At 66.1% G+C, this 55,590-nt stretch carries 50 protein-coding genes; 29 read left to right on the top strand and 21 right to left on the bottom strand.

Annotated features, from left to right (window positions below; translation table 11 throughout):
• The first annotated feature begins 153 nt into the window (after window positions 1–153).
• From hpnA to C5689_RS14420, 16 genes are all read left to right on the top strand, one after another.
• Window positions 154–1,269 (top strand): hopanoid-associated sugar epimerase, encoded by a 1,116-nt coding sequence (hpnA, locus tag C5689_RS14495; RefSeq protein ID WP_342210428.1) that lies wholly within the window; start codon window positions 154–156, stop codon window positions 1,267–1,269.
• A 123-nt stretch (window positions 1,270–1,392) separates the two neighbouring features.
• A complete protein-coding gene (locus C5689_RS14490; RefSeq protein ID WP_244594716.1) occupies window positions 1,393–1,683 on the top strand; it encodes a hypothetical protein in 291 nt (96 codons plus the stop codon).
• On the top strand, window positions 1,680–2,960 hold the full coding sequence (locus C5689_RS14485; RefSeq protein WP_108917982.1) for a glycosyltransferase: 1,281 nt from the start codon (window positions 1,680–1,682) through the stop codon (window positions 2,958–2,960). The genes C5689_RS14490 and C5689_RS14485 overlap by 4 nt, the downstream gene beginning before the upstream one ends.
• 93 nt (window positions 2,961–3,053) lie before the next feature.
• Window positions 3,054–3,782 carry a UMP kinase gene (pyrH, locus tag C5689_RS14480; RefSeq protein WP_108917977.1) on the top strand — a complete coding sequence of 243 codons (729 nt, stop codon included), beginning with the start codon at window positions 3,054–3,056 and terminating at the stop codon, window positions 3,780–3,782.
• A 134-nt stretch (window positions 3,783–3,916) separates the two neighbouring features.
• Entirely contained in the window at window positions 3,917–4,477 is a 561-nt protein-coding gene (gene frr / locus C5689_RS14475; protein WP_108917976.1) for a ribosome recycling factor, read from the top strand.
• Window positions 4,478–4,542: 65 nt separating this feature from the next.
• Window positions 4,543–5,322 carry an isoprenyl transferase gene (locus C5689_RS14470; protein ID WP_108917975.1) on the top strand — a complete coding sequence of 260 codons (780 nt, stop codon included), beginning with the start codon at window positions 4,543–4,545 and terminating at the stop codon, window positions 5,320–5,322.
• A complete protein-coding gene (locus C5689_RS14465; protein WP_108917974.1) occupies window positions 5,319–6,185 on the top strand; it encodes a phosphatidate cytidylyltransferase in 867 nt (288 codons plus the stop codon). Before C5689_RS14470 ends, C5689_RS14465 begins: the two co-directional genes overlap by 4 nt.
• A 6-nt stretch (window positions 6,186–6,191) precedes the next feature.
• Window positions 6,192–7,433: a 1-deoxy-D-xylulose-5-phosphate reductoisomerase gene (gene dxr, locus C5689_RS14460; RefSeq protein WP_108917973.1), complete on the top strand. Its 1,242-nt coding sequence runs from the start codon at window positions 6,192–6,194 to the stop codon at window positions 7,431–7,433.
• 76 nt (window positions 7,434–7,509) lie between these two features.
• Entirely contained in the window at window positions 7,510–8,652 is a 1,143-nt protein-coding gene (rseP, locus tag C5689_RS14455; protein WP_174800263.1) for an RIP metalloprotease RseP, read from the top strand.
• Window positions 8,653–9,004: 352 nt separating this feature from the next.
• Complete coding sequence (bamA, locus tag C5689_RS14450) at window positions 9,005–11,494, top strand: outer membrane protein assembly factor BamA (RefSeq protein ID WP_108917971.1); 2,490 nt, start codon at window positions 9,005–9,007, stop codon at window positions 11,492–11,494.
• A gap of 177 nt (window positions 11,495–11,671) precedes the next feature.
• Entirely contained in the window at window positions 11,672–12,715 is a 1,044-nt protein-coding gene (gene lpxD / locus C5689_RS14445; protein WP_108917970.1) for a UDP-3-O-(3-hydroxymyristoyl)glucosamine N-acyltransferase, read from the top strand.
• A gap of 75 nt (window positions 12,716–12,790) precedes the next feature.
• Window positions 12,791–13,252 (top strand): 3-hydroxyacyl-ACP dehydratase FabZ, encoded by a 462-nt coding sequence (fabZ, locus tag C5689_RS14440; protein ID WP_108917969.1) that lies wholly within the window; start codon window positions 12,791–12,793, stop codon window positions 13,250–13,252.
• A gap of 16 nt (window positions 13,253–13,268) precedes the next feature.
• Window positions 13,269–14,084, top strand: coding sequence for an acyl-ACP--UDP-N-acetylglucosamine O-acyltransferase (gene lpxA, locus C5689_RS14435; protein WP_108917968.1), 816 nt, complete (start codon window positions 13,269–13,271; stop codon window positions 14,082–14,084).
• A gap of 73 nt (window positions 14,085–14,157) precedes the next feature.
• Complete coding sequence (lpxB, locus tag C5689_RS14430; protein WP_244594718.1) at window positions 14,158–15,240, top strand: lipid-A-disaccharide synthase; 1,083 nt, start codon at window positions 14,158–14,160, stop codon at window positions 15,238–15,240.
• Window positions 15,241–15,366: 126 nt separating this feature from the next.
• Window positions 15,367–16,074 (top strand): hypothetical protein, encoded by a 708-nt coding sequence (locus C5689_RS14425; protein ID WP_108917967.1) that lies wholly within the window; start codon window positions 15,367–15,369, stop codon window positions 16,072–16,074.
• Window positions 16,067–16,723: an iron-containing redox enzyme family protein gene (locus C5689_RS14420; RefSeq protein ID WP_108917966.1), complete on the top strand. Its 657-nt coding sequence runs from the start codon at window positions 16,067–16,069 to the stop codon at window positions 16,721–16,723. The genes C5689_RS14425 and C5689_RS14420 overlap by 8 nt, the downstream gene beginning before the upstream one ends.
• A gap of 203 nt (window positions 16,724–16,926) precedes the next feature.
• Here C5689_RS14420 and C5689_RS18975 read toward each other — a convergent pair whose 3' ends face one another.
• The 4 genes from C5689_RS18975 to gltX form a co-directional block, all read right to left on the bottom strand.
• A complete protein-coding gene (locus C5689_RS18975; protein ID WP_108917965.1) occupies window positions 16,927–18,336 on the bottom strand; it encodes a PAN domain-containing protein in 1,410 nt (469 codons plus the stop codon).
• Window positions 18,337–18,773: 437 nt separating this feature from the next.
• Window positions 18,774–19,421 (bottom strand): hypothetical protein, encoded by a 648-nt coding sequence (locus C5689_RS14405; RefSeq protein WP_108917963.1) that lies wholly within the window; start codon window positions 19,419–19,421, stop codon window positions 18,774–18,776.
• Window positions 19,422–19,565: 144 nt separating this feature from the next.
• Entirely contained in the window at window positions 19,566–20,852 is a 1,287-nt protein-coding gene (gltA, locus tag C5689_RS14400) for a citrate synthase (protein ID WP_108917962.1), read from the bottom strand.
• 341 nt (window positions 20,853–21,193) lie between these two features.
• Complete coding sequence (gene gltX, locus C5689_RS14395; RefSeq protein ID WP_108917961.1) at window positions 21,194–22,621, bottom strand: glutamate--tRNA ligase; 1,428 nt, start codon at window positions 22,619–22,621, stop codon at window positions 21,194–21,196.
• Window positions 22,622–22,841: 220 nt separating this feature from the next.
• Between gltX and C5689_RS14390 the strand changes: the two genes are divergently transcribed.
• On the top strand, window positions 22,842–25,094 hold the full coding sequence (locus C5689_RS14390) for a ComEC/Rec2 family competence protein (protein WP_108917960.1): 2,253 nt from the start codon (window positions 22,842–22,844) through the stop codon (window positions 25,092–25,094).
• Window positions 25,095–25,354: 260 nt separating this feature from the next.
• On the opposite strand, the gene C5689_RS14380 is transcribed toward C5689_RS14390, so the two are convergent.
• The 6 genes from C5689_RS14380 to C5689_RS14355 form a co-directional block, all read right to left on the bottom strand.
• Window positions 25,355–26,197 (bottom strand): DUF2865 domain-containing protein, encoded by an 843-nt coding sequence (locus C5689_RS14380; protein ID WP_158271813.1) that lies wholly within the window; start codon window positions 26,195–26,197, stop codon window positions 25,355–25,357.
• Window positions 26,198–26,350: 153 nt separating this feature from the next.
• Window positions 26,351–26,743: a response regulator gene (locus tag C5689_RS14375; RefSeq protein WP_108917957.1), complete on the bottom strand. Its 393-nt coding sequence runs from the start codon at window positions 26,741–26,743 to the stop codon at window positions 26,351–26,353.
• 108 nt (window positions 26,744–26,851) lie between these two features.
• Window positions 26,852–27,226, bottom strand: coding sequence for a DUF423 domain-containing protein (locus C5689_RS14370; protein WP_108917956.1), 375 nt, complete (start codon window positions 27,224–27,226; stop codon window positions 26,852–26,854).
• Window positions 27,227–27,333: 107 nt separating this feature from the next.
• Window positions 27,334–28,851, bottom strand: coding sequence for an undecaprenyl-phosphate glucose phosphotransferase (locus C5689_RS14365; RefSeq protein WP_108917955.1), 1,518 nt, complete (start codon window positions 28,849–28,851; stop codon window positions 27,334–27,336).
• Window positions 28,852–28,867: 16 nt separating this feature from the next.
• Window positions 28,868–30,097 carry a glycosyltransferase family 4 protein gene (locus tag C5689_RS14360; RefSeq protein ID WP_108917954.1) on the bottom strand — a complete coding sequence of 410 codons (1,230 nt, stop codon included), beginning with the start codon at window positions 30,095–30,097 and terminating at the stop codon, window positions 28,868–28,870.
• Window positions 30,098–30,106: 9 nt separating this feature from the next.
• On the bottom strand, window positions 30,107–30,673 hold the full coding sequence (locus tag C5689_RS14355) for a polysaccharide biosynthesis/export family protein (RefSeq protein WP_108917953.1): 567 nt from the start codon (window positions 30,671–30,673) through the stop codon (window positions 30,107–30,109).
• Between the two features lie 192 nt (window positions 30,674–30,865).
• Here C5689_RS14355 and C5689_RS14350 point away from each other — a divergent pair, with 192 nt between their 5' ends.
• Window positions 30,866–33,043: a GumC family protein gene (locus C5689_RS14350; RefSeq protein WP_108917952.1), complete on the top strand. Its 2,178-nt coding sequence runs from the start codon at window positions 30,866–30,868 to the stop codon at window positions 33,041–33,043.
• Window positions 33,044–33,046: 3 nt separating this feature from the next.
• Here the strand turns inward: C5689_RS14350 and C5689_RS14345 are convergent, their stop codons facing one another.
• Window positions 33,047–34,171: a GNAT family N-acetyltransferase gene (locus C5689_RS14345; RefSeq protein WP_108917951.1), complete on the bottom strand. Its 1,125-nt coding sequence runs from the start codon at window positions 34,169–34,171 to the stop codon at window positions 33,047–33,049.
• Between the two features lie 136 nt (window positions 34,172–34,307).
• Between C5689_RS14345 and C5689_RS14340 the strand changes: the two genes are divergently transcribed.
• Window positions 34,308–35,363, top strand: coding sequence for a polysaccharide deacetylase family protein (locus C5689_RS14340; protein ID WP_108917980.1), 1,056 nt, complete (start codon window positions 34,308–34,310; stop codon window positions 35,361–35,363).
• 21 nt (window positions 35,364–35,384) lie between these two features.
• On the opposite strand, the gene C5689_RS14335 is transcribed toward C5689_RS14340, so the two are convergent.
• Window positions 35,385–35,846 (bottom strand): hypothetical protein, encoded by a 462-nt coding sequence (locus tag C5689_RS14335; protein WP_244594715.1) that lies wholly within the window; start codon window positions 35,844–35,846, stop codon window positions 35,385–35,387.
• A gap of 218 nt (window positions 35,847–36,064) precedes the next feature.
• Between C5689_RS14335 and C5689_RS14330 the strand changes: the two genes are divergently transcribed.
• Window positions 36,065–36,763: a hypothetical protein gene (locus C5689_RS14330; protein ID WP_108917949.1), complete on the top strand. Its 699-nt coding sequence runs from the start codon at window positions 36,065–36,067 to the stop codon at window positions 36,761–36,763.
• A gap of 154 nt (window positions 36,764–36,917) precedes the next feature.
• Here the strand turns inward: C5689_RS14330 and C5689_RS14325 are convergent, their stop codons facing one another.
• Complete coding sequence (locus C5689_RS14325) at window positions 36,918–37,205, bottom strand: hypothetical protein (RefSeq protein WP_146188392.1); 288 nt, start codon at window positions 37,203–37,205, stop codon at window positions 36,918–36,920.
• 80 nt (window positions 37,206–37,285) lie between these two features.
• On the bottom strand, window positions 37,286–37,783 hold the full coding sequence (locus C5689_RS14320; protein ID WP_244594714.1) for a MarR family winged helix-turn-helix transcriptional regulator: 498 nt from the start codon (window positions 37,781–37,783) through the stop codon (window positions 37,286–37,288).
• 230 nt (window positions 37,784–38,013) lie between these two features.
• Between C5689_RS14320 and C5689_RS14315 the strand changes: the two genes are divergently transcribed.
• The 3 genes from C5689_RS14315 to C5689_RS14305 all read left to right on the top strand — a co-directional run bounded on the left by C5689_RS14315 (window position 38,014) and on the right by C5689_RS14305 (window position 41,060).
• Window positions 38,014–38,583: a hypothetical protein gene (locus tag C5689_RS14315; RefSeq protein ID WP_108917947.1), complete on the top strand. Its 570-nt coding sequence runs from the start codon at window positions 38,014–38,016 to the stop codon at window positions 38,581–38,583.
• 68 nt (window positions 38,584–38,651) lie between these two features.
• Complete coding sequence (locus C5689_RS14310; protein WP_108917979.1) at window positions 38,652–39,254, top strand: copper chaperone PCu(A)C; 603 nt, start codon at window positions 38,652–38,654, stop codon at window positions 39,252–39,254.
• A gap of 429 nt (window positions 39,255–39,683) precedes the next feature.
• A complete protein-coding gene (locus tag C5689_RS14305) occupies window positions 39,684–41,060 on the top strand; it encodes a glycosyltransferase family 4 protein (RefSeq protein WP_108917946.1) in 1,377 nt (458 codons plus the stop codon).
• A gap of 17 nt (window positions 41,061–41,077) precedes the next feature.
• Here C5689_RS14305 and C5689_RS14300 read toward each other — a convergent pair whose 3' ends face one another.
• Together C5689_RS14300 and C5689_RS14295 are read right to left on the bottom strand one after the other, a co-directional pair.
• Window positions 41,078–42,658: an OpgD/OpgG family glucan biosynthesis protein gene (locus tag C5689_RS14300; RefSeq protein WP_108917945.1), complete on the bottom strand. Its 1,581-nt coding sequence runs from the start codon at window positions 42,656–42,658 to the stop codon at window positions 41,078–41,080.
• A 58-nt stretch (window positions 42,659–42,716) separates the two neighbouring features.
• The gene (locus C5689_RS14295; RefSeq protein WP_108917944.1) at window positions 42,717–42,947 is read right to left on the bottom strand and encodes a hypothetical protein; all 231 of its coding nucleotides are present in this window, start codon (window positions 42,945–42,947) and stop codon (window positions 42,717–42,719) included.
• A gap of 204 nt (window positions 42,948–43,151) precedes the next feature.
• Between C5689_RS14295 and C5689_RS14290 the strand changes: the two genes are divergently transcribed.
• From C5689_RS14290 to C5689_RS14280, 3 genes are read left to right on the top strand one after another with little or no spacing between them, the layout of a single operon-like run.
• The gene (locus tag C5689_RS14290) at window positions 43,152–44,972 is read left to right on the top strand and encodes a trypsin-like peptidase domain-containing protein (protein ID WP_108917943.1); all 1,821 of its coding nucleotides are present in this window, start codon (window positions 43,152–43,154) and stop codon (window positions 44,970–44,972) included.
• A gap of 15 nt (window positions 44,973–44,987) precedes the next feature.
• Window positions 44,988–45,857 (top strand): PP2C family protein-serine/threonine phosphatase, encoded by an 870-nt coding sequence (locus C5689_RS14285; protein ID WP_108917942.1) that lies wholly within the window; start codon window positions 44,988–44,990, stop codon window positions 45,855–45,857.
• A gap of 12 nt (window positions 45,858–45,869) precedes the next feature.
• Window positions 45,870–47,699: a serine/threonine-protein kinase gene (locus tag C5689_RS14280; RefSeq protein ID WP_108917941.1), complete on the top strand. Its 1,830-nt coding sequence runs from the start codon at window positions 45,870–45,872 to the stop codon at window positions 47,697–47,699.
• A gap of 18 nt (window positions 47,700–47,717) precedes the next feature.
• Here the strand turns inward: C5689_RS14280 and C5689_RS14275 are convergent, their stop codons facing one another.
• On the bottom strand, window positions 47,718–48,086 hold the full coding sequence (locus tag C5689_RS14275) for a hypothetical protein (RefSeq protein ID WP_108917940.1): 369 nt from the start codon (window positions 48,084–48,086) through the stop codon (window positions 47,718–47,720).
• A gap of 141 nt (window positions 48,087–48,227) precedes the next feature.
• A complete protein-coding gene (locus tag C5689_RS18685) occupies window positions 48,228–48,587 on the bottom strand; it encodes a hypothetical protein (RefSeq protein ID WP_174800261.1) in 360 nt (119 codons plus the stop codon).
• Between the two features lie 246 nt (window positions 48,588–48,833).
• Here C5689_RS18685 and C5689_RS18475 point away from each other — a divergent pair, with 246 nt between their 5' ends.
• Window positions 48,834–48,977: a hypothetical protein gene (locus C5689_RS18475; protein WP_166145371.1), complete on the top strand. Its 144-nt coding sequence runs from the start codon at window positions 48,834–48,836 to the stop codon at window positions 48,975–48,977.
• Window positions 48,978–49,123: 146 nt separating this feature from the next.
• Here C5689_RS18475 and C5689_RS14260 read toward each other — a convergent pair whose 3' ends face one another.
• The gene (locus C5689_RS14260; RefSeq protein ID WP_244594713.1) at window positions 49,124–49,807 is read right to left on the bottom strand and encodes an outer membrane protein; all 684 of its coding nucleotides are present in this window, start codon (window positions 49,805–49,807) and stop codon (window positions 49,124–49,126) included.
• A 388-nt stretch (window positions 49,808–50,195) separates the two neighbouring features.
• Here C5689_RS14260 and C5689_RS14255 point away from each other — a divergent pair, with 388 nt between their 5' ends.
• Both C5689_RS14255 and recG read left to right on the top strand, forming a co-directional pair.
• Window positions 50,196–50,969 (top strand): SDR family oxidoreductase, encoded by a 774-nt coding sequence (locus C5689_RS14255; RefSeq protein ID WP_108917937.1) that lies wholly within the window; start codon window positions 50,196–50,198, stop codon window positions 50,967–50,969.
• Between the two features lie 42 nt (window positions 50,970–51,011).
• Window positions 51,012–53,114 (top strand): ATP-dependent DNA helicase RecG, encoded by a 2,103-nt coding sequence (gene recG / locus C5689_RS14250; RefSeq protein WP_108917936.1) that lies wholly within the window; start codon window positions 51,012–51,014, stop codon window positions 53,112–53,114.
• Between the two features lie 133 nt (window positions 53,115–53,247).
• On the opposite strand, the gene tolB is transcribed toward recG, so the two are convergent.
• Both tolB and C5689_RS18970 read right to left on the bottom strand, forming a co-directional pair.
• A complete protein-coding gene (tolB, locus tag C5689_RS14245) occupies window positions 53,248–54,561 on the bottom strand; it encodes a Tol-Pal system beta propeller repeat protein TolB (RefSeq protein WP_108917935.1) in 1,314 nt (437 codons plus the stop codon).
• Window positions 54,562–54,626: 65 nt separating this feature from the next.
• On the bottom strand, window positions 54,627–55,590 hold a 964-nt coding region (locus tag C5689_RS18970; RefSeq protein ID WP_108917934.1), incomplete at its 5' end, for a cell envelope biogenesis protein TolA.

The following is a 55,590-nucleotide window of genomic DNA, read 5'->3' as shown; positions in this document are numbered from 1 at the left end:
GCCGAGCCGGCTCCGGCCGAGCCCGCCGAGCCGCTCGAAAACGAGCTCCCCAGCGCCTCCGCCGGCTGACGGCGCGCGCATGTCGGCGGGCTCGGTTTTGGCGGCTCACGACCTTGGAGCTGCGGCGCTTGCTTTTGGAGGAGCGCGTCCCAGATGCTGCGGAGTGAGAACGGCGCTTCGGGCGCCGGCGCAGCGGAGTCGATCGACGCTTTGGCCATGACGAGCGACATGCGGGACATCGCCCTCGTCACAGGCGCGAGCGGTTTCATCGGAGGGGCGGTCGCCGCCCTGCTGCACGAAGAGGGGTTTCGCGTGCGCGCCTTCGTGCGGCCGACGAGCCCGCGCGCCAATCTCCGCCCCCAATACGAAGTTTTCGAAGGCGACGTGACCGATCGCGATAGTCTGCGCGCTGCGCTTCGCGGCGTTCGCTATCTCTTCCATGTCGCCGCCGACTACCGGCTGTGGGCGCCCGATCCGACTATCGTCATGCGCACCAATCTCGAGGGCACGCGCATCGTCATGGAGGAGGCGCTGCGCGCCGGCGTCGAGCGCATCGTCCATACGAGTAGCGTCGCGACGCTCGCGCCCGACGCTTCCGGCCTCTGCGACGAGACGCGGCGGCTCGCGGTCTGCGATCGGCTCGGCGCCTATAAGCGCAGCAAGCTCCTGTCCGAACGTCTGGTCGAGGAAATGGTCGAGCGCGACGCTCTGCCGGCCGTCATCGTCAATCCCTCCGCGCCGCTCGGGCCCGGCGACGTGCGCCCCACGCCGACCGGACGCATCGTGCTCGAGGCGATGCGCGGCAATATGCCGGCCTATGTCGACACCGGCCTCGCCGTCGTTCATGTCGCCGATGTCGCCGCCGGCCATCTCGCCGCGCTGCGCCTGGGGCGCATCGGCGAACGCTACATCCTCGGCGGCGAGAATGTCGAGCTCTCCGAGCTGCTCGCGGAGGTCGCGAAATTCAGCGGCGGCCGCCCGCCGCTGATGCGGCTGCCGCGCTGGCCGCTGCTGCCGGTCGCCCACGCCAATGAGGCGCTGGCGCGCCTCACCGGCCGCGAGCCTTTCCTCAATGTCGAGAGCCTGCGCCTCTCGGCGGTGACGATGTTCTTCGACGATTCCAAGGCGCGGCGCGAGCTCGGCTATCGTTCCCGACCCTACCGCCATGCGCTCGCCGATGCGGTCGAATGGTTCGGCGCACGCGACCGCGCCAAGCGCGGGCCGCCGCAGGCCGCGCGCCGGGCCCCCGGCGGCGCGCTCGGCGAATAGGCGCCTGCGCCCTTGCGCGCAGCCCCGCGACGGGGCAATTCTTCGCCCCGTGTCACTTTTCATCAAGAGCGTCGGATGATCATCGATCGGCGACCGTCCGCGCGCGGAGCGGGGCGGCGCTTCTTGTCTTTCTCGCGCCTCGCCTTGTCGGCGGCGGCGCTTTTTCTTCCTGCGCCGGCGTTTCCGCAGGCCTCTCCCGGCTTCAATCTCTGCGTGCCGCCGGGATCGCCGCCCTGCGTCTTCATGCCTGGCCGGCCCGCCGACGCCTGTGGGCGCGAGGTGGAGGCCTATATCGCCTCTGTGTTCCATTATCGCGAATGTCTCACCAAGGAGAGTGAGCGCGTGATCCGCGAGTCGAACGATGTGATCGACCATTGGCGATGCCGCGAGCGGGGCGAGCGATGCCGCAAATGACGCGGCCTGTCGTCTATGACGTCACGCGTCTCGTGACGCGCGCGCTCAATCCGACGCCCAATGGCATCGATCGGGTCGATTTTATTCTGGCGCGGCATTTTCTCTCGGGCGCAGGCGGCGTCGCGCTCGCCGCCGCGGCGCTCGGGCCGCGCCTCGCCGCCGCCGAGGCCGGGCTGCGCTCGCTCACCGACATAGAGACCTATTGGAACGAGTTCATCGATTTCGGCGAGGACAAAATATACGAGCGCCTCGTCGCCGCGCTCGGCGCGGCGCCCGCGGGACGGACGGCTCCGCGGATCGCGAGACGCGATTGGGGCGTCGTTCCCGAGAATTGGCGCGCCATGCGCCGCTGGGCGCTGCGCCTCGGACGGCCGCCCTCGGAGGCGCCGCCAGGCGCCGTCTTTTTCAATGCGAGCCAGTTTCCCATGCATAAGGAGTGGCATTTGCGCTGGCTGGAGTCGCGGCCGGACGTGAGGCCCGTCTTCTTCGTCGCCGATCTGCTGCCGCTGGACGCGCCCGAATTCTTCCGCCCGGCCGAGCGCGACAAGCATCGCCTCGTCATGGGCAATATCGTGCGGCGGGCGGCCGGGGTCGTCGTCGCCTCCGCCTCCGTCGCGCGTCGGGTCAGGGAATATGCGGAAGAGCAGGGCAGGAAAGATCTCTCCGTCTGCGTCGCCGGACTTCCGGTCGCTCCCGCCTTCGAGCGAAAGGCGCTCGCCGATCCGCGCCTCGCCGACACGCCTTATTTCGTCCTCTGCAGCACGATCGAGCCGCGCAAGAACCATATGATGCTGCTCAATGTCTGGCGCGAGCTCGTCGAGCGCGAGGGCGCGCGCACGCCCAAGCTGGTCCTCGTCGGCAAGCGCGGCTGGCACAATCAGAACGTGCTCGCCATGCTGGAGCGCTGCGCGGCGTTGCGCCCCCATGTGGTGGAAGCCTCGGGCCTGTCGACGCCGGCCATGCGGCGGCTGCTCGCCGGCGCCCGCGCCGCGCTCGCGCCCTCCTTCGCGGAAGGGTTCGGCCTTCCCATCGCCGAGGCCGCGACCAGCGGCGCGCCGATCATCGCCTCCGACATAGAGACATTTCGCGAGATCGCCGCCAATTCGCTCGATTATGTCGATCCGCTCGACGGTCCCGGCTGGCGCGACGCTATCCTCGCCTATTGCGACGCCGATTCGCCGCGCCGCATCGCGGCCTTGCGTCGGCTCGAGGGTTTCCCGCGCCGCGACGCGGCCTCCTTTTTCAGAATCATCGACGAATTCCTCGGCGCTTTGTGAGGGCGGCTCCCTGCGTGGCGACGCGCCTTGCCGGGGCGGCGGCGGTTTCCTATTAAGGTCGGAGCAAGGCCGGCCAGCGAAAGAGAGGCGCAGATGACGGAGCCGTCGAACCCGCCGAAATGGAAGAGGGTCGTCGTCAAGCTCTCGGGCGAGGCGCTGATGGGCGACGCGCCGCATGGTCTTCATGCGCCGACATTGGAGCGCATCGCCGCCGATCTCGCCTCCGCCGCCGAATTCGGCGCGCAAATCGCCGTCGTCGTCGGCGGCGGCAATTTCTTTCGCGGCATTCAAGGCGCCGACAAAGGCATAGAGCGGGCGCGCGCCGATTCGATCGGAATGCTGGCGACGGTGATGAACGGGCTCGCGCTCGAGCAGGCGATCGAGGCGCAGGGGCGCCAGGCGCGAGCGCTCTCGGCCGTGCCCATGCCCTCGCTGTGCGAATCCTATTCGCGGCGAGCGGCGCTGCACCATCTCGCCAAAGGCCGCATCGTCATCGCCGCCGGCGGCACCGGCCTGCCTTTTTTCACCACCGACACGCCCGCCGTGGTGCGCGCCGCCGAGCTCTCAGCCGACGCCGTGCTGAAGGCGACTCAGGTCGATGGCGTCTATACCGCCGACCCCAAGCGCGATCCTTCCGCCCGGCGCTATGAGCGGCTCACCCATGACGAGGCCATCGCCAAGAGCCTCGCCGTGATGGATACGGCCGCCTTCGCTCTTGCTCGCGAGAACAAGATTCCCATAATCGTCTTCTCCATCGCGGAAGAGGGGGCGATCCGCGCCGTGCTGGAAGGACGAGGGCGGGCCACTCACGTCGTTCCCTGACGGGACGACCCCCTCGGATGCGGCCGGCGATTTCCGCCTCGGCGGATTCTGTTCTAAGAGAATGCTCCGACCTCGGAGCCGGCGCGGGCCCGCTCGTTCGAACCGACAGACTTCACGAATAGGCAAAGTTTCCTATGGCTCAGACTTTCGATCTGCCCGAACTGAAACGCCGTATGCAGGGCGCGCTGGCGACCCTCAAGCACGAGCTCGGCGGGCTTCGCACCGGACGCGCCTCGGCGAGCCTCTTGGAGCCGATCCATGTCGAGGCGTATGGCCAGGCCACGCCGCTCAACCAAGTGGCGACGATCAGCGTGCCGGAGTCGCGCATGTTGGCCGTGCAAGTGTGGGACAAGGCGCTCGTCGGCGCGGTCGACAAGGCGATACGCGATTCCAATCTCGGGCTTTCGCCGACGGTGGAGGGGCAGGTGCTGCGCATTCGCACGCCCGAACTCAACGAGCAGCGCCGCAAGGAGCTGGTCAAGGTCGCGCATAAATATGCCGAGGACGCGCGCGTTTCCGTGCGTCATGTGCGGCGCGACGGCATCGACATATTGAAAAAGCTGCTGAAGGATCACGCCCTGCCCGAGGATGACTCCAAGCGTCACGAGGCCGAGGTGCAGAAGGCGACCGACGAATCGGTGCGCGAGATCGATGCGATGCTCGCGCAAAAAGAAAAAGAGATCATGCAGGTTTGATTTGTCTTTTCATTGTCGCGACGAGCCGTTTTTGCGGCTTGAGCTTTGAGGGTGGCGCGGAAGAAATGGGAGACGGTGGCATATTGGAGTTGGGGGCGCCGGTTCTGGCGCCGAGAGCGGCGCCGCGTCATGTCGCCCTGATCATGGACGGCAATGGCCGCTGGGCGGCGGCGCGCGGCCTGCCGCGATTCGAGGGCCATCGGCGCGGAGTCGACGCTCTGCGCAAGACGGTGCGGGCAGCGATCGAATTCGGGGTCGATTATCTGACCGTCTATTCCTTTTCTGTGGAGAACTGGTCGCGGCCGCCCGAGGAGGTGCAGAGCCTGCTCGCGCTGCTGCATCGCTTCATCCGCAATGACCTCGCCGAGCTGCAGGCCAACAACGTCCGCGTGCGGGTCATCGGCTCGCGCGAGGATCTCGCCGCCGAAATCGCCGGTCTTCTGCTCGAGGCCGAGCAGTCGACCGCCGCCAACACCGGCCTCACTCTGGTCGTCGCCTTCAATTACGGCGCGCGGCAGGAGATAGCGGCCGCGGCGCGCGCGCTCGCCGAGGAGGCCGTCGCCGGCCGCCTGCGCCCGCAGGACATAGACGCCGAGGCCATCGCCCGGCGCCTCGATACGGCCGACATGCCCGATCCCGACCTCATCATCCGCACCAGCGGCGAGCAGCGCCTGTCCAATTTCATGCTGTGGCAGGCCGCCTATGCGGAATTGCTGTTCGTGCCGGTGCATTGGCCGGACTTCAGCCGGGCCGATTTCGAGGCGGCGATCGACGAATATGCGCAGCGCGATCGACGCTTCGGCGGATTGGCGACCGCCGATCGCAGAGCGAAGACCGCTTCATGAGAGAGCCGTCGAGGTCGCCCCGCGCCGGAGCCGGCGACAGGGGCGCGCGTTTCGCCGATCTCGGGCCGCGCATCGGCTCGGCGGCGGCGCTCATCGCGACCGCGCTGGTCGCGCTCTATGTCGGCGGCGACGCCTTCGCATTATTCTGGCTGCTCGCCGGCTTCGCCGTCTCCTGGGAATGGCAGAGCATCGTCGGCGGCGAAATGGCGCTCGCGCGATTTGCTCTCGGCGGCGCTTCGCTCGCGGCTGCGACGGCTTTCGCCGCCCATGGCGGCGGTCCGGCGGCTTTGGCCTCTCTCGCGGCCTTCTCGGCCATTCTCGCGATTCTGGCGGGGCCGGGACGCCGGCTCTGGGCCCCGGCCGGCCTGCTCTACGCCGGCTCGCTGATCGTCTCCACCAATGTGCTGCGCCATTCGCCCGACTATGGCGCGATCTCCATCGCCTGGCTGTTCGCCGTCGTTTGGGGAACCGATGTGATGGCCTATTTCGGCGGAAGGCTGATCGGCGGGCCGAAGCTGTGGCCGCGCGTCTCGCCCGGCAAGACCTGGTCTGGAACATTGGTCGGCGTCGCCAGCGGCGCGCTTCTCGGCCTTTGCGTCGTCTATCTCAGCCGCTGGAGCGCGGCGGCGACCTTGCCGCTGTTTTTCGTCGGCCTCGTCGCGGCGGCGCTGGCGCAGGCCGGCGATCTCTTCGAATCCTGGATCAAGCGCCGTTTCGGCGTCAAGGATTCGAGCCGGCTCATCCCCGGTCACGGCGGCGTGATGGATCGCGTCGACGGCTTCATCTTTGCCAGCGCCTTCGCGGCCATGCTCGGCGGATTGCGCGGCCAGGAGTCCCTGGCCGCCGGAATTTTCATCTGGTAGGCGACTATGACGACTGGGGCGGGATCGGAACAATTCACTCGGCCGCGCGGCCGCGCGCCCAAGCGCGTCGTGCTGCTCGGCGCGACCGGTTCGATCGGGCGCTCGACGGTCGATCTGCTTATGCGCGATCCGGAGAGCTATTCCGTCGCGGCGATCGCCGGCGGGCGCGACCATGCGGCGCTCGCTCGCACAGCGCTGGCGGTGAAGGCCGAATTCGTCGCCATCCGCGACGAGGACGGTTATGCGGCGCTGAAGGAGGCGCTGTCCGGGACCAATATCCAGGTCGCGGCCGGGCGCGAGGCCGTGATCGAGGCGGCGACGCGCGAGGCCGATCTCGTTGTCTCGGCCATTGTCGGCGCCGCCGGCGTCGAGCCGACCCACGCCGCTCTCTCGCTCGGACGCGCGGTCGCCCTCGCCAATAAGGAATGCCTCGTCTGCGCCGGCGCGCCCTTCATGCGCATGGCGCATGACAAAAACGCGCGCCTGCTGCCGATCGACAGCGAGCATAACGCCATTTTCCAGGCGCTCGGCGGCGAGGATGTCTCGCGAATCGAGAAAATGACCATCACCGCTTCGGGCGGCCCGTTCCGCAGCTGGAGCAAGGAGGCGATCGCCGCCGCCACTGTGGAGCAGGCGCTCAACCATCCCAATTGGGCGATGGGGCCGAAGAACACGATCGATTCGGCCACTTTGATGAACAAAGGCCTCGAGCTAATCGAGGCGCATCATATTTTCGGCGTGCCGGCGGAAAAGCTCGACGTGATCGTGCATCCGCAATCCATCGTGCATGGCCTCGTGAGCTTCGCCGACGGCTCGGTGACGGCCGGGCTCGCCCGTCCCGACATGCGCGTGCCGATCGCCCATTGCCTCGCCTATCCGGAGCGAATCGAGACGCCGGCGCCGCGGCTCGATCTCGTCGCCCTAGGCGCGCTGACTTTCGAGAAGCCCGACCTCGAGCGGTTTCCGGCGCTCGGCCTCGCGCTCGATGCGATGCGGGCGGGTGGCGGCCTCCCCACAGTGCTCAATGCGGCCAATGAGATAGCGGTGGAGGCCTTCCTTTCCGGCCGCATCGGCTTTTCCGGAATCGCCGCTCATGTCGCCGATGCGCTGGAGGCCGCGCTCCTGGACGGCACGGCGCGTGAGCCGGCGACTGTTGAGGACGCCCTCGCCATTGACCATATTGTGAGAGAAAGATCGCGCGGCGCCTTGGCGATGAACCAGGCTTCGGGCATGTTAACGCTTCAGTAACCAAGAGGGCGCCGCCAGAAAGGCGGACTCTCGGGTCGTAGCGTTCGCCGGGAGTATCGCTTTGCTGGACTTGCTCATGACGATCCTCATCTATGTCGTCCCCTTCGTCTTCGTGCTGACGATGGTGGTCTTCTTCCACGAGCTCGGCCATTTTCTCGTCGGCCGCTGGTGCGGGGTCAAGATCGACGCTTTCTCGATCGGCTTCGGGCCGGAGCTCTGGGCCTTTCATGACCGATACGGCACGCGCTGGCGCGTGGCGGCGATCCCGCTCGGCGGCTATGTGAAATTCCACGGCGACGCCAATGGCGCCAGCGTGCCCGATCCCGAGCGCATCGAAGCCATGTCGGAGGAGGAGCGCAAGGTCACTTTCTTCGGCCAGACGGTGTGGAAGCGCGCAGCGATCGTGGTGGCGGGGCCGCTCGCCAATTTCGTGCTGGCGATCGTCATTTTCACCGTTCTCTACGCTTCTCTCGGCCGCAATGTGCTGCTGCCCAAAGTGGCCGCCGTGCAGGCCGGCGGCGCGGCCGAGCAGGCCGGCTTTCAGAAGGGCGATCTGGTCCTCACCATAGACGGCGAGCCGATCGACAGCTTCGGCAAGATGCAGGAGATTGTCTCCTCCGCCACCGGCAAGCCGCTGAGCATCGTCGTTCGCCGCGCCGAGCAGAATGTGACGCTGCAGGCGACCCCGCAATTGCGGGAGATCGAGACCGCGCTCGGCAAGACCAAGATCGGCATGATCGGCCTGCAGGCCAGCAATGATCCGGCCGATCAGCGCGAGGAGCGCTACGGCCTCGGCCAATCCTTCGTTCTCGCCGTCACAGAGACCTGGACGATCATCGAGCGGACCGGCTCCTATCTCGGCGGCCTCGTCGTCGGCCGCGAGGCGACCGACCAATTGTCCGGCCCTATCGGCATCGCGCAGGTCTCGGGCCAAATGGCCAAGGCGATCGACAAAGTGGGCGTCGGCCCGCTCTTCAATCTCATCGCTATTCTGTCGATCTCGATCGGCCTGCTCAATCTCGCGCCGGTGCCGCTGCTCGACGGCGGACATCTCTTGTTCTACGCGATCGAGGCAGTGCGCGGCCGCGCGCTGGCGGAACGTACGCAAGAATACGCGTTCCGAGTCGGGCTCGCCATGGTGTGCACGCTGATGGTGTTCTCCACCTACAACGACATCGCCAGGTTGCTGCGTCGCGTCACCGGAGCGGGAATCGATTGAGCGTTTCCACGTCTCGTTTGTTTCTGCCCACGGAAATCGCGGGCGAATTCGACGATACGAGCGATTATGACCGCTTTTCGCCATCATTCTGGGCAGGATCGCCTCATGGGACTCGCGGTCTGCGCCGCGGGTTCCCGACGTTAACGCGACGCTGACCATAAAAAGTGGCTTCGCGGCAACGGGCCCGGCAAAACGGGGAAACTCGCGGCGTTCGGCATTTGCAGTAAACGGTAAACCTTGTAGAAGGTGAACATCGGATCGGACGGCGTGCGGTAGGGTGCGTGCGTTGTCCCAGTTCGTGAGCCGCGCCGCTTTCGGCGGGCGACGGCGCGACGAGGACTTAGGATTGACAATGCGGTCCATCGAGGCTTTTCGGAATCGTTCCTATCTCTTGGCGGCCGTGGTATCGGCGGTCCTCGGCTTCTCTCTTCCTTCGTTTGCTCAGGATATCGTCGTCGTCGGCAACGCCCGCGGCGATTCCGACGTGATCCGCTCCTATTTCTCCGGCACGAGCCCGGATGAGATCGAAAAGGGGCTGGAGGCGCTGCGCAACAGCGGCCGCTTCTCCAATGTGAGCGCCACCCATGAGAAGGGACGCGTGGTCATCCACGTCGCGGAGACCAATCTCATCAATCGCGTCGTCTTCGAAGGCAACAGCAAGGTCAAGACGGAGACGCTGACCTCGGAAGTGCGCACGCGCGCGCATGGCTCCTTCAATCAGACGGTCGTGCAGCAGGACATCGCCCGCCTGCTCGAAATCTATAAGCGCTCCGGCCGCGCCGGCGCCAAGATCAATTATCGCACGGTGCAACTGCCCAATGGGCGCATCGATGTCGTCTTCACCGTGGAGGAGGGCGACAAGACCGGCGTCAAGGAGATCAAATTCGTCGGCAACACGGTCTTCTCGACCGGCCGTCTCGTCGATCTGATGGAAACGACGGAGATGAACTTCCTGTCGTTCATCAAGACGAGCGACGTCTATGATCCCGACCGCATCGCCTCCGATCTCGAATTGGTGCGGCGCTTCTATCTGAAGAACGGCTACGCCGACTTCCATGTCGTCAGCTCCGACGCCGTGTTCGATCCGGCCCAGGGCGGCTATGTCATCACGGTCGTGGTGGAGGAGGGGCCGCAATATCGCGTCTCCAATGTCGATGTCGAATCGCATCTACCCGATATCGATCCGGCCTCTCTGCAACCCTATCTGCGTCTTTCGCCCGGCGACGTCTATAATGGCGACGCTGTGGAGAAGACGGTCGAATCGCTGACCCGCGAGATCGCCAAGAAGGGCTACGCCTTCTCGCAGGCGCGCCCGCGCGGCGAGCGCAATCCAGCCGCTCAGACGGTGGCGATCCGCTTCGTGGTCGACGAGGGTCCGCGCGTCTATATCGAGCGCATCAATATTCGCGGCAACACGCGCACGCGCGATTACGTCATTCGTCGCGAGTTCGAGATCGGCGAGGGCGACGCCTATAATCGCGTGCTGATCGATCGCGCCGAACGCCGCCTCAACGGCCTCGGCTTCTTCAAGAAGGTCCGCGTCACCAACGAGCCGGGCTCGGCGGCCGATCGCGTCGTCGTCAATGTGGACGTCGAGGATCAGGCGACCGGCAATTTCGGCGTGTCGGGCGGCTATTCGACGACGGAAGGCTTCATCGGCGAAGTCTCCGTGTCGGAGAGCAACTTCCTCGGCCGCGGCCAGGCGACGCGCCTCTCGGTGCAGGCCGGCCAGCGCGCCCGCGGCGTGTCTTTCAGCTTCACCGAGCCCTACTTCCTCGATCAGCGCTTCTCGGCGGGCTTCGATCTCTTCGCGAAGAAGTCGGACGCTTATAACTACTCCTACTATTCGACTACCTCGATCGGCGGCACGCTGCGCTTCGGCATTCCGATCACCGAGGAGATCAGCCTCGCGCCGCGCTACTCGCTCTACACCACGACGATCTCCATCCCCAACGACAGCAACCGGCCCTACAACGACTGTCAGTCGCCGCTGCCGGGATATACGCCGGGATATGGTTATATCTACGCGCCGACGCAGGCCGATCTCAACGTTCTCTACAATTGCCAATCCAATGGCGAGGCCTCGCTTGCCATCAAGGAATCGGTGGGAACGCGTCTGACCTCGCTCGTCGGCTATACCGTGTCGTACAACTCGCTCGACAATTTCCGCAATCCGAAGAACGGCATTCATGCGCAGGCGTCGCAGGACATCGCCGGCCTCGGCGGGGACAGCCGCTACGTGCGCACGACAGGGGACTTGCGCTATTTCCACGAAATTCCTTTCGTGGACGATGTGGTCGGCATCGCGCGCGTGCAGGGCGGCAATATGTTCGCGCTCGGCGACTATAAGATGCGAGTGATGGACAATTTCAACCTCGGCCCGACTCTGGTGCGCGGCTTCGCGCCGGGCGGCCTTGGCCCGCGCGATATTTCCAACTGGACCAGCTCGCGCGGCAACTCGCTCGGCGGCAGCAATTATATCGGCGGCTCGCTCGAGGTGCAGTTCCCGATCTGGGGCCTGCCCAAGGACATCGGCCTGCGCGGCGCGCTGTTCGCCGACGCCGGCACGCTGTGGGGCTACAAAGGCCAGACCAACTTCAGCGATTCATTGTATGGCGTCGCCAACCTGCCCTGCGTCTATCCCTATACGGCTCCCACCTATGGCCAGGGCACTTGCATCGTCGTCTCGGGTGACAAGGCGCAGATCCGCTCCTCCGTCGGCGCCTCGGCGCTGTGGCAATCGCCGCTCGGGCCGATCCGCTTCGACTATGCGGTGGTGCTGTCCAAGGCCTATGGCGACGTGACGCAGCGCTTCCGCTTCTCCGGCGGCACCAATTTCTAAAGGCTTCGCGCTGGCGCGCCTTCGACACAGCGACTAGAATTTGCGATCCCCGAGCGGCGAGACCCGCCGCTCGGGGATCGTTTTCTTGAGAGAGCGCCGAGCCGCCTCCGGGCCGGCCGGCGTTCTCTTCGGTTTTCGTCCCGGCTGCGAGCCGGGCGCGATGGGGAGGAGCGCGGCATGGGCGCCGCTGGGTTTTTCCGCCTCGACCGGCCGCTGACGCCGGCCGAGGTCGCCGAGATCGCCGGCGCTCGCATCGACGAGAGCCGAGCCGGCGCGGCCGAGATCATCATCGGCGTCGCGCCGCTCGATCTGGCGCGGCCGGGCGAGCTCGCCTTCTACGACCGCAGACGCTATGCGGCGGCGCTGCGTCTGTGCCGAGCGACGGCCTGCCTGCTGCGCGCGCGCGATCTCGACTCGCTGCCGAGCGGGGTCATCCCGCTGGTGACGACGGAGCCGCACAAGGCCATGGCCCGCGTCATGGCGCGGCTCTATCCCGATTCGCTGCGGCCGCACTCGCTGTTCTCGGCGAGCGGCGTCTCGCCCAGCGCGATCGTCCACCCGACGGCGCGGCTGGAGCCGGGCGTCTCGGTCGATCCCGGCGCCGTCATCGGTCCCCGCGCGGAGATCGGCGCCGGCAGTGTGATCGGCCCGCAAGCGGTGATCGGCCCGGATGTCCGCATCGGGCGCGACTGCTCGATCGGCGCCAATGTCAGCGTCGTCTGCGCGCTCATCGGCGATCGCGTCATTCTTCATCCCGGCGCGCGTCTCGGCCAGGACGGCTTCGGTTTCGCGCTTTCGCCGCGCGGCCATGTGAAGGCGCCGCAGATCGGCCGCGTCATCGTTCAGGACGATGTCGAGATCGGCGCCAATACGACCATCGACCGCGGCGCGACGCGCGACACGATCATCGGGGAGGGGACCAAGATCGACAATCTGGTCCAGATCGGCCACAACGTCGTCATCGGGCGCGGCTGCGTCATTGTCGCGCAATCCGGCCTCGCCGGCTCCTGCGAGCTGGGCAATTTCGTCGTCCTCGGCGGCCAATCGGCGATCGGCGGCCATATCGCCATTGGCGAGGGCGCGCAGATCGCCGCCAAATCCGGCGTGACCCGCGACGTGCCGGCCGGCGCGCGCTGGAGCGGCGCGCCGGCGCGTCCCGTGCGTCGCCATTTGCGGGGCGAGCTGCTGCTTGACCGCCTGGCGCGCCGCGAGACGAAATGAAACCGGCGCAGGACGTCGGAAGGGAATGAGACGGGCCGGACGAAGAGACGACCGGACGCCGCAGCGGAGGAAAAAATGAACGAAGAAACGACGGCCGAGGCGCCGGAATCCCTGGGCATCCATCAGATTTTGGAGCTGCTGCCGCATCGTTACCCGCTTCTCCTCATCGACCGTGTCGTCGATATTCACGGCGACGAGAGCGGCGTCGGAATCAAGAACGTCACCTTCAACGAGCCGCAGTTTCAGGGCCATTTCCCGGAGAATCCCGTGTTTCCCGGCGTGCTGCTGGTGGAGGCCATGGCGCAGACGGCGGGCGTCATCGCCGCGCGGATGCAACCCAAGGGTTCGCAGCGCAAGGTCTTCTTCACCACCATCGACAAGGCGAAATTCCGCCGCCCGGTTATTCCCGGCGACCGCGTCGAATTCCATGTCGCCAAAAAGGCCCGCAAGCGCGACATTTATTGGTACGCCTGCCGGGCGCTGGTCGATGGCGCGCTGGTCTGCGAGGCCGAGCTGAGCGTGATGATCGGCGCCTGAGCGCTGGGGCGGGTCCATGACCTCGAGCGCGCGCATTCATCCCTCCGCCGTCGTCGAGGCGGGCGCGCGTCTCGGCGAGGGCGTCGTTATCGGGCCGTTCTGCCATATCGGCGGCGAGGTCGAGCTCGGCGATCGCGCCCATCTCGTCTCCCATGTCGTTTTGACGGGGCGCACGCGCATCGGCGCGGACGCCGAGATTCATCCTTTCGCCGCGCTCGGCGCCGCGGCGCAGGATTTGAAATCGCGCGGAGAGGCGGGAACGCTCGTCATCGGCCGCGGCTGCCTCGTTCGCGAGGGCGTCACTATAAACGCGGGAACGCCGGCTGGCGGCGGCCAGACGCGCGTCGGCGACGATTGCGCCTTTCTCGCTTATTCTCATGTCGGTCATGATTGCCGGATCGGCGACGGCGTCACGCTCTCCAACACTGTGCTGCTCGGCGGCCATGTCCGGATCGGCGATCACGCCGCGATCGGCGGCGCGACCGTGGTGCATCAGCGCGTGCGCATCGGCGCGCAGGCTTTCGTCGCCGGCCTCTCCGGGCTCGAGGGCGATCTCGTTCCCTTCGGCCTCGCCGGCGGCAATCGCGCGCATTTGTTCGGGCTCAATCTCGTCGGCCTGCGCCGGCGCGGCTTTTCCGACGCGCGCCTCGCTCTTTTGCGCGAGGCCTTCCGCCGCCTGTTCCCACAGGGGGCGGGCGCCGAGACGCTGGCCGCGCGCATCGAGACCGTCGCACGGGATTTCTCCGGCGCCGAGGATGTGGAGGCGCTGATCGCCTTTCTGCGCGCCGAGCGGGAGCGGCCGCTCTGCGCGCCGCGCCCGGCGCGGGGCTAGGGCGGTGGAAGCGCCGCCGCATGTGTTTCTCATCGCCGGGGAAGCCTCCGGCGATCTCCTGGGCGCGCTGCTGATGCGCGCGCTGCGCGCCCTGCGGCCGGACATGCGCTTTTCGGGCGTCGGCGGCGAGGCGATGGCGCGCGAAGGGCTCGCGAGCCTGTTCCCGCTCGGCGATATCGCCGTAATGGGTCTGCTGTCGCCGTTGCGCCGTCTGCCGCAGCTGCTCGAGCGGATCGATCGCGCCTCCCGCGCGGCGCTCGCGGCAGAGCCCGATTGCCTCGTGCTCATCGACGCGCCGGATTTCACGCATCGCGTCGCACGGCGGGTGCGGCGCGCTCGGCCGGCGCTGCCAATCGTCGATTATGTGAGCCCGACCGTCTGGGCCTGGCGGCCGGGCCGCGCGCGGGCGATGCGCGCCTATGTCGACGAAGTGCTCGCTCTGCTGCCCTTCGAGCCGGCGGCGCATCGGCGGCTCGGCGGTCCCGACTGCGTCTATGTCGGCCATCCGCTGCTCGACTGTCTCGAGACGCTCACGCCTTCCCCCGCCGAACTGGCGATGCGGGAGGCGGAGCCGCCGCTGCTTCTCGCGCTGCCCGGCTCGCGCCGCGCCGAGGTCTCCCGGCTCATGCCGGTCTTCGGCGAGACGATGGACATGCTCGCGAAAACATGCGGGCCGTTCGATGTCGCTCTGCCGGTCGTGCCGCATGTCGCGGAGGAGATCGAACGCGGTCTCACATCATGGAGACTGCGGCCGCATCTTCTGTCGCAGGATCAAAAATTCCCGGCTTTCCGCCGCGCGCGCGCTGCTCTGGTCGCCTCCGGCGCCGCGACTCTGGAACTGGCGCTCGCCGATGTTCCCATGGCCGTCGCCTATAAGGTCGCGCCGATCGAATGGCCTTTGCGCATTCTGGTGAGCGTCGACAGCATCGTATTGCCCAATCTCGTGCTCGGCGAGCGGCTCGTCCCGGAATTCCTGCAGGGGCGGGCGACGCCGACGGCGCTCGCCGCGGCTCTCGAGCCGCTCATTCGCGACGGCGTCGAGCGTGGCGCACAGCGGCGAGGCCTCGCCAAAGTGCGCGAGCATGTTCTCGCCGCCGGCGACAGCCCCAGCGCACGCGCCGCCGAACGCATATTGACTCATATCACAAAGCCGTAGCGATCGCCGTCCTCTCCTCGACGCCTCCGCACATTTGATTGTTATTTGTATTGTATACAACCAAAAGTTGTATTTAAATGCGTGGCCAGGTTCAGCGCCGGGTCTTCGTGATTTGGAGTATGAAACATGCCTCGAAACGAGGTGAGCGCGTTCGGCGTATTGAAGTCGCTCAGAGTCGTTTCTCTGCCCGGCTCCGACCCGTCGCCGGAGCAATTGCGCGATTACAACAGCGCCTACGCCACATGGCGGACGGTGTGGCTCGAGACTTTTCGGGAATTGGAGGGGGCCGAGCGGCTCTACTCGGACGAGTTTTGCCGGCAGAACGAAATTCTCTGCATTTTCCGTGAGCGGGAGTGCCTCGCCATGGGGCTCATGCGCTGGACGAATCTCGAGCTCCAGAGCGCGCGCGACGATTCTCAGCTCGGCGCTTGGCCCGTCGACGCTCTCGAAAATGTGGCGTCGCACGGGAGCCGCATCATTATCGCCAGCCGCCTCACCCTCCATCCCTTGGCCCGTGGCGGCGCGCTGGGTCTGCCGATGATGGACGTCATCATCGGGCTTATGATTCGTCGAATGCTGGAGTCGGGCGCACATGCGATGCTGGGCGCGCCGCGGACGGATCGCGGCGTGCATCGCGCGTGCTACCGATTGGGCGGGACGCCTCTGGTCCCCGGCGTCATCCGCCACAATGCGCCGATCGATCTCATCGCTTTCTTTCCGCAAAAAGTGACCGAAGGCGAGGAGCCTGTCGCCGGCGCCGTTCGATATCTGTGGGACTTCAAGCGACACACAGACCAAAATTCGGAATTGCACAAAGGAGCGAGACATGCGTGACGAGCTTCATCGTCTCATCGACCGATTGATGGACGACGCCTCGGCTTTTCCCTGGGAAGCGCCGCAGGCCTATGCCGATTTCCTGGCCCAGACCTTTTATTTCACGAGTCACTCGACGCGGCTTCTGGCGCTGGCGGCGAGTCGTTGTCCGGCCGAAAGCGCTGTCCTTCACCGCGGCTTCATCCAGCATCTCGGTGAGGAGGACTCCCATGAGCTGTTGGCGCTCGAGGATTTGCGCGGCCTCGGCGCGGAGGTGGAGACATATCCCGAACGGGCGGTCACGAGGGCTCTGTACGAGACGCAATATTTCAAGATCGAGCATTTGGGCTCCACCGCCTTCTACGGCTATGTCATCGTCCTGGAAGGGCTCGCGGCGATCGGCGGACCGGAGCTGTATCGCCGCGTCGTTCGAGCGCATGGCGACGGTTGCGCGCGTTTTCTCCGCGTTCACACGCTCGCGGATATCGACCATCTGGCGACAGATTTCGAGCGGATCGAGACTCTGGACGAAGGCCAGAAAGCCGATATCGGGATCAATATGATCCAATCCGCCGAATTCTATGGGCTGATGCTACGGCAGATCGCGCGCGATCATGGCGGAGCCTTCCCCCTGGCGACGGAACTCTGCGGCGCGGCGGCGCCGGCCTGACGGAGGCGGCGGCTTCGACGCGCCGCAAAAAAAGGGAGGTCGCGCTTCCGGACGCGCGGCCTCCCTCGAAACACAAAAATCATCGCAGAACGCTACCCGAATAGCTCGGCTCAGGCCCTCCGCGCATCCCCCATATGTGGGAGAGGCCGCATGAAAAAAAGATGATGGGCGAGAGGATTACGTCGTTTCGATCGCCGATCCCGTCAATCCTGGCGCTTGCCGCCGCTGTCGGCCAGCTCGTTGGAGAAATATTCTCCGGTCTTCTCGAACAAATGACAGGCGCTCTCGTCGAGACGGAAAGTGAAGGCGATGCAGGCGTCCTCGGCGCGGCAGGCGGTCTCGCAGGCGTCGGGCCCTTCGAGCGACGTCGTCTTATAGCCCGCGCCCGGAAACGCCTTGGAGGGATAGCGCTCCATGGAGAGCGCGCCGGCGGGAGCGCGCGGGATGCGCAAATCATCGCGCAATCCGCTGGTCATGCGCGGATTGAGCGCAAAAGCGCCCGCCGTCGCCTTCAAGCGGCAAATGCGATTCCAACGGTCGAAGGAATAGGCCTGGCAATTGTCGCGGCTCCGACAAGCGGCGACGCAGGCGGGCTGATCGAGCTTGCGCAGCGTGACGAACGTCGGCCCGACGATGTCGCGATTTTCGAAACCACGAAATGTCGCAGGCTTTTGCAGACCGATGACGGCGGGAGGCAGCCGCTCGGGCTCCTCCTCCGGCGCGAGAGCCGCGACGTCCGGCGCGGCAGGCTCCGCGGGCGGGGTTCGGGGCAAAGCGGCGGCCGGTTCCTTCGGCGCAAGCTCGGACGGCGCTTGCGCCACGGGCGCCGGGCTGCTCGGCTCCAGCGCGTCGATCCTTTCGCGGGCGAGCTGCGGGTCGGCGGCGACCGCGCGCGCGATCACATAGGCCCTGTCCTCGCGGAGCAGCGCCGTCAGCGCCTCCTCGCGCGCCCGATCGGCTGCGAGACCGCCGAGCGCCGCGCGGCCGCGCGCTTCCAGCTCGCTCAGGGAGGCGTCGAAACCTGTGAGCGCCGCGCGCAGTGCGGGCGGCGTCGCCGCCGATTGCCGCGCCCATTGCGCCGCGCCGAGGAGCGCGACGAAAAGGCCGAGCGCCATGGCGAGAAGGACGCGGCCGAGGCCGCGCGGCGCCGCGGGCGCGGCGGCGATGGCGGCGGCCGTCTCCGCCGCCCTTTGCGCGGCGCGGCGCTGAGCCTCGGCGAGCCGCTCCTCCAATTGCTGAATATGTCGTGCGCCTTCGTCGAGGCGCTGCTCCAGCTCCTGCGATCGCGCGTCGGCTTCCGGGCTCGCGCTCGGCGGCTCCAGCCGCCGCGCGCCGCGCTCCAGCCAGATTTCGAACAATGTGGAGAGGTTCGGCTTGGGCGAGGAGATCCCGCGCCGCTCGCGATCGAGCCAGGCGTCGAAATCGCGCGCAAAAGCGGCGAGCACATTTTCGATCGTCGTCTGTTCGCGCGCTGCGCGCTGCTCGTAATGACGGCGCGCGTCGCGCAGCATGGCCGCGCATTCTTCGCGATAGAGCGCCTCGACCTCGTCCCATGAACGTCGCGCATCGGGGCGGCTCGCCTCGTTCCGCGCCAAATCGTTCACAGCCCCCATCGTCGTCTCCCGAATCGTCTCGTCGGCCGCTGCGCGATCGTCCGATCGCGTTCGGTTTCTAATACGAATTTGCGTCGCGCGTCCAAATCATGCGCCGTCGTCGCGGCGGCGACAATGGAGTTCACAGGCGCCGCCGCGGGGCGCAGGGGATTTGCCCGCTCGCGGGGCGGAGGCGTTTGGCTCATGACGAATGATCCGATCGTCGCGAATCGCGCGCGCGGCGCCGTTCGCGATTCGCTGGGGCTGAAATCGATGATTGAAACGCGATGAAAAAACGCGCGCAGGGTGAAAAAGAGCGACTGTTCGAATCGTGAGGCGAACGGCGCCATTGGCGGCGAGGAACATGTCTTTTTCGAGTCGCGCCGGCTCGATTCGCGGAAGAGAGGCGGGGGGAGCGAGCCTTCGGGCTCGCTCTCGATATTTCGCGATTTGGACCGTCAGACGCGCAGCACCGAACGGCCGGCGCGTATCGCCGCGACGATGCGCATGACGATTTCCGGGCCGGCGCCGCGGAACTGCGCGTCGAATTCCTCCGCCGCCTCCGGCGTCAACAGATCGAGATATGACTTCGCCGGGCGCAGCTTCTCGCTCATCGTCGGATCGACATAGCCGAGCGCGAAGGAGCGCGCCGGCGCGCGGCCGGCGACGACGGTCGCATGATCGTCGGTGACGAGATGGCTGGCGTGGAGCGAGCCGCCGATCTCGCAGCGGCCCGCGGTCGAGCTATTGAAGACGGGGCCTTCCGCGCGCAGGTCGCCGCGCACGACCACCTCGGCGCCGCCGAGCGTGACGGTGCGCGCTCTGAGATTGCCGCGCGCCAGCACGAAGGCCGCGGCGCCGTCGAAGGAATTGTCCATGAGATCGCCTTCGATCGTCATGTCGCCATCGACGACGAGGCCCGCGATCTTGTCGCACCACATCCACTGATAGAGCTCTATGTCGCCGACATAGACGAAGTCGCCGGAACAATAGGCGATGCGGAAAGAGGAGAGGTCGAAGAGACCGAGGCTTATCTCGCGATCGAAGCGTAGCTTCTGGCGCGCCTCCTCGAAAGAGAGCAATTCATAGGACCCCGTCTCGATCATTTTCGCCTCCCCGTTTGGTGAGGAGACAATGGCGGGAGCGGAGCCGGAAATCTGTGCGCTCGCGCACAGGGTCTTTCGGCCATCGCATCTTCGACGCGAAGGCCGCGGAGAAAAGGATCAGCGCTCGGACGTCAGCGCCAAAGATCAGCGCTTGGACATCGGCAGATAGTCGCGCTGCTTCTCGCCCGTGTAGAGCTGGCGCGGACGGCCGATCTTGGAGCCCGGATCTTCGATCATCTCCTTCCATTGCGCGATCCAGCCGACCGTGCGCGCCACCGCGAACAGCACGGTGAACATGGTCGTCGGCAGGCCCATCGCCTTCAGCGTGATGCCGGAATAAAAGTCGATGTTGGGATAGAGCTTCTTCTCGATGAAATATTCGTCGTGCAGAGCGATGCGCTCCAGCTCTATGGCGACGTCGAGGAGATCGTCCTTCACGCCGAGCTCGGCCAGCACCTCGCGCGTCGTGCGCTGCATGATCTTCGCGCGCGGATCGTAGTTCTTGTAGACGCGATGGCCGAAGCCCATCAGGCGGAACGGGTCGTTCTTGTCCTTCGCCTTGGCGATATAGATCGGAATGCGGTCCGGCGTGCCGATCTCGGCGAGCATTTTCAGCACCGCCTCATTGGCGCCGCCATGCGCCGGGCCCCACAGCGAGGCGATGCCCGCCGCGACGCAGGCGAAAGGATTGGCGCCCGAGGAGCCGGCGAGACGCACGGTGGAGGTGGAGGCGTTCTGCTCGTGATCGGCGTGCAGCATGAAGAAGCGGTCGAGCGCCCGCGACATCACCGGATTGACCTTATATTCCTCGCAAGGAACGGCGAAGCACATGCGCAGGAAGTTCGACGTGTAGTCGAGGTCGTTCTTCGGATAGACGAAGGGCTGGCCGATCGAATATTTGTAGGCCATGGCCGCCAGTGTCGGGATCTTGGCGATCATGCGCGTCGAGGCGACCATGCGCTCGACCGGATCGGCGATATTCGTCGAGTCGTGATAGAAGGCCGAGAGCGCGCCGACCGACGCGACCATCACCGCCATCGGATGCGCGTCGCGGCGGAAGCCCTGGAAGAAGCGCGCCATCTGCTCATGCACCATGGTGTGGCGCGTGATGCGATAGTCGAAATCGGCCTTTTGCGTCGCCGTCGGCAATTCGCCGTAGAGCAGCAGATAGCAGGTCTCGAGAAAATCGCCGTGCTCGGCGAGCTGGTCGATCGGATAGCCGCGATAGAGCAGCACGCCCTCGTCGCCGTCGATATAGGTGATCTTGGATTCGCAGCTCGCCGTGGAGGTGAAGCCCGGGTCATAGGTGAACATGCCCGTATCGCCGTAGAGCTTGCGAATATCGGCGACGCTGGGGCCGATCGTTCCTTCCATGATCGGAAGGCTCACGGTTTTTTCGCCGGTGTGAAAGGACGCTTCTTTTTTCGTCATGGCCCCACCTTCTCGCGTTATCCGTGTAAATTGCGGCTGTCGGCGAAACACCGCAGCATATTCTGCGCCATGCCCGGGCCGCGCTTCCCCGCGGATCGGACCGACGAGCGAGCTTCGTTCGAATCTGCGGCGCGCTTTGCGCCCGCGCGACCGCCGGGTCCCGTCGAACGAATGTCAAACGCTTTAAATTCAAAACCCTCCTGCTATAGCCGGCGGAATTGCGTCGGTCGCTGCGCCGCGAGGACCGGGCGCGTGGCGGGCGAGACGCCGCGGCGCGGCGCATAGGGTCGTGCGGAGGCGTCTTGTGCGTTGCACAAACTATAGCATCCCCCGCAGGCGGTTCAAGCGCGTTGCGCCGCCTGGTCGCGCAGGCGGGCGAGGCTCTCCTCCTCGCCGAGGATCGCCAGCACGTCGAAAATGCCGGGCGAGGTGGTGCGTCCGGTGAGCGCGGCGCGCAAAGGCTGCGCGAGATCGCCGAGCTTCACGCCCTGCGCAGCCGCCGTCTCGCGCACGATATTCTCGGTCGCAGCGGCGCTCCATTCTTCGAGCGTGGCGAGCTTTTCCGTCAGCACGGAAAGATGCGCCCGCGCCGCCGGCGACAGCAGCACGGCGGCCTTGGCGTCGAGCGTCAGCGGCCGCTCGGCGAAGAGAAACGCCGCGCCGTCGATCAGCTCGTTGAGCGTCTTGGCGCGCGCCTTGAGGCCGGGCATGGCCGCGGCGAGCTGCGCCTTGCGCGTCTCGTCCAGCCTGGCGGCGAGCGCCGCGCCGCCCTCGAGATAGGGCAGGGTCGCGATCAGCTCCGCGAGCAGCTCCGCATCCTCGCTGCTGCGCAGATAATGGCCGTTCATATTCTCGAGCTTCACGAAATCGAAGCGCGCCGGCGAGCGATGAATGCTCTCGAGATCGAAAGCCTCGATCATCTCCTGCGTCGAGAAGAATTCGCGGTCGCCCTGGCTCCAGCCGAGACGCAAGAGATAATTGCGCAGCGCCGCCGGCAGATAGCCCATCGCCCGATAGGCGTCCACGCCGAGCGCGCCATGGCGCTTCGACAGCTTCGCCCCGTCCGGCCCGTGAATGAGCGGAATATGGGCGAGCCTCGGCGCCTCCCATCCCAGCGCGTCGTAAATGTGCTTTTGCCGCGCGGCGTTGGTGAGGTGATCGTCGCCGCGGATGATCTGCGTGACGCCCATATCGTGATCGTCGACGACGACGGCGAGCATATAGGTCGGCGCGCCATCCGAGCGCAGCAGCACGAAATCGTCGATATCCTTGTTCGGGAAGACGACGCGGCCTTGCACGGCGTCCTCGATCGCGGTCTCGCCCTCTTGCGGAGTCTTGAGCCGAATGACCGGCGCGACGCCCGCCGGCGCCTCGCTGGCGTCGCGATCACGCCAGCGCCCGTCATAGCGCGGCGGGCGGCCCTCGGCGCGCGCGGTCTCGCGCATCTCCTCCAGTTCCTGCGCGCTGGCGTAGCAGCGATAGGCCTTGCCTTTGGCGAGCAGCTCCTCGGCGATCTCGCGATGGCGCGGCGCGCGCGCGAATTGGTAGGTGACGTCCCCGTCCCAATCGAGGCCGAGCCAGCGCATTCCATCGAGAATGGCGTCTATGGCGCCCTGGGTGGAGCGCTCGCGATCTGTGTCTTCTATGCGCAGCAGAAAGCGCCCGCCGTGACGCTTGGCGTAGAGCCAATTGAACAGCGCCGTGCGCGCGCCGCCGATATGGAGGAAGCCGGTGGGAGAGGGGGCGAAGCGCGTGACGACTTGAGACATGAGCGCGGCTGGTGATTCCTGAGAATTTCGAGTGGAGGCCCGTCTAGCACGCTGCGGGCCAGGGGGGAACTGCGGGGGGCGGGGCGCGCTCGCCTCGGCGCGGGCCGCCTCGTGACCGATCCGGCGGCGCGTTTTCGACGTCGCGGCGCTCGCGCCGGCGCCAGTTTCGGATATAGCATGAGCTCGACTTCATTCGAGCAGCGATAGTCCGAGGCTTTTCTTGAGTTGGAGCGCGAAAGCCGTCGCCGGCGCGGCCGATCGGGCGAGAGGCGCCTTCCGCCCCGCCTTCGCGATCGTCGTCGCGTCGCTTTCGGCCGCCGCCCGCGCGGCGCTGGACGAAGAAATTTCGCTGCGGCGGCCGTTTCTCTGGCTGCCGGTCGCCGCCGGCGCCGGCGCGCTCCTCTATTTCGCGGCCGATCGCGAGCCCTCCTTCGCTGTCTCGGCGGCCGCCCTCGCAATCCTCTCGGCGCTCGCCTTCCTCGCGCGCGCGCATCGCGCGGGCGCTCTCTTTCTCGTCCTCGCCTGTGTCGCCGGCGGATTTTTCGCCTCCGTCTGGCGCGCCGCGCGCGTCGACGCCCCCATTGTTCCGCGCGCGGGCGTCGGCTTTCTCACCGGCTTCGTCGAGGAGCTCGATCCGCGCCCCAATGGCGCGCGTTTCATCCTGCGCCTCGCCAGCGCGGAGGGATTGCCGGGCGACGTCGTCCCGCTGCGCGTTCGCTTGACGACGCGCGGCGATACGAAATTTTCGGCCGGCGATTTCATCGCCCTCAAAGCGCGCGTCTTGCCGCCGGCTCACGCCGCTCTGCCGGGCGGCTATGATTTCTCGCGCGACGCCTATTTCGCGGGGCTCGGGGGCGTCGGCAATGCGCTCGGCCGCATCGACGTCATGCCGCCGCCCGATCCGGCGCCTTTGTCGCTGCGATTTTTCGCGGCCGTCGATCGGCTGCGCAATGATCTTTCGGCGCGGGTCTATCGCGCGCTCGGCGGCGACACCGGCGCCATCGCCGCCGCAATGGTGACGGGCAAGCGCGATTTTCTGAGCGAGGAGGCGAAAGAGCTGATCCGCCGCGCCGGCATTTTTCACATCATCACCATTTCCGGCGTGCAGATGACTCTGGTCGCCGGCATTTTCTTCGTCGGCTTTCGGCGGCTGCTGGCGCTCTCGCGCGCGCTGGCGCTGAATTATCCGATCAAGAAATGGGCGGCCGCGCTCGCCATCGTCGGCGCTGTTCTCTACGACATCGGCACGGGCTCGCGCGTCGGCACGGAGCGCGCGCTCATCATGACGACGATCATGCTGGTCGCGGTCCTCTTCGACCGCCCCTCATTGTCGATGCGCAATCTCGCTCTCGCGGTCGGCGTCATCGTCGCCTTCCAGCCGGAGGCGCTGCTCGGCGCGAGCTTCCAGCTCTCTTTCGCGGCGGTGGCGGCGCTCGTCGCCGTCTATGAGGCGCGTGGCGCGATGATCGAGCGCCGGCGCGAGACGCCGCCCTTCGGCCGCGCACCCTCCCGTTTCGTGCGCTGGCGGGAGAGCGCGGGCGAATTATTGCTGCATGGGCCGGCGGCGCCGATTTTCGCGACGCTCTGCGCCACTTCGGCGACGGCTTCCTTCATGGCGGGCGATTTCCACGAATTGAGCCCCTATGTGCTGATCGGCAATCCGCTGACGCTCGCCATCATCGAATTCTTCGCCGTGCCGGGAGCGCTCGTCGGCGCCTTTCTCTATCCTTTCGGTCTCGACGGCCCGGTCTGGCGCTATGTCGGCTTCGGCATCGATCTGGTGACGGCCATTGCGCGGCTCATCGCCGCCGCGCCGGGGTCGAGCCTGCCGGTCAAGAGCTTCGCGCCTTTCGCGATGGTTTTCCTGTCGCTCGCGGTTCTATCGCTCGTTCTGTGGCGGACGTGGCTGTTCCGGGCGATGGCCATTCCCTTCGCCGCGCTCGGCCTGTTCGGCGCGGCGAATGGCGAGGGCTTCGATCTCGCCGTCGCGCCGAGCGGCGACGCCGCGGCTCTGCGGCTGCCCTCGGGGGAGCTCGCTCTGCTCGGCCGCGGGAAGCTCTCCTTCGTCGGCGAGCAATGGCTGCGCGCCGACGCCGACGTCAGAGCGCCAGCGGACGCGCGCGGCGGCGTCTCCTGCGACGAGTTCGGCTGCGTGGCGAGAGCGATAGACGGCCGCGCCGTCGCGCTGGTGACGGATCGCAAGGCGCTGATCGAGGATTGCAGCAAAGCGGCGATCGTCATCGCGCCCTTTTACGCGCCCGAGGGCTGCGGCGCGCCGATCCTTCTCGATCGCCGCAAGCTGGCGGAGACGGGCGCTGTGACATTGCGCTTCTCCGGCGAGGCGGCGCAATGGCGAACCGCCCGCAGCCCCGGCGAGGATCGGCCCTGGTCGCGGACGCCGCGGCGACGGCCGGCGAGCGCGCCGCCGGCGCCCGGCGATCTCGCGTCAGACGATGCCGCGCCAATGGATTGAGGCTGCGGATCATCGAACCATTTCGACGCGACGCGCGCCGCCAGAGGCGCGATCCCGTCGATTATCGCGTTCTGGACCAGGCGCCATGCTCGAAAAAGCTGTCGCGAAATCAGCGGCCCCGTCGGCTCGACGCGACGGTTCTGCCGAGTTCGCCGAGCATGAACGGGATGAATTCGAGCGCATAGCTCGCGTTCACATGAACGCCATCCGCCACGTAGCTCTCCAAATGAAATCTTGCTGAAAGGAGAGAAGCTGCCGCCCTATCTGCGGCCACCCGACTGGCTGCGGCGCTCGTCGAGCGGCCGCGCGGCGCGACGTTCGACGCTCGGCCGGCCGGGCTTGCTGGCGCGCTCCATCGCGGCGAGGCGGCGGCGGACCGGTTCGTCGAGATCGGGCGAGCGGGCGAGGGGGCGGAAGTCGTTCTTCGAATAGGGATAGCGGCTGGCGCCGTGGAAAATTTCGACGCCATGCGCCGTCATGACGGCGTCGCCGCGGCGCAGCGTCGGATCGAGATAGATGGCCTCGATCGAGCTCTCACTAGACTGGCCGGCGTGGCAGGAACATTCCTTGTCCTTCTCTCCTTCGCCCTTGCCTTCGCTCTTGCGCTGGAGAGAGGCCATCAGCCGTGAATAGCTGGCGCCGCCGCGCGCCGCCACGGCCTCCTCTATATTGTCGGAGCCGCCGCGCATCACATAGAGCGTCGTCCGCGCGCCTGGGCACAGACGCCCACAGGCGCGCTGATGGCTGGCCGTGTCGCTGGAGCTGGAATAGAGGCCGACGGGAAAGAAATAACCGTCGCATTCGCGCACGCAGTAAGAGCGCCCGCCGCCCGCCGCTTCGGCATAGACCGCGCGTTGCGGCTCGCCGCCGGGGGCGGCTCGACGCGCGCGCAGCTGCGGCTCGCCCCGTCGCGCTTGCGGGACATAGACGCGCCGCTCCTGCGGGGCATAGCCATGGCGCCTAGCGTGGGCGTGGCGACGATAGCTCGGATAAGAGCCGCCGCCATAGTCCGAATAGCCGCCGCCTCCGCCGCCGAACAATTGTTGGAAAAAATCCTGGGCGAAAGCGGGATGAGGCTCGAGCCCCATGAGGAAAAAACTCAAGATCAGGCCGCCGAGGGCGGCGAGGCGACGACGGGGAGCTTCCCGATCGCCGCTTTTACGCGAAGACATGACGCGGCACCCGTTTTGACGCAACTCCCCCCTTACATGGAGCGTGATCGCGAGAGACAAGCCTCGTCTCGGCGTCTTGGTCTTTTAGGCTTTTTGGGCGGCGCGGCGCGCAGCTGCGGCGAGGGCGGCGATCAGCGCCTCGGTGCGGAACGGCTTTTCGACGATTGGGCGCGCCGAATGCGCCGGCGGCAGGGCCGAACGGCCATAGCCGGTCGCGAAGACGAAAGCTGCGCCCATCACGTCGAGCCGATCGGCGACCGGCTCGACGCTCTCGGCCCCGATGCGAAGGTCGAGCAGAGCGACGTCGAATTGCGTCTCGGCGACGTGTCGTAGTGCGACGGCGACGGTCTGGGCCGAGGCCACGACGCAGAAGCCATGCTCGGCGAGCATCTCCTCGAGCGCCAGCGCGATCAGCGGCTCGTCCTCGACGACGAGCACGCGCCGACCGAGCGCCGCCTCCGCGCGCCAATGTTCCATCGCCCTTCGCCCCCACGCCAAGGCTTTCAGTCTCGCGGATGGTGGGGGCGATTCCGGCGCCTGTCCAGATCGGGATAGCCTCATCCGCCGCTTGCGGCGGCGCAGCCGCTATTTCGTGCGCAGAGCGGCGAGCGCCCAGATCGCCAGAGCCAGCCAGCTCGCGATCGTCAGCGAGCCGCCGATCGGCGCGGCATAGGGGAACAGCCGATCGCCGGCGAAAGCACGGGCGACGAGATCGCCGGAAAACAGCGCGACGCCGGCGAGGAGGGCGAAGCCGACGCCCGTCAGCCAGCGCCCCAGCGGCGGCTTCGCCGCGAGCAGCGCGCCGAGACCGAGCGCCGCTGCGGCGTGGATCATCAGGAAGCGGCTCGCCGTGTCGAGGTTGGCGGCGCTCGAAATATGCGCCGCCGCGGCGGAGAGAGCGACGCCAGCCGCTCCTTCGAGCGCGGCGAAAGCGACGATGAGAAGATTCGAGCGCTGCATCAGCTTCTCTTGGTAAACTAAAGCAGAATAAGGAAAATTCTGCTCATGTTGAAGTTCTGCGCGATCGTGGCCGTGGATCCTTCGCGCGCCGCGGCGAGGCTTTGGGGTCAGTAGGCGTTCTCGGTCTTCAGCAGCGCGATCGGCGTGAGCGCGAGAATATAGATGTCGAGCAGGATCGACCAGTTCTCTATGTAATAGAGATCGCATTCGACACGCTTTTGAATTTTCTCCGGCGTGTCGGTCTCGCCGCGCCAGCCATTGATCTGCGCCCAGCCGGTGAGGCCGGGCTTGACGCGATGGCGGGCGAAATAGCCGTCGACGACCTCGTCGTAGAGATGCTCGGCGGCTCTCGCGTGCATGGCGTGCGGGCGGGGGCCGACCAGCGACAGATTGCCCTTGAACACGACATTGAAGAGCTGCGGCAATTCGTCGAGCGAGGTCTTGCGGATGAAGCGGCCGACGCGGGTGACGCGCGGATCGCCCTTGGTGACGAGCTTGGCCGCCGCCGGGTCGAGCTTGTCCGCATACATTGAGCGGAATTTATAGACTTCTATGCGCTCATTGTTGAAGCCGTAGCGCGTCTGGCGGAACAGCACGGGGCCGCGCGAATCGAGCTTGATGGCGAGCGCCACCGCCGCCATCACCGGGGCGAAGAGAATGAGGCAGAGCGCGCCGACGACTTTGTCGAAGGCGGATTTGGCCAGCACGTCCCAATCGGCGATCGGCTTGTCGAAGACGTCCAGCACCGGGACATTGCCGATGTAGGAATAGGAGCGCGGGCGAAAGCGCAGCTTGTTGGTGTGGGCGGCGAGGCGAATGTCGATCGGCAGCACCCAGAGCTTGCGCAGCATTTGCAGCAGCCGCGCCTCCGCCGAGATCGGCAGCGTGAAGATGACGAGATCGAGCCGCGTATGGCGCGCGAATTCGACGAGATCGTCGATCGTGCCGAGCTTGGGATAGCCGGCGACGACGTCCGGCGAGCGATCGTCGCGGCGGTCGTCGAAGATTCCGAGAATGCGCAGATCGCTGTCCTGCTGCGCGGCGGCGAGATCGCGCAGCACCGGCTCGGCCATCGGGCCGCCGCCGACGATGACGGTGCGGCGGTCGAGCTTGCCCTGCTGCGTCAGCGTGCGCACGATCGCCGAGACGGCGAAGCGCTCCGCCGCCAGCACGCCGAGCCCGCCCGCATACCAGCCGAGCAGCCAGACGCGCGACAGGGCGTTGTCGAGCTTCAAAAAGAAGATCGCGGCCAGAGCGGCGAGAAAGACCAGGGTCCAGCCGGCGGCGAGCTTCGAGCCATGGCCGATCGGCGCGCGAAATGCGGCGGGCGTATAGAGGTCGAACGCCTGCCAGGCGAGGACCGAGAGCAACGCCATGCCCGGAATGACGACGAAATATTCGACGCCATAGCCATAGCCGGGCGCGACATGCAGCCGATGCACGGCGAAGCCGACCGCGGTGATCAGCAGAAATTCGAGACTGCGGACGAGGCCGGCGAGGACGATCGGCGAATAGGCCGGAGTCGGCCGGGCGTCGGCGGAAATTTCCGCGAGCCTCGAGGCCGCGCGACTGTCGTCATTGACGGGCGGCGCCGCCTTTATGTCGCGTAGGGCGAAAGCACACATGACGCTACTCCACTCATCAGGCTCGCTGCGGTAGGACGGCCTCCGCGGCGCGGCGATGTCCTACGGCCTCCAGCGCGTCGCGATAGCCGCGCAGCACCGCCTCATCCATCGCACACAAAGAGAAATTTTCTGCTACTCGATCAGCGAGTTGATCGGCGGCGAGACGTCGCTGCGCCGCATCCGTGCGGCCGGCGGCGATCATTGCGCGGGCGAGCGCGCGCGGATCGTCGCTCGCAACGAGACGATCCGCGTGATCGCCGAAGATTTCGGGAATGCCGCCGACATTGGTGGCGATGAGCGGCGTGCGCGCGGCGATCGCCTCGAGCACGATATAGGGAAGCGATTCTGCGCGGCTCGGCACCACCAATATGCGTCCCGTTCGCAGCGCCTCGCGGGCCGGTATGGGCGGCGCGAAGGAAAGCCGCTCGCTGATGCCGCGCGCTTCGGCGAGCGCGCGCAACGCCGCTTCGTCCGGTCCGGAGCCGACGAGGGCGAGCCGCGGCGCCGCGCCGGTCTCGTCGCGTATGAGCGCCAGCGCTTCGATCAGCGTGTCGACGCCTTTGAAGCGGCGCCACTCGCCGACATAGAGAAAATCCGCCGCATCGTCGCTGGGCGCGATGGGCTCGAATTCCTCCGGACGCAGTCCATTGGGCACGACGCGCGTCATGGAGCCGGAAAAGCCGATCGCCTCGGCGAAGCGCTTCTGCGCATAGGCGCTTTCGAAGGGGATGAAATTCGTCACCCGCTCGAGCGCGCGCTCGACCGAGAGATAGAGCCGATTGACGAGCGCGTCCGGATCGAAATGGAGGCTGCCGCCATGCGGCGTGTAGACGCGAATATGTCGATGCGGCGGCGACGGAAAAAACGGCAGCAGAGCGGGCAGGCGCGCATAGAGCCCGCCTTTCGCGCCATGGCCATGCACGACATCGGGCGCGAGCCGTTTCAGCGCCATGGCGATGCGAAAGGCGACGATCGGATCGGTCCAGCTCGGCAGACGGCGAATGCAGAGCCGCGTGACGCCGAGCTCGAGCGCGGGCTCGAGCCTTCGCAAGGTCGCCTCCGCGCGCTCGCCGCCAGTGGAGGAATCGGCGATGATCCCCACCGCATGGCCGCGGGCCGCCTGCGCGCCGGCGAGATCGACGACATGACGAAAGAGCCCGCCGATCGGCGCGCGCATCACATGCACGATGCGCAGTCGCCCTAGGGCTTTATCGTCGCTCGAAAGGCTCTGCCGCTCGTCTCGCATCTTCCGTCTTTAAAATATCCGCTCGCGAACCGTGATCGTGTCTCCGGGCCGAACCGCTTGCAGCAGGGGCACGCGGCCGGTGACCGAGACGCCGCCGAAGTCGCGCGTCAGATCCACCTCGCCTTGATAGCCGCGCGGGCTGAAGCCGCCGGCTATGGCGATGGCCTTCTGCACGGTGAGACCCTCGACGAATGGAAATTGTCCGGCGGTCATCACTTCTCCGAGCACGAAGAAAGGCCGATACGCCTCGACTTCCACCGAGACGCGGGGGTCGCGGATGAATCCGTTGCGCAAACGTGCGGCGATTTCATGTTGCAGCATCTGGGTCGTGAGGCCGGCCGCCGGCACGATGCCGATGAGCGGCATCGCAATATGGCCGGAGCCGTCGACAGTGTAGCTGTTGGAGATCGCGTCCTGGCCGAACACGATGACGCGAAGCCGGTCGCCGGCCGCGAGCGTGTAGGGCTCCTCGGTCGAGGACGCCAGCAGCTCTGGAACATAGGCGCCGGGCAGGGCGCAGCTCGACAATGTCGCGCACATCATCAGCCAGAATAGGAGAAAGCCATATCTCGGCATTTAGAATCTCGGGCTCGAGGAACAGCTTAAGAACGACGTTCCGCGGAAATTTTTTAACGGCCTATGGTTAACAAAGCCTGATTGGACGCTCCGTTACGCGGATCGCCACGACGAGGGCGCCGTGTCGCCGTGGTTAACCCCGCGGAAACCATAATCTCTGTACATGGTCTGTGCGCTACAAGGAGTTCGCAGATGAGTTTCGGCCACTCTCACGACGACGCGGGAAGCGTCCGGGGCGAGATCTCGAATGGCGAGATCGATCTCGGGCAGATCGCCGGCGCCTTGTCGCGGCGCCGTCGCATCGTGATCGGCGTGACGCTCGCGGCTTTTCTCGGCGCTCTGGTCTTCGTCAATGTCGTCAAGCCGCGCTACACGGCCGAAGCGCGTGTCCTGCTCGAGAATCAGGAGAGCTATCTGACGCGCGCCGACAAGGAGCGCGCCGATCCCACCGCGGCGCCGGACGCCGAGGCGGTGCAGAGCCAGATTCAAATGCTCACCTCGCGCGATCTCGCGCGCCGCGTGCTGAAGTCGCTCGATCTCCAGGGCAATACGGAGTTCGATCCGATCGCCAATGGCCTCGGGCTCGGCGCGAAGATCGGCGTCATGCTGGGGCTGAGCCGGGATCCGTCCAAGCTCGCGCCGGAAGAGCGCATGTTGGACGCATATTTCGACAAATTGCTCGTGCTCTCGCCGACCAAGACGCGCGTGCTGCAGATCGAATTTTCGTCCCGCGATCCCGATCTCGCGGCGCGGGCGGCCAACGCAATCGCCTCCTTCTATATCGACATTCAGCGCGAGGCGAAGCGCGAGAATGCGCGCGACGCCGCGCAATCGCTGAGCCCGCTGGTCGCCGATCTGCGCGAGCGACTGAGCAGAGCCGAGGCCAAGGTGGAGGCTTTCCGCTCGCGTTCGGGCCTCTTCGCCGGCACGAACAATATGACGATCGCCACGCAGCAGCTCGGCGATCTCGCCAATCAGCTCTCCATTTCGCGCACCGCCCAGGCGGACGCCGAGGCCAAGGGCAGGCTCGTGCGCGACATGCTGCGGCAAAATCGCGTCGGCGAGATTCCCGATGTCGCCAATAATGAGATGATCCGCCGCATCGGCGAGCAGCGCGTGTCGCTGCGCGCTCAGCTCGCGCTCGAATCGCGCACGCTGCTGCCCGGCCATCCGCGCATAAAGGAGCTGCAGGCGCAGCTCGCCGATCTCGACGCCGATTGGCGCCGAGCCGCCGAGCGCACCGCGCGCACGCTGGAGAATGAGGCCCATATCGCTTCCGCGCGCGTCGAAAATCTGGCCCGCGCGATGGAGGAGCAAAAGCGTGTCGCCGGCGCGGCGGGCGCGGATGAGGTGCAATTGCGCGAGCTCGAGCGCGCCGCGCGCGTGCTCAAAGACCAGCTCGAGGCGGATTCGGCAAAATATCAAGAAGCGCTGGCGCGCGAAGGGCCGAAGGCCTCGCCCGCCGACGCGCGCGTCATTCAGCGCGCCGTGGCGCCGCCGATTCCCTCCTTCCCGAAAAAGGTTCCGATCACCGCCTTCGCGACGATCGCCGCCTTTGTTCTCTCGGCCGGCTCGATCGTCGCGATCGAGCTGCTCAGCGGACGCGCGCGCCTCCTCGGGCCGGCGCCGCTTCCGGCTCCGCCCGAGGAGGAGGCGCTCGAGGCGCCGTCGCAGATTCGCATCGCGGCGCGCCGGCGCGAGCCTGTTTTCGACGAGCCCGAAGAGGAGGACGAGCCGCGGACGAGCCTCGCCCTCGCTCCCGAGCGGCGCACGCCGGAGCTCGAGAATCGCTCGCCGCGGACATTTCGTTCGGGCATCGTCGGCAAGATCGACGCAGCGCGCATGGCGACGCTTTCGGTGAAAGTTTTGATGGTCGGCTGCGCCGACGCCGAATGCAGCTTCGACAGCGCCGTGACATTGTCGCGCGCTCTGGCGCGGCGCGGCCTCGCCATAATCGTGGCGGCCGATGCGCAGGCGCAAGGGCGACTTTATGATCGGCTCATTCCCGATCTCGAGCGCGCGCGGCCGCTCGGACTCGCCGATCTCGCCAGCGGAGCCGCGACCTTCGGCGAGGCGATTCATCGCGATCAGGAGTCGCGCCTGCATGTCATGCCGGGCGGCCGCTCCGCCGCGGAGTATGATCAAGACGTCGAGCCCGTGCTCGAGGCGCTGGCGCAGACTTATGATTTCATCGTTTTCGCGACGCGCGACTATGAGCGCGCGATGTTTCTCGCGCCCTCATTCGACATTGTGCTGGTGAGCGGCGCCGAGCTCGCTGCGGAGGCGGTGATCGACGAGCTGGCGCAGGCCGGCGTCTCCGACGCTTACCTGCTCGAGGAGGAGAGCGCCGCCGACGCTTCCGCCGCCTGAGCCCTACCGCGCGAGGCGGCGCAGCCGCGTGAGCGAAGCGAGGAGGCGCGGATTCTGCTTCACGGCGCGTTTTGCGCGCGTGAGCGCGGAAAGGATCGGCGCGGCGAGCGCGCCGAGCGGCGTCACGGGAATGAGCGCATCGACCAGAGCGATCGTCTCGTCGCAGACGGCGTTCTTATAGCGCGCTTCGCCGACGCCGAGATCGAAACGCGTGACGCCGCGCGCGACGAGATCGCGCAGCAGCGAATGCAGCAGCAGATCGCCCGGCGACGAACGCGCGATTTCTTCATCCGCCACGAAGGAATTGAGCATCGCCGAAAAGCGCCCGCGATGGGTGAAGCCGGCATAGGTCGCGATGATGCGTCCGTCCAGCGTCACGGCGTGAGCCTCGAGCGCGCCGCCGCAGAGACCGAGCACAAAGTCGCGCATGGCGTCCTTCGCGAAGGAGGGGGCCTGCAATCGCTCGGCCTTTTGCGTGAGAAGCGCCTCGAGAATCTCTCCCGCGCGCGCGCCCGTCGCGCGATGCTCGAAGACGAGCGCGCCCATTTTGTCGAGCCGCGCTTGCTTCTTGCGCAGCTTCTTGCGCGCATCGCTCGAGAAGCGCGCGTCGAGCTCGCTCACTGTCACGGGCAGGCTCGTCCCATAGGCGAAGCTCGGGCTCGGAGTCGCGCCGAGCAAAGCGAGCGGATTGGCGACGCCATCGAAGGCGAGCGGCTGATTGCCGAGGTGATAGAGATCGACGCCCGCCGAATGCGCGGCGCGGCGCAACGCGGCGCGGATCGCGGCCGCGTCGAGGCGCGCGTCGGCGGCGAAGAGACCGAGATTGAAATTGCTCTCCTTGCCGCCGAGGAATTGCGCGATCCGCAGCGGCCCGTGGCGCGAAACGCCGAGCGCGAGAAGCGCGAGCGGGCGCACGCCGGCGGAGTTGCGCGCGACGACGATCATCGGCTCGAGGCCGCGGGCGCGGCCGAAGGCCTGAAACCAATCGCGCGCGAAGCCGAAAGATTGATAGGCGCTCGCCGGCGCATTGGCGAAGAGCGTCTCCCAATCGTCGCGCGCGTCTTCGAAAGAAGAGAAGACGTCGAGCGAGATGTCGTCGACCGCCGCCTCGAACCGCGAAAGCTCCATGACGTTTTCTGCTCTTGCGTTAACCATACCGCCGCCGCATTGCTGATGTTTGCGCTTCTTCGCGACACTAGCAAGGAAAGGTCAACGAGACCTCGAGATGGTGCGGGATGAGAAAAATAGCGCGGGAGGCGCGGCTATGACGAAATGGCGTCGATTTGCGATCGAGGCGGGGATGGAGTTTTTCCGCGCGAGCGGCGCTCATCGGCTGGCCGAGCCGTTTACGCGCGGACTCGGCGCGATTTTGATGTTTCATCGCGTGCGGCCGCGGCTCGAGCAGGCTTTCGAGCCCAATCAGCCGCTGGAGATCACCCCGGAGTTCTTGAACGCGCTGATCTTATGGCTGCGCCAGCGCGGCGTTGCGATCGTCTCTCTGGAGACGGCGCTCACGCGGCTGCGTGACGGCGCTTCGGCGGCGCCCTTCGCCGTGCTCACCTTCGACGACGGCTATCGGGATTTCGTCGAACATGCGCTGCCCGTGCTGGAGCGCCATGGCGCGCCTTTCACGCTCTATATCACCGCCGGCTACGCCGATGCGTCGGCGCGGCTATGGTGGGTCGAGCTCGAGGAGGCGGTCCGCCGTCTCGATCGCGTCGACGTCGTCGCGGGCGGCAAGCGGGTCTCGCGCGCCGCGGCGACGGCGGAAGAAAAGCGCGCCGCTTTCGCAGAAATCTATGCGCAATTGCGCGCCGGGGACGAGGCGGAGCTGCTGCGCGTCGTCACCGCGCTCTCCGCCGAGGCGCGGCTCGAGCCTCTGGCGCTGACGCGGCGCCTGTGCCTCGGATGGAGCGAGCTGCGCGCGCTTTCGCGTCACGAACTGGCGACGGTCGGCGCGCATTCCGTCACCCACGCTCGGCTCGCCAAGGTCGATTGCGCTGCGGCGATCTATGAGATGACCGAGAGTCGGCTGCGCATAGAATCCGAGCTGGAGCGTCCGGTTCGGCATTTTTGCTATCCGGTCGGCGATCCGACGTCGGCGGGACGAAGAGAGTTCGAGCTCGCCGCGCTGCTCGGCTTCGCGAGCGCGGCGACGACGCGTCCGGGCATGATTTTTCCCGCGCACTGCGATCATCTCCTGGCGCTGCCGCGGCTCTCGGTGAACGGACGGCATCAATCGCTCGCCGCGCTGGACATTCTTTTGTCCGGCGCGCCTTTCGCCCTGATGAACGCAGGCCGCCGCGTCATGGCGGCCTGACTTTTGGCGCGGCGCCGGGCGTTACGCCGGTCCGAGACGCCAGAGGCCGAGAAGCTGCGTGAAGCTGCGCCACAGCTCGCCGAGCGATTTCTTTTCGGCGATCGAGCGCGCGCGGGCGGCGACTGCGCCGGGCGTGATCGCGCCGGAATAATTGCAATCGCAGAAAATGTGATGCGCCTCCCGCATGGACAGCTGGAAGAAATCGATCGCGTCGCCGAGACGGTCGCCTTTCAAGCCCTGCTCACGAAATTGCGCGTCACGAAAGGCGATGTACAGCGGCGACTCGTCCTGCCGCAGCTTGATCCGCTCCTTCACGGGCACGTATTCCATCATCGAGAAGAGGCGGATGCGTCCGACATGCGCTTCGATCAAAGTCGCGAGCCGCTGCAATCGAGCGCGCCGCAGCGAGGCTTGCTCGCGCCGCGCCTCGACGGGCTCGACTCCTGCAAGTTTAGTTATTTCTTCGAGAGTTCTGTATTTCATCACGCCCTCCGTCGCCAATGGGGCCATCCGCCCGACAAAACAAATCCCCAACTCCCCTGAACACGTTCAAAGCGGATTGGTTCCTGCGCCTCGATCGATGTCGGCGCACGGATCGGCGACGCTTTCGGCGACGGCGCGATCGTCGCTCTTGCCGGCTCGGCCAGCGCAACTAGATGGATCGCGGGGTTGCAACCGGGCTGCAGGAATGGAGAGTCCTCATGTCCATGACCTTCCGAGAGGCGACAGCGCAAGAAAACGCTGCAGTTTATGGCGGTCTCGTCGATGCGGTGGGAGGCATCGCAACAATAGTCCTCGCCGTTTGTGGGCTCGCCGGAGTCAATCCGCCGCTCATGGCCGGAATCGCGACGATCGTGTTCGGCGTCGCTCTGCTCATTCAAGGCGGCGCTATGCTGTCCGAATATGCGCAGATCATCTTCCCCGCGGGCGCGAAATCCGGGAATTTCGAACATTTCGGCGCCGGCGGCCTCTCGGCTGTCTTCCTCGTCGGAGCGGCGGGAATTGTGCTCGGCGTGCTCTCGCTTCTCGGCATCAACTCCGGCGTTCTGACGCCGATCGCGGCGATCGCTTTCGGCACTGCGCTCGTGCTCAGCAGCAATGCGGTGTGGCATCTCTACACGCTGCGCCACGCGCAGGCGAAGAGCGAAGCCACGCCATCGCAGAACCTCAGCGGCGAGTTTCTGGCGAGCGAGATGGCCTCTGGCTCTGCGGGCATTCAGGCGCTCGCCGGTCTGGCCGCGATCGTGCTCGGCGTTCTCGCTGTCGCGGGAAACACCAATGATCTCGTGCTCAATCTCGTCGCTCTTCTGGCGCTCGGCGCGACCGTCGTGCTCACCGGCAGCACGCTGAGTGCGACCGTGCTGAGTTTCATGCGTCCTTGGTCGTCGTCGCAGCCTTGATCCGGCCGCTCGTCACTCGGAGTCGTCGTCTCGAGACGGCTCCGGGAGGCGCTCGCCAGCGCTTCCAGCCGAAGCGGGAGGCCGGTTCGGCGTTGGAGACGCGTCGAAACGAGAGCTCGGATCTTTCTGCGTTTCGATGAAGCACAGAGCGATTCTAGCGACGGCGCCAGCGGCGCTCGATCTGCCGAATGCCGCGCGCCGAGATCCACCGAATGGCGTCGGGCTTTTCGTCGGTTCGGATCGAGGCGATCGAATGCCGCTCGATTTGTTCGATCGCGACGATTTTTTCGCGCTCGACAGAGCGTCGGCAGCGTCCCTCGGCGACGAGCGCGCGAAGCTGGCCGAAATAGCGCAGACTGTTGGTCGCGCGCTCGATCTTCATCACATCTTGTCGCCGCTGGCAGACGACGGCGCCGCGCTTGATGAATAAATTGGGGCGCATCGCTGCTTCCTGCGCCGCAGCCGCGTCGCAGAGCGATGCGAATAGAAGCGAAAGCGAGAGTGCGAGACGGCCGGCGCGTCTCATCGGCGTTGCGCCGGCTCGTCGGGCGCAATACCCTGCGCCGCTTCGTCCCCCGCGTGCTCTGTCTCGAAGAGACGCAGAAAGGCGCTTCTATCGGCGCGCAGCTTGCGGAGATGCACGAAAGCGAGCTGCGAAAGCCGGCGGTCGCCGAGCGTCGTCAGCACGAGGAGCGAGCGGCGCCGATCGAGAGGGTCGTTCTTGCGTTTGACGAGCTTGGCCTGCTCGAGACGCGACACCAGCTCCGCGGCGCTGTGGTCGCGGATCAGCAATTGCTCGGCGAGTTCGCCGACGCTGATATGCGCGCCGGCGCGAAAGGTTTTTATGGCGAGCAGAGCCTGATAGCGCTGCATGGTGAGGCCGACGTCGGCCGCCGCCTGCTCGCTGAATGCGAGAAATTGCCGTAGCGCATAGCGGAAATTCGCGAGCGCGCGAAGCTCTTCCTCGGAGGGACGGCTTTCGTCGGCTTCCTGAGCGCGGCTCTCGAGCGCCGTCGACATTGTTTTTGCTCTCCCCGCATCCGGCCTTCCCCGGCCGAAAGCGCATGATGGCCTTCGCCCTGCGCGCGGTCAAGGCGTCCGCCGGGGCGCGCATCCGTGGGGGCGCAGAACGGTCTTGCATTTATATCGCTATACGATATATATCCGTCGTATAACGATTGAGCGACGGGCGGCGGCGGCTCGCAAAAAAAACATGCGCGCGAACGACGCGCGAAGCCGGGAGGGAATCCATGATCATCCGAATTTCAGCCGCCGTGATTTTTGCGAGCATCGGTCTGGCGACGCAGGCGCAGGCGCATGGCGGCGTCAGCATCGACGAAGGCCAATGCAAGATGAAGATCGGACCCGATCAAATGAATTTCACCGGCTATCAGCCGCTGAAGTCGCGCGAGCAATTTTGTGACGACATTCCCGATGTCGGCCCGACCATCATCGTTCTCGACGCCGTGCAGGACGAGCTGCGCGACATGAATTTGGAAATCCGCATTCTGCGCGACGTCGGTCAGTCGCGCGACGACGAGAATCTCGAGCAAAACACCGAGACCTATGTGCAGCCGAAGAAATATCGCACCGGCACGCTCAATTTCGAATACGACTTCAAGAAAAAGGGCAAGTTCATCGGCCTGGTGAAGGCGCGAAGCGATGACGAGACGAAAGAGTATGTTTCGCGCTTTCCTTTCTCGGTCGGCGAGACAGAGAGCCGCGACATCACCATCGCTGCATTTTTTGCGGGGCTGGGACTGGTCGGATTCGGACTCTGGTACAAGAATTCCTTCAAGACGAAGCCGCCGCGAGCCTGATCGCAGCGGATCATCTTCGTCGTTGCGAGCGCGCCGCGACATTGCGGTTCGCCGAAAAGGAGGCGGGCATGTCTATCGATCGACGGCGCGTTCTATTGCTGACCGGAGGCGCTGCATTGGCGGCGAGCGGGCTCGGCGTCGCGAGCGCGCACGAATATAGAAAGGGTGGGCTCGAGGTCGAGCACCCCTGGCTGCGCGCGCCGCGGGACGGCGAGAGCGAGGCCGATCTCTTCATGGCGGTCTACAATCGCGGCGACGCTGCCGATCGTCTCATCGCGGTAAAATCTCCCGAGATCGGCGGTTTCGCTCTGCATGTCGCGCCTCATTTCGCAGTCGCGACGGATGCGATTTTCTTTCCCAATGGCTCGAAAGTCGCTCTCGCGCCTGGAGGCTCTTTCATTCGTCTCTCCGGCATCAAGAAGATCAATCCGGTCGGCCGGGGGTTCGAGGTTACTCTCGTGTTCGAAAAGGCAGGCGAGCTGCCGATAGAAGCGTCCATCGACGCGCCCGACGCCGCACATGCGCATGACGCCGAGGCGATGGAGCGTTGGGAAAAAGCGCATGGCCGCGGCGTCACAGATACGCCACAGGAAGGCGCCGCGCAGGGCGAGGATCATCGCTCTGGCCATGAGGATATGAAGGGCGGCGGCGAGGCGCCGCCGGCGCAGTGAGCCGCTTTCATCGCGCTGCTCGAAAAATTAACTTGCGCGCGACGCAATATGTCGCCATTCGATAGGTCAAGCTGCGACGTCTCGACGCCTCTGCGCGCAGCCAATTCGAAAAAACGAGCGGCGGCGTCTAATGGAGAAGAAAATGGCTCTGCAGACTTCTGGGAAGGACATCGTCAAGTCTCTGGCGTGGTTCATCGGCGCGATCGTGCTGATCGTCACCCTGATCCACTTCGCCCCCATCATCTCCCACGGGGGTTGAGCGGGACACTCTCGTTCTCGCCACGCCGGCCGCGATCCGTCAGTGGATCACGGTCGGCGTCTTCGTATTCGAGGCCCGCACATCCGGGGCCCCGCCGGCGCTGAAAGCGCGTTTGGATTTGCTCGGCCCTCCCGTTATTGTCACGACGACGGCAGCGAGGTCGCGGACATATGGTCGAAAGAACGCCGGGCGATGGCCAAATCGAGGCCTATCTTCTGCGAGAGATGAAGGCGGAGATCGACGAGCTCGCGCGCAGCGAGGTCGACGACGTCACGAAATTTCTCTATGCGCGGGCCCGTGAATTCTATTGGACTGTGACGCGCCTCGTCGGTCTCGGCCGGCTGCATGACGGCGTCTGGCGAAAGCCCGGCGGCGATGCGGCCAGGGCGTGGCGCACGGCCCTTGCGGGCGATATTCCGGCGCCCGCGACGCGCGCCCGTCTGCTCGTCGATATGACGGCGACTCATCGCACCATCGGCCGCACCGGCATTCAACGCGTCGTGCGGGAAATCGCGCGCGCTATGGTCGAGAGCGGCGCCGCAATTCCGGTCTTCATGGAGAATGGGCGCCTCTATTCCCATTTCGCCCATGCGAATCTTCCCGACGAGGTAACGCCTGCGGCCGGCGACAAATTTCTGCTGCTCGACGCCGGCTGGCATCTCACCGCGGAATATTCGCAGATGATCGACAAGGTGGCGCGGGCGGGCGGCGAGACCATCGGCTGCCTGTATGACCTCATTCCAATTCTCTATCCGTCGGTGGTGACGCATTCGGCGCATCTTGCTTTTGTGGAATGGTTCGATCTTCTCGTCCGCGAGAGCGATGCGATCGTCGGCATTTCCAAGGCCGTCATCGACGATTTCGCGGTCTACGCCCGAATGAAGTCTTTGCCCTGCAAGCGTGGCTTGCAGCTCGGCTGGTGGCCGCTCGGCGCGGATTTTCGGGCGCCCGGCGACGCTGCGCCGTCGCCGCGCGCCATCGCCGCAGTGGAGGGCGATCGGCCGCTCTATCTCAGCGTCGGCACGTTGGAGCCGCGAAAAGGCCATGCGATAGCGCTTCGCGCCTTCGATCGCTGGTGGGAGGAGGGCGCCGACGTCCGTTATGTCATCGTCGGCTCGAAGGGCTGGAATGTGCGCGCGCTCGAGCGGCGCATTTTGGAGCATCCCGAATTCGGACAGCGCCTGTTCTGGCTCCAGGACGCGAGCGACGCCGATCTTCGCTATCTGTACGAGCGCACGCGCGCGCTGGTGTTTCCCTCGATCGCCGAAGGTTTCGGCCTGCCGCTGGTCGAGGCCGCGCATTTCGGCGCGCGCGCCATAGCGAGCGACATTCGCGTGTTTCGGGAGGTCGGCGGCGAATGGGTCTCCTATTTCGCGCCTGGCGACAGCGAGGCTCTGCTGGCCCGCCTGAAGGAGACGCTCGCCGCGCCGCCTGCCGCGCCCGCCTGCGACATTTTGTCCTGGGCGGGCTCCGCAGAGGCGCTGGCGGGCCTTTTGCGCACGGGCGACTATCCGCTGCGGCTCGATGAGGCCGTCGAGGCGCGCTAGCCTAAAAGGCCGCGTCTTCAGAACGGGTGATATTGATAGAGCCAGTTCTCCGAGAGCGTCTCGCCCTTGTGCGCGAGGAAGAGCCGCATCTCGACCGGATCGGCTCCCTCGACCGTGAGGTCGAATTGCGCGCGCCAATGTCCCGGCACGCCGTCGAACACGGCTTCCGTGTAGATGTAGGAGAAGCTTCCGCGCGAGGACCACAGCACCGGCTCGGGCTTCGCGCCGAAGGGCAGGCGCTCGAGCGGGCCGCCCAAAAACTCCACCATGAATTTGCGCACGCCTCTGGGGCGCGGCTTGCCGGGCTGGCCGCCATTGCCGAGCCGCGTCGCGACGCAGCGCGCGAGCGGCGTCGGATCGGGCTCGTCGGCGAGCCAATGTAGGCGATAGGAGAAATCGAACGACGCGCCGGGAACGGCGGGCTTCGCCGGAACCCACATTGCGACGATATTGTCGTGGATCTCGTCGTCGGTCGGAATCTCGACGAGCTGAATCGTTCCCTTGCCCCAATCGCCCTTGGGCTCGATCCACACGCTCGGGCGGCGATCATAGAACACGCCGTCGAGATAATGATCGAAATTGCGGTCTCGTTGCAGCAGGCCGAAGCCTTTGGGATTTTCGTCCGAGAAGGCGGAGGCCATCACGCGGTCGGGATTGTTGAGCGGACGCCACAGGCGCTCGCCGCGGCCCGTCCACATTGCGAGACCGTCGGAATCATGCACCTCGGGACGCCAATCGACCGCAGTCGGCTTTTTGGTTTCGGAGAACCAATACATGGAAGTGAGCGGCGCTATGCCGAAGCGAACGAAACTGCCGCGCAAATGCAGCGAGCAGTCTATGTCCATGACGACGCCCTTGCCGCGCTTCGCCAGAATGCGAAAGGCGCCGACGATGGACGGGCCTTCGAGCAGAAGATGCAGCGGCAGTCCGTCGTCTGTCTCCGGGCCGATATAGACATTGGTGAAGTCCGGGAACTCCTCCGGCCGGTCGGGCGCCCAAGTGTCCAGCGCGACGCCGCGGGCGGAGAGCCCATATTGGCGCAATTCGCCGATGGCGCGGAAATAGGAGGCGCCGAGAAAGGCGACCCAATCATTCTTGCGCCAGTCGAGCGGGCCGTCCTTGGGCTCTTGAATGCGAAAGCCGGCGAAGCCCGCGCCCGGCGGCAGCTGGCGGGCGATCGAATCCGCGGGCATGTCGAAATATTTGGGATTGTAGAGGACCTCGCGCGCCTGGCCGCCTTCGACCGCATAGATGCGAACGGATTTTTTGAAGAATTTGCCGAGATGGAAGAATTCGACCGGGAAACGGCCGGCCCCGGTGGTGAGCGCGTAATCGGTATTGTAGCTGATCTTGCCCCAGGCCTCGTAATCGATCTTGGAGGTGATCTCCGAATCGGGCTGGCTCGGCGGGCGGAAGGGCTCGGCGATGCGGCGGCGCGCGGTCTCTTTCAGCCGCTCGAACGAAAAGGGCTCCGGTGGGCCGAGGTCGAGGCGGCCGGGCGCGCGCTGCGCCACGGCGTCGGTCGCGCCCATTGCGCCGAGCGCGCCTGTGGCCGCCGCGGCCTTGAGGAAGGAGCGGCGATCGGTGTCGTCGATCATGCGGGGAACCTCGCTGGGCGGGGAAGCGCTCGTCGTCGGCCCGAAGGCTGATAAAAAATCAGCGGATAGGCTCGTGGCGGACGGCTGTGCGCATGAAGAAATACAGGCCGACGAAACCGGCCAGCGCGAAGACGATCTCGAAAATGCGGCTCACGGCCGGATCGAGCTGAAACAGGCCGCCGAGCGCCCAGCCGGCCGCCCAGGAGGTCGCGACGAGCTCCGTTCCGACCAGGATCGCCACGGCGACCAAAGTCGACAAATGCACAAGGTTCAAGGGCTTCTCGCTCATCGGGCGAAGCTCTCCGCGCTCATCGTCCAGCGCATTTGTGCTATACGATCGGCCGGCCCGGCGCAAGTCGGCGCCCTGGAGGCGGCGGAACGCCTCTTGCGATGCGCCGCGCGCCGCTGGTATTCTGTAAGTGGGGGCGACGCAGGCGCTTTTTTCCTTTTTTCGCGCCGAAGCAAAGTCGCTGTTTTTTTTAGGGGCAGGCCTATGGTTGGAGTCGTCGAGCGCGTCGTTATTCGGCATTTGGCCGGGTCGAAGGCAAATCAAATCGAGCAGCTTCCGATCGGCGATCTGAAAGAGATCACCATCGGCCGCGATCCGACCTCGAAAGTCGCCTTCGATCCCACCATAGATGGCGTCGTCAGCCGGCAGCACGCCGTCATCCGCATCGAGGGCGAAGGCGACGATCTGAAGTTCAAGCTGATCGACCTCAATTCCAGCAACGGCACTTTCCTCAACGGCCAGCGCATCTCGCAAGACGCGGAACTGCTGCCGGAGGACAAGGTCGAACTCGGCGGCGCCAAGGGACCGAAATTCACCTTCGATCTTCAGCCGCGCCCGGCCAGCTTCGCGGCGCGCACGCGCGTCATCGGCATCGACGATTCCGCTGCGACCCGGCTGATCGAGACGGCGCAGACGGCGGCCTCCACCGCCGTCGCCCAGATAAGCTCGACATCGACCGAGGCGCCTCCGCACAAGGCCGGCGTCGGCCAGGAGACTGTGCAGCGGCTGATCGTCGAGGAGCGCCGCTCTGTGAGCCGCACCTGGGGTGCCGTGGCGGCGGGGCTGCTCGCCTTCATCGCGCTCGGCGGCGGCGCCGTCTATTGGAAGCAGATCAAGGACGACGAGCGCCATCAGGCCGATCTCGCCGACGTCAAGGCGGACGCCAAGCAGGCCGATCAGCGCAGCGCCTCGCTGCAGGGCGAGGTGAAGGCCAATCTCATCGGCATGACGCCGCTCGACATCTACAACAAATATTCCAACGCCACCGCGCGAATCGATCTGCGTTGGCGTCTCTTCGACACGCAGACCGGCAAGCCGATCTTCCATCAGACTTTCAGGATCGGCAAGGACACGCTGCCGGCCTATGTGCGCTTTCCCAACGGCAAGGTCGTGCGCTGGCTGACGCTCGAGGACGATCAGCGCTCCAATCTGCAGATCGCGGGCGAGGGACACGGATCGGGATTCGTCGTCGGCGAGCAGGGATATCTGCTGACCAACAAGCATGTCGCGGCGGGCTGGAAGGTCACATACGACGAGTCGCCGCGCTACGGCTTCCTCTTCGATGCCGGCGGCGGGCCGGGAGCGGCGGACGCGAAATTGCGCAAACCTGTCGGCGTCATCGATCTCGCCAGCGGCGACTACGTCGAGCTGAGTTTGTGGGTCCCCGAGGCCGGCGGCGTCATCTTCCCGTCGAACGTCGCCAAGGCAATCGGCCGGCGAGACCGCAACAATATTCCGGACTGGACGAAAAACGAGCAGCGCAGCTTCGAGGGACGCAACGAGATGCTCGACGTCCGCTTCCCGGGCGCGCGGCTCGGAGTCAATGCGACGCTCGTGCGCGCCTCGTCCGACTCGGACGCGGCGCTCATCAAGATCGACTCTCCGCAAATCCTCGAGAAAGTGGAGCTCGCCGAAGACGATACGGTGACGATCGGCGAGAAGGTCATCGTGCTCGGCTATCCCGGCGTGTCGGTGGAGAACGTCCAGCGGCAGGTCACGGTCGAGAACGGCCTGACGCGCGTTCAGAACGAGGTCATTCCCGAGGCGACGGTGACCGACGGCATCGTGTCCAAGCTCTCCACCGGCTATAAGGAGAAGGACGGCGTCACGCTGACCAGCGCCGGCGAGCGCATTCAGCTCAGCGTGCTGGCCACGGGCTCCGGCAATAGCGGCGGCCCGGTGTTCAACGCCAATGGCAAGGTCATCGGCCTGTTCACCTATAGCCGCAGCCGCGGCGATGCGCGCGTGACGCTCGCCGTGCCGATCAAATTCGGGCGCGACCTGCTGCGCGCGCAGCGCAACTGATCGAAGGTCGAGAAAATGGCGACGGGGCGCGAGGCTCCCGGCGACGCATTCCGCGTCGTCGGCGCGATGCAGACCGATGTCGGCTGCGTGCGGTCCCATAATGAGGACAGCGTCGCCTTCGTCGCGCCGGCTGTAGACGCGCCGGAGGCGAGATCGGGCTATCTCGCCATAGTGGCGGACGGCATGGGTGGCCACGCCGCCGGCGAGGTGGCGAGCGCGCTCGCGACGGAAGTCGTGCGCCGCGTGTTCTATTCGCTCGACGTCGATCCTCCGCGCGCGTTGAAGGCGGCTTTCGAGGCGGCCAATCGCGCCATTTTCGAGCAGAGCGCGCGCCAGCCCGAATGCAAGGGCATGGGCACCACATGCACCGCCGTCGTCATTCGCAGCGGACGGCTGTGGCTCGGCCATGTCGGCGACAGCCGCGCCTATCTCATTCGCGGCCACGAGACGACGCAGCTCTCCGACGATCAGACGCTCCATGCGCAATTGGTGCGCGACGGCGTGATGACGCAGGAGGAGGCCGAGCGCAGCCCCGGCGGCAATGTCATTCTCCAGGCTGTGGGAACGCGCAAGGAGATCGCGCCGACGATCTGGTCCGAGGGCCTGCCGCTCGAGATCGGCGACGCCATCGTGCTGTGCTCGGACGGTCTCTCCAATCTCGTCTCCGAGGCGGAGCTCGCCGCCGTCGTTCCCGATCGCGCGCCGCAGGAATCCTGCCGTTTGCTGGTGGGGGCCGCTCTCGCGGCGGGCGGGCACGACAATATTTCGGTCGGCGTGTTTCAGATTGTCGCGCCGCCGTCCGGCGTGCGCGATCAGGCCGCGACGCAGAAGATTTCAGTCCTCGCGGACGGCGCGCCGCCGACGCGAGTCGTCGTCGTTCGATAGAGGCATGAGGTCATGAGCGACCAGAGAATGATCGGCCATTACCGCATCGTCGAGCTGCTCGGCGCCGGGGCCATGGGCAAGGTGCATGTCGCCTTCGACACTTTCATCGAGCGCGAGGTGGCGATCAAATCGCTGCGCCCCGAGCTGACGCAAGACCCGGAATTCGTCGGGCGCTTCAAAGCGGAGGCGCAGAGCCTCGCGCGCCTCAACCATCCCAATATCACCACGCTGTTTTTGCTGCTGCCCGACGGCCGCGATCTCTATATGGTGATGGAGCTGGTGCGCGGCCGCGCGCTGGACGATGTGCTGCGCGAGCGCGGCGGACCGCTCGGCGTCAAAGAATGTCTCGCCATCATCTCGCAGGCGGCGGACGGCGTCGCCTATGCGCATCAGATGGGCGTGATCCATCGCGACATAAAGCCGTCCAATCTGATGATCGGCAATGACGGCCGCGTGAAGATCATGGATTTCGGCATCGCCCGCGTGCAAGGCAGCGTGCGCATGACGCGCGCCGGCACGGCGATCGGCACGCCGCTCTATATGGCGCCGGAGCAGCGCCGCGGCAGCGAGGGCGACGAGCGCAGCGATCTCTATTCGCTCGCCATCGTCCTTTATGAGATTCTCTCCGGCGCGCCGCCCTTCGCCGGGCTCGACGAGGTGGAGCTGCTGCAGGCGCAGATCGGCAGAGATCCGCCGCCGCTGGTGCCGCGCATTCCCGGCGTGACGCCGGGGCTGGAAGCGGCGATCATGAAGGCGCTCGCCAAGCGGCCGGAGCAGCGCTATCCGTCGATCCGCGCCTTCAGCGACGCCATCGGCGCCACCGCTTTGCGCGTCGATGCGACCTCGATCATCCAGAGCCCCGCCCATTTGCTCGACAGAGCGACCGAGACGAGCGCGAGCGCCGGCCCCGCCGCCTCCTTGCCTTCCGTCGCTCTCGCGGTCGCCAAGAGCCGCTCCACTTCGCTGGTCCGGCGCTTCAAAACGCTGCATCCGGCGCTGCAAGGCGTGTCGGTGGCGATCGTCGCCTTCGCGGCGGTCGCGCCTCTGCTGTTCGGCGGCGGCGGCGACGACAGCGGAGCGAGGAAGCGCGACATCGATCGTGTCGAGCGCGATCGCCGCATGGCGGAGATCGAGAGCGACCGTCGTCAGACCGCGAAGACTTTGGATTACGGCCAGATCGGCGAGATCAAGCCGGCGCGCGGCGAGATCGATCGCCCGGCGCTGGCGACGAATGATGCGCCGCCGGCCGCCAAGCCCAAATGCAACGACGGCTTCAGCATAGCCGATTGCCAGCCCTCCACCGTTCCGGGGCAGAAGACCGCCGCCGTCGAGAAGGCGTCGCTGGCGGCGCCGGCGACGCTGGCCGACATGCGCAAGGCGCTCAAGGACAAGGACTATCTCAAGGCGGCGAGCATGGCTGAGGCGCTCGCTCAATCCAGCGACAAGAGCGAGCAGCGCGAGGCGCAATTCCAGCTCGGCTGGGCCGCGCTCAAAGGAATGGGGCGGCCGCAGAATCTCGATGTGGCGCTGAATTGGATGAAGCTCTCGGCGGCGCAGGGCTATCCCGAGGCGCAATTCGCGCTCGGCGTCATGTATCAGAACGGCGACGGCATGGGCGGCCAGGAGAATCCGGGCGAAACCGTTCGTTGGTTCACCGAGGCCGCCAATCAGGGGCATCCGCGCGCGCAATTCCTGCTCGGCAAAATATATGAACGCGGCGTGCCGAATGTTTTGAAGAGGGATTATCGACGGGCGGGCGATTTCTATCGCCTCGCCAAGGAACAGAGTTTTCCCGGCGCCGCCGAGGCGCTGGAAGGCTTGCGCAAGGCCGGCCGCTACTGAGCCGCGGGCCGGGCTGGATCAATAATCCAGCTTGCCGAGTCCCGTCGCGCCGCTGGCGGGGCTTCCGCCCTTGTCGCCGCCGCCGCTCGCCTGGCCGCCGCCTTCATTACGACGGCTGCGTCGCGATGCGTGCCGCGAGCCGCCGCCACTGTGATGGACGCGCTGGCGCGGCGGAGGCCGACGCGTGCGATAGGGATAGCCGCCGCCATAGCCGCCAGTCGGGCCGAGATTCAGCTGGAGGGGACCGATGCCGATCGATTGCGCCTCGGCCGAGCCGGCGTCGAGCGCGGCGACCGGCAGAGCGAGTAGCCCCGCCAGCAAGGCGCGGCGGGAAAGCTTCGGTGAATCGGAAGCGCTGTGAAATTCGCCCTTACATTCGTCGATCATCTTCGCCAGCCGAAAAAATTGCTCTCATCGACTATCGGGCGCGGTCTCGACATTGTCAAACGAGACTTTTGTCGAACGCGCATTTGTCCATAGGCGCATTCGCGCGGCGCGGCGCTCGTCCCCGCGCCGCGCTTTCTCGTTTTACCAGCCCCAGCCCCAGCCGCCGAAGCTCGCTCCGACGAGGCCGTAGCCGGCGCCATAGCCGCCATAGCCGCCGTAACCATAACCGTACGGGTAGGCATAGCCATAGGAGTAGGCGGGGTAGGCGATCACCGGCGCGGCCACGATCTCGGGCTGCGCCACATAGACGGTCCGGCGCTCGACGATGCGGCGCCCATAGCTCGTCCTGTGCTCGCATGGCGGCGGCGACGGCTCATATTCGGTCGTCTCTTCGCAGACTTGCCGACATCGCTTTTCTTTGGCGATGGCGGCGTCGACGCCGAGCTGTCCGATGACGAGCGCCGACACGCCGATCATCGACAATCTGACGACTGTGCTCATGATGCATTCTCCTTCGTCTGCGCTGCAATGGTCGCGCGAACGAGATTGAACTATGTCGGCGTTTCGCAGCGGCGAGTGCGCGCGCGTCCACCTCGCCTATTTGACGAAAATCAAAATCATTCGCGCTGCTGCGGTTGTTTGACGCTGCGGCCTCGCGCGCGCTCGTCGCGCATCGTTTCGAGGGCCTAATCTTTCATGCAAGCCTGGCGTCTCGAAATATCGCACAGGCGACTGGAGGAATCGGCAATGTCCACTTACGGAGCCAATGATCCGATCGTATTCGCTCTGCTCACGGAGGCCGTCGTGATCGCCGCCGTCTCCGTATCGATCGTCGTTTTTCTGCTTTTCAAAGCCGGCTCGCGCGCATTGAGCAAGCCGCACGGGCATTGAGCGGAACGAATTCCGCGTCGACGGACGAGCGCGAGAGCGAATGACGCCGACCCCGCTCGGGCGGCGGGATCGGCGTTCGCATTTGGCATTCTTTCGTTCGAGCGCAATCTGATCGATCGAACGATTCCGTTCGATCGGAACGCGCTCTAAAAATGATAGTTGAGGCCGCCGCGGATCGTCGACGTGTCGATATTCGTCTGCAGCGCATTGGTCGAGAAATCGAAATAGCGATCGCCGCCGACGGAGGTGAAGAGATATTCTGCCTTGGCCGAGAGATTGGGCGCGACGCCGAACTCTATGCCCGCGCCGAGCGCCCAGCCGGCGAGAAATTTCGACTGCTGGCCGTAGAAGCCTTGGAAGGCGTTGTTCGCGCTCACAGTGGTGTTGCTGCCCGCGAAGCCGCCGGTGACGAACAGCAGAGCGCGATCGACGGTGACGCCGGCGCGCGCGCGAATGGTGAGCGTGTTGTCGACCGAGCCATTGCCGGAGACGCCGATGAAAGGCGAACGTCCGTCCTTCGAGCTGTTGAAATCGAAATCCGCCTCGGCGCCGATGAGGAAGTTCGGAGCGAAGGTGAGATTATAGCCGGCGGTGCCGCCGATAACCCACCCGTTCGGATTGCCGAGCAGATTGCTGCTGCCATTCTGGTAGGCGCCGGCCGCATAGCCGCCGTTGACGCCGATATAAAATCCCTGCCAGGTGAAAGCCGGCGGCGGGCTGTAATAATCGGCGACCGGGGCGCCGCGGCGCGGCAGGTCGGCGGCGAGGGCGGAGGCGCCGGCGCAGAGCAGGGCGGGCGCCAGCAGCGCGGGAAGCAGCATAGGTCTCATCGAACTCGACTCCACATTCGCGCGCCTTCGGGGCTTCGGCTCGCGGTCACAAACTCGGCGCGGGCGAGGGGCAAGGCCCAGCCAGAGCTCAGTCGAATTAAAATCGTTCACGTTAACGGAACCTTGCCGCGCCCGAGGTTGCGCTGGGCGCAAAGCAAAACCGATGCGCTTCTCGTTGTATTGATTGTGTCTAAACCGTGTTATATTTAGAATTAATCGAGCTTATCCTGAGATATTCCCCGGATGTTCGAGGCGCTGTGAGACGTGGCGTCGATTACATTGCCTAATAATCGGTAAAATCGTCTATGGTTACGTCTCGCCCGCGCATTGACCGCGCCGGCGCGGCGTGAGAATTGCCTTTCACGGCGGCATGATGGGGATTCGGGCGATGAGCGCTGGCGGCGCAGGCGGTTCGGGGCCGGTTCTGGTGACGGGCGCGGCGCGGCGCATCGGCTTGGCGATCGCCGCGCGGCTGGCGCATTGCGGGCGTCCGGTAGTGCTGCACGCCTCGCATCGCTCCATAGAGGAGGCGGAGCTCGCCGCCCAGGCGATCCGCGCCAGGGGCGGCCGCGCGGCCGTGGTCGGCGCCGATCTTTCTGACGCGCGTGAGACGGAGGCGCTGATGGGGCTCGCCGCGCGCGCCTTCGGGCCGGTGACTCTGCTCGTCAACAACGCCTCCGTGTTCGAGCTCGACGCCGCGCAGGATTTTTCGGTCGAGGTCTTCGATCGGCAATTCGCCGTCGATCTGCGCGCGCCGCTGCTGCTGGCGCGCGACATGGCCGCGCAATTGCCGGAGGAGGCGGAAGGGGCGATCGTCAATATCGTCGATCAGCGCGTGTTTCGGCTGACGCCGCGCTACTTCACTTACACACTGGCCAAGTCCGCTCTGTGGACGGCGACGCGCACCATGGCGCAGGCTTTCGCGCCGCGCATTCGCGTCAACGCCGTGGGGCCGGGGCCGGTGTTTCCCAACACAGTGCATGGGCAGAAGGGATTCGAGACGGAAGCGCGCGGCGTGCCGTTGCGCCGGCCGGCTGATGTGTCCAGCGTCGTCGACGCCGTGGTGTTTCTCGCCGAGGCGCGCAGCGTCACCGGGCAGATGATCGCCGTGGACGGCGGCCAGCATCTCGCCTGGGAAACGCCCGACGTGCTGCCGGATTAGAGCGCGTTCGACAAAGCGTCCGCGATAGGGGAAAAGGCGCGAATGCGTCCCTCGATCCTCGATCCGCTGTTCGGCCGCGCCGCCGCCCTTCCCGGCATAGGCCCCAAGACGGCCAAGCATTTCGACCGGCTGCTCGCCCGGCCGGGCAAGGAGACGCGTCTCGTCGACGTGCTGTTTCATCTGCCGATCAATCTCGTCGATCGCAGCCTGCGCCCCACCATCGCCGAGGCGCCGACGGATCGCGTGGTCGTGCTGAAGGTGCGCGTCACCGAGCATCGCAAGCCGCAGGGGCGCTACGCCAAGGCGCCGTTCAAAGTCCATGTCGAGGATGACACCGGCGACGCCGAGCTGGTCTTCTTCCTCTCCAACGCCGATTGGATCGAGCGCAGCCTGCCCATAGGCGAGACGCGTTGGGTCTCCGGCAAGATCGAGCTCTATGACGGGCGCCGGCAGATCGTGCATCCTGACCGCGTGCTGGACGAGGCCGGCCTCGCCAAGTTGCCGCCGGCGGAGGCGGTGCATGGGCTGACGGAAGGGCTGCAAGAGCGTTTCGTGCAGCGCGCCGTCGCCGGAGCGCTGGAGCGCCTACCCAAGCTGCCGGAGTGGCAGGACGCTTCCGTGCTGGCGGCCAATGGCCTTCCCGATTTCGCGAGCGCGCTCGCCGCGGCGCAGAACCCGAGGTCGCCGGCCGATATAGAACCGGCGAGCAAGGCGCGCCAACGCCTCGCGCTGGACGAATTGCTGTCGCAGCAATTGGCGCTGCGGCTCATCCGCTCGAAGATGCGGCGCGAGCCGGGCCGCGAGAACGCCGGCGACGGACGCATCACGCGCCTCATCGAAGCGGCGCTTCCCTATGCGCTCACCGGCGCGCAGCAGCGCGCGCTCGTCGAGATACGCGAGGATCTCTCGTCCTCGCGGCGCATGTTGCGGCTGCTGCAAGGCGATGTCGGCGCCGGCAAGACCATCGTCGCTCTTCTCGCCATGGCCAGCGTCGTCGAATGCGGAAGGCAGGCGGCGTTGATGGCGCCGACGGAAATTCTCGCGCGCCAACATTATGAGCGCCTGCTGCCGCTCGCCGAAGCGGCGGGCCTTCGCCTCTGCCTGCTCACCGGCAGAGCCAAGCCCTCTGAGCGCGCGCGTCTCTACGAGACCATCGCGGCCGGCGGCGTCGATATCGTTATCGGCACGCATTCTCTTGTGCAGAGCGAGCTTTCCTTCGCCGATCTCGGCCTCGCCGTTGTCGACGAGCAACATCGCTTCGGCGTGCAGCAGCGTCTGGCGCTCGGCTCCAAGGGCGAGAGCGTCGATGTTCTGGTGATGACGGCGACGCCCATTCCGCGCTCGCTGGCGCTCACCTATTTCGGCGACATGGACAGCTCCATCCTCGACGAGAAGCCGCCCGGCCGCTCGCCCATCGACACGCGCGCGCTGCCGGTCTCGCGCATCGGCGATGTGGTGGAGGGCGTGCGCCGCGCGCTCGCCTCCGGCGCGCGCGTCTATTGGGTGTGCACGCTGGTCGAGGAGAATGAGGACCTCGATCTCGCCGCCGCGAAGGATCGTCACGAGGATCTGACGCGGATCTTCGGCGAAATCGTCGGCCTCGTTCACGGCCGCATGAAAGCGCCGGAGCGCGACGCCGCAATGGAAGCGTTCAAGCAGGGCGAGACGCGCATTCTCGTCGCCACCACGGTCATAGAGGTCGGCGTCGACGTGCCCGAGGCGACGGTCATGGTGATCGAGCACGCCGAACGTTTCGGCCTCGCGCAATTGCATCAGCTGCGCGGGCGCGTCGGTCGCGGCTCTGGCAAATCCTCCTGTCTACTGCTCTACAAAGGTCCGCTCGGCGAGACAGCCAAGGCGCGGCTGGTGATGCTGCGCCAGACCGAGGATGGCTTCCGCATAGCGGAGGAAGATTTGCGCCTGCGCGGGGAGGGGGAAATTCTCGGCGCGCGGCAATCCGGCCTGCCGGGCTTCCGCCTGGCCGATCTTTCGGCCCATGCGCGGCTGCTGGCGATCGCGCGCGACGATGTCGAGCTGACCCTGCGCCGCGACCCGGATCTCTCCGGCCCGCGCGGCGAGGCGCTGAGAGTTCTGCTCTACCTCTTCGAGCGCGACGAGGCGGTGAAGCTGCTGCGGGCGGGATGACACGCCGCATTCGCACCTCGCGAGACGCTGCGGCCGTCACGGGGGCGCGGAGGAGCGCGCATTTGAATAAGCGCCATCGCGGGAGAGGTCGATTTCCAGCGCCGAACCGGCGTCCGTGTCAGCCGGAAACGTTCTAATCCTGCAACGGCCCCCAGGACGGATCGGAGGCGTAGGACGGCGTCGGCACGGGGAATTCCGAGCGGCCGAAAATATCCACCATGTAGATTTTCGCGCCGCCGCCGCCGCCCGGATCGCGGAAGAACATCAGGAACAGCCCGTTCGGCGCCCAGGTCGGGCCTTCATTATGAAAACCTTCGGTGAGGATGCGTTCGCCGGAGCCGTCCGGCTTCATCACGCCGATGCCGAAAGAGCCGGAGGATTGCTTGGTGAAGGCGATGTAATCGCCCTTGGGTGACCACACCGGCGTCGAATAATGGCCCTGGCCGAAGGAGATGCGCCGCGCGCCGCCGCCGCTCGCACCCATCACGTAAATCTGCTGCGAGCCGCCGCGATCGGACTCGAAGACGATCTCGCCGCCGCTCGGCGAATAGGAGGGCGAGGTGTCGATGGCGTTGGTGTCGGTGAGCCGCGTCGTCGTGCGCGAGCGTATGTCCATGGCATAGAGATTGGTGGCTGCGCCTTGCGATAGCGACATCACGATCTTCTGGCCGTCCGGCGAGAAGCGCGGCGAGAAGGTCATGCCCGGAAAATTGCCGACCACCTCGCGCTGGCCGCTTTCGATGTTGAGCAGCAGCACCTTCGGATCGGCGGAGCCGAAGGACATGTAAGTGACGTCCTGCGAGGAGGGCGAGAAGCGCGGCGTGACCACCAGCTCCTCGCCGCGGGTCAGATAGCGCACATTGGCGCCGTCCTGATCCATTATGGCGAGACGCTTGCGACGATGCTCTTTCGGACCGCTCTCGTCGACGAAGACGACGCGCGTGTCGAAAAAGCCCTTCTCGCCGGTGATGCGCGTGAACACGGCGTCGGACACGAGATGCGCGACGCGGCGCATATTGGCGGAATCGGTGACATATTGCTGGCCCGTCGCCTGCTCGCCGGTGGAGACGTCGAAGAGGCGGAACTCGGTCTTGAGCCGCCCGTCCGGGCCGCGCTGCGAGCGGCCGGTGACGACATATTGCGCATTGATCGAGCGGAAGAGATCGAGATTGGGCGCGGCCTCGGCGCCGGCGGGCTCCGGGACGGCGCCCGGCTCTATGGGGCGCAGGAAGACCGAGCGCTTGAAATTATTGACGATGACGCTCGTCACGATGCGCGCCGCCTCGTCGCCGGAGAAATTCGTCACCGCCACGGAGACCGGCTGAAAGCCGCCGCCCGCGCGCAGATCGAGCACGCGCGCGGCGCGCGCCGGCGCGGCGACGAGCGGGGAAAGGGCCGCGCCCGCGATGAGGCCGGCGGCGGAGCGGCGGGAGAGGTGGAACGTCATGAGATGCGGGTCCTGGGCTTGCTCAGGGGGCGAGGGAGTTCGGATGGCGGGCTACGGTGGAGGCGTTACATATCATTCGTCATGTTCAGCACTGTGACGCGCCAATAATCGAAATAGGCTTCGAAGGCGGGCGGAATCGGCATAGGGCTGCAGCGCCGCACGGCGCCGAGCGCCTGCTCGCCGCGGCTGCGCTCCACGGGATTGGCGGAAGGGTTGAGCAGGCGCGGCTGACCGTCGAGCGCGCCATTGCGCGTGAACCGGAACTCCACCTGCGGCACATAGGCGTGGGCGTCGACCGACAGCGCGGTCTCCCAGCATTTGCGATAATGCTCCACCGTATAAGCGTCGATCTGCGCCTGCATCGTCGGCGACATGCGCGGCGCGCTCGCGGTCGGCGCGCCGAGCGAGGCGGTTTTGGTCAGATCGGCGCCGGTCGCGGCGCGGCGTTGCGGCGCCTCATGGCTCAGGAGATTGGCGATATTGGCCGCGTCGAATTTCGATTTGGGCGCGGCCTCGTCGCCGGATTTCGGCTTGGCCTGCGGCTTGTCGGATTTCTTCTTGTCGTCCGACTCGCTCGGCGCGCCTTTTTCGGCGGCCTTCTTCTTCTCGAGGAGCTTGGCCACCTCATCGACCTTCAATTGCTTGGTAGGCTCCTTGGCCGTCTCCTTGGGCTTCGCCGTCTCCTTCTTCGCTTCTTCTTTCTTGGGCTTCGGCTCGTCCTTGGGCTTCTCGGGAGGCTGCGGCGTCTCCTTGGCCTCCTTCTCGGGCTTCGGACGCACGGGAGGCTTGGGCTTCACCACCTCGGCCTCTTCCGGCTCTTCGCGCTCGGGCGGCGTCGGCGCGGGCTTGGCGCGCTCGGGTTTCGGCGGCTCGGGCTTGGGAGGCTCCGCCTTGGCCGGCTGCGCCTTCGGCGGTTCGGGTTTGGGCGGCTCGGCTTTGGGCGGAGTGGGGCGGAGTGGCGGCTCCGGCGTCGGCGGCAGAGCGGCGACGCGCTTGGGCGGCGGCGGGGTCTCGGGCTTGTCCTCCGGC

Origin of the sequence: Methylosinus sporium (assembly GCF_003113265.1) — a bacterium.
In the GTDB taxonomy this organism is placed as follows: Bacteria; Pseudomonadota; Alphaproteobacteria; order Rhizobiales; family Beijerinckiaceae; genus Methylosinus; species Methylosinus sporium.
Note: the sequence above shows the minus strand (reverse complement) of the source record. Positions and strands in the feature narration are given on the sequence as shown.

Bases quoted from the DNA above. Each gene is read 5' to 3' on its own strand.
- hpnA (WP_342210428.1), top strand. From the start codon at position 154: ATGCTGCGGAGTGAGAACGGCGCTTCGGGCGCCGGCGCAGCGGAGTCG.
- C5689_RS14485 (WP_108917982.1), top strand. From the start codon at position 1,680: ATGACGCGGCCTGTCGTCTATGACGTCACGCGTCTCGTGACGCGCGCG.
- pyrH (WP_108917977.1), top strand. From the start codon at position 3,054: ATGACGGAGCCGTCGAACCCGCCGAAATGGAAGAGGGTCGTCGTCAAG.
- frr (WP_108917976.1), top strand. From the start codon at position 3,917: ATGGCTCAGACTTTCGATCTGCCCGAACTGAAACGCCGTATGCAGGGC.
- C5689_RS14470 (WP_108917975.1), top strand. From the start codon at position 4,543: ATGGGAGACGGTGGCATATTGGAGTTGGGGGCGCCGGTTCTGGCGCCG.
- C5689_RS14465 (WP_108917974.1), top strand. From the start codon at position 5,319: ATGAGAGAGCCGTCGAGGTCGCCCCGCGCCGGAGCCGGCGACAGGGGC.
- dxr (WP_108917973.1), top strand. From the start codon at position 6,192: ATGACGACTGGGGCGGGATCGGAACAATTCACTCGGCCGCGCGGCCGC.
- rseP (WP_174800263.1), top strand. From the start codon at position 7,510: ATGACGATCCTCATCTATGTCGTCCCCTTCGTCTTCGTGCTGACGATG.
- bamA (WP_108917971.1), top strand. From the start codon at position 9,005: ATGCGGTCCATCGAGGCTTTTCGGAATCGTTCCTATCTCTTGGCGGCC.
- lpxD (WP_108917970.1), top strand. From the start codon at position 11,672: ATGGGCGCCGCTGGGTTTTTCCGCCTCGACCGGCCGCTGACGCCGGCC.
- fabZ (WP_108917969.1), top strand. From the start codon at position 12,791: ATGAACGAAGAAACGACGGCCGAGGCGCCGGAATCCCTGGGCATCCAT.
- lpxA (WP_108917968.1), top strand. From the start codon at position 13,269: ATGACCTCGAGCGCGCGCATTCATCCCTCCGCCGTCGTCGAGGCGGGC.
- lpxB (WP_244594718.1), top strand. From the start codon at position 14,158: ATGCGCGCGCTGCGCGCCCTGCGGCCGGACATGCGCTTTTCGGGCGTC.
- C5689_RS14425 (WP_108917967.1), top strand. From the start codon at position 15,367: ATGCCTCGAAACGAGGTGAGCGCGTTCGGCGTATTGAAGTCGCTCAGA.
- C5689_RS14420 (WP_108917966.1), top strand. From the start codon at position 16,067: ATGCGTGACGAGCTTCATCGTCTCATCGACCGATTGATGGACGACGCC.
- C5689_RS18975 (WP_108917965.1), bottom strand. From the start codon at position 18,336: ATGGGGGCTGTGAACGATTTGGCGCGGAACGAGGCGAGCCGCCCCGAT.
- C5689_RS14405 (WP_108917963.1), bottom strand. From the start codon at position 19,421: ATGATCGAGACGGGGTCCTATGAATTGCTCTCTTTCGAGGAGGCGCGC.
- gltA (WP_108917962.1), bottom strand. From the start codon at position 20,852: ATGACGAAAAAAGAAGCGTCCTTTCACACCGGCGAAAAAACCGTGAGC.
- gltX (WP_108917961.1), bottom strand. From the start codon at position 22,621: ATGTCTCAAGTCGTCACGCGCTTCGCCCCCTCTCCCACCGGCTTCCTC.
- C5689_RS14375 (WP_108917957.1), bottom strand. From the start codon at position 26,743: ATGGAACATTGGCGCGCGGAGGCGGCGCTCGGTCGGCGCGTGCTCGTC.
- C5689_RS14370 (WP_108917956.1), bottom strand. From the start codon at position 27,226: ATGCAGCGCTCGAATCTTCTCATCGTCGCTTTCGCCGCGCTCGAAGGA.
- C5689_RS14365 (WP_108917955.1), bottom strand. From the start codon at position 28,851: ATGTGTGCTTTCGCCCTACGCGACATAAAGGCGGCGCCGCCCGTCAAT.
- C5689_RS14360 (WP_108917954.1), bottom strand. From the start codon at position 30,097: ATGCGAGACGAGCGGCAGAGCCTTTCGAGCGACGATAAAGCCCTAGGG.
- C5689_RS14355 (WP_108917953.1), bottom strand. From the start codon at position 30,673: ATGCCGAGATATGGCTTTCTCCTATTCTGGCTGATGATGTGCGCGACA.
- C5689_RS14350 (WP_108917952.1), top strand. From the start codon at position 30,866: ATGAGTTTCGGCCACTCTCACGACGACGCGGGAAGCGTCCGGGGCGAG.
- C5689_RS14345 (WP_108917951.1), bottom strand. From the start codon at position 34,171: ATGGAGCTTTCGCGGTTCGAGGCGGCGGTCGACGACATCTCGCTCGAC.
- C5689_RS14340 (WP_108917980.1), top strand. From the start codon at position 34,308: ATGACGAAATGGCGTCGATTTGCGATCGAGGCGGGGATGGAGTTTTTC.
- C5689_RS14335 (WP_244594715.1), bottom strand. From the start codon at position 35,846: ATGAAATACAGAACTCTCGAAGAAATAACTAAACTTGCAGGAGTCGAG.
- C5689_RS14330 (WP_108917949.1), top strand. From the start codon at position 36,065: ATGTCCATGACCTTCCGAGAGGCGACAGCGCAAGAAAACGCTGCAGTT.
- C5689_RS14325 (WP_146188392.1), bottom strand. From the start codon at position 37,205: ATGCGCCCCAATTTATTCATCAAGCGCGGCGCCGTCGTCTGCCAGCGG.
- C5689_RS14320 (WP_244594714.1), bottom strand. From the start codon at position 37,783: ATGTCGACGGCGCTCGAGAGCCGCGCTCAGGAAGCCGACGAAAGCCGT.
- C5689_RS14315 (WP_108917947.1), top strand. From the start codon at position 38,014: ATGATCATCCGAATTTCAGCCGCCGTGATTTTTGCGAGCATCGGTCTG.
- C5689_RS14310 (WP_108917979.1), top strand. From the start codon at position 38,652: ATGTCTATCGATCGACGGCGCGTTCTATTGCTGACCGGAGGCGCTGCA.
- C5689_RS14305 (WP_108917946.1), top strand. From the start codon at position 39,684: ATGGTCGAAAGAACGCCGGGCGATGGCCAAATCGAGGCCTATCTTCTG.
- C5689_RS14300 (WP_108917945.1), bottom strand. From the start codon at position 42,658: ATGATCGACGACACCGATCGCCGCTCCTTCCTCAAGGCCGCGGCGGCC.
- C5689_RS14295 (WP_108917944.1), bottom strand. From the start codon at position 42,947: ATGAGCGAGAAGCCCTTGAACCTTGTGCATTTGTCGACTTTGGTCGCC.
- C5689_RS14290 (WP_108917943.1), top strand. From the start codon at position 43,152: ATGGTTGGAGTCGTCGAGCGCGTCGTTATTCGGCATTTGGCCGGGTCG.
- C5689_RS14285 (WP_108917942.1), top strand. From the start codon at position 44,988: ATGGCGACGGGGCGCGAGGCTCCCGGCGACGCATTCCGCGTCGTCGGC.
- C5689_RS14280 (WP_108917941.1), top strand. From the start codon at position 45,870: ATGAGCGACCAGAGAATGATCGGCCATTACCGCATCGTCGAGCTGCTC.
- C5689_RS14275 (WP_108917940.1), bottom strand. From the start codon at position 48,086: ATGATCGACGAATGTAAGGGCGAATTTCACAGCGCTTCCGATTCACCG.
- C5689_RS18685 (WP_174800261.1), bottom strand. From the start codon at position 48,587: ATGAGCACAGTCGTCAGATTGTCGATGATCGGCGTGTCGGCGCTCGTC.
- C5689_RS18475 (WP_166145371.1), top strand. From the start codon at position 48,834: ATGTCCACTTACGGAGCCAATGATCCGATCGTATTCGCTCTGCTCACG.
- C5689_RS14260 (WP_244594713.1), bottom strand. From the start codon at position 49,807: ATGAGACCTATGCTGCTTCCCGCGCTGCTGGCGCCCGCCCTGCTCTGC.
- C5689_RS14255 (WP_108917937.1), top strand. From the start codon at position 50,196: ATGAGCGCTGGCGGCGCAGGCGGTTCGGGGCCGGTTCTGGTGACGGGC.
- recG (WP_108917936.1), top strand. From the start codon at position 51,012: ATGCGTCCCTCGATCCTCGATCCGCTGTTCGGCCGCGCCGCCGCCCTT.
- tolB (WP_108917935.1), bottom strand. From the start codon at position 54,561: ATGACGTTCCACCTCTCCCGCCGCTCCGCCGCCGGCCTCATCGCGGGC.